This window comes from Comamonas sp. 17RB, assembly GCF_030056555.1.
GTDB classification, from domain to species: domain Bacteria; phylum Pseudomonadota; class Gammaproteobacteria; order Burkholderiales; family Burkholderiaceae_C; genus Comamonas; species Comamonas terrigena.
The window spans coordinates 391,330-439,634 of the sequence record NZ_JASHHY010000003.1; the positions used below are offsets into that span (position 1 = coordinate 391,330).

37 protein-coding genes and 3 tRNA genes (1 of these 40 running past the window's edge) are annotated in these 48,305 nt (G+C 63.5%); 12 read left to right on the forward strand and 28 right to left on the reverse strand.

The window, feature by feature from the left end:
• Nucleotides 1-626, reverse strand: the 5' portion of a protein-coding gene (gene pstC, locus QM470_RS08105) for a phosphate ABC transporter permease PstC (RefSeq protein ID WP_349307063.1). It extends 298 nt beyond the left edge of the window; the window shows 626 of its 924 coding nt (coding positions 1-626); the start codon lies at nt 624-626; the stop codon falls past the left edge of the window.
• A gap of 174 nt (nt 627-800) precedes the next feature.
• The gene (pstS, locus tag QM470_RS08110) at nt 801-1,841 is read right to left on the reverse strand and encodes a phosphate ABC transporter substrate-binding protein PstS (protein WP_283338848.1); all 1,041 of its coding nucleotides are present in this window, start codon (nt 1,839-1,841) and stop codon (nt 801-803) included.
• Nucleotides 1,842-2,120: 279 nt separating this feature from the next.
• Here pstS and QM470_RS08115 point away from each other — a divergent pair, with 279 nt between their 5' ends.
• A complete protein-coding gene (locus QM470_RS08115; RefSeq protein ID WP_283338849.1) occupies nt 2,121-3,596 on the forward strand; it encodes a Ppx/GppA phosphatase family protein in 1,476 nt (491 codons plus the stop codon).
• Between the two features lie 262 nt (nt 3,597-3,858).
• On the opposite strand, the gene ppk1 is transcribed toward QM470_RS08115, so the two are convergent.
• Nucleotides 3,859-6,000: a polyphosphate kinase 1 gene (gene ppk1, locus QM470_RS08120; protein ID WP_502846819.1), complete on the reverse strand. Its 2,142-nt coding sequence runs from the start codon at nt 5,998-6,000 to the stop codon at nt 3,859-3,861.
• Nucleotides 6,001-6,267: 267 nt separating this feature from the next.
• Here ppk1 and QM470_RS08125 point away from each other — a divergent pair, with 267 nt between their 5' ends.
• From QM470_RS08125 to QM470_RS08135, 3 genes are all read left to right on the forward strand, one after another.
• Nucleotides 6,268-7,206 carry a Ppx/GppA phosphatase family protein gene (locus QM470_RS08125; protein WP_283338851.1) on the forward strand — a complete coding sequence of 313 codons (939 nt, stop codon included), beginning with the start codon at nt 6,268-6,270 and terminating at the stop codon, nt 7,204-7,206.
• A gap of 221 nt (nt 7,207-7,427) precedes the next feature.
• Complete coding sequence (locus QM470_RS08130; protein ID WP_283338852.1) at nt 7,428-10,385, forward strand: bifunctional diguanylate cyclase/phosphodiesterase; 2,958 nt, start codon at nt 7,428-7,430, stop codon at nt 10,383-10,385.
• Nucleotides 10,386-10,569: 184 nt separating this feature from the next.
• A complete protein-coding gene (locus QM470_RS08135) occupies nt 10,570-12,804 on the forward strand; it encodes a sensor domain-containing protein (protein ID WP_192332970.1) in 2,235 nt (744 codons plus the stop codon).
• Between the two features lie 87 nt (nt 12,805-12,891).
• Here QM470_RS08135 and glmM read toward each other — a convergent pair whose 3' ends face one another.
• The 4 genes from glmM to QM470_RS08155 all read right to left on the reverse strand — a co-directional run bounded on the left by glmM (nt 12,892) and on the right by QM470_RS08155 (nt 17,948).
• A complete protein-coding gene (gene glmM, locus QM470_RS08140) occupies nt 12,892-14,226 on the reverse strand; it encodes a phosphoglucosamine mutase (protein WP_283338853.1) in 1,335 nt (444 codons plus the stop codon).
• Nucleotides 14,227-14,261: 35 nt separating this feature from the next.
• Nucleotides 14,262-15,104 (reverse strand): dihydropteroate synthase, encoded by an 843-nt coding sequence (gene folP, locus QM470_RS08145; RefSeq protein ID WP_283338854.1) that lies wholly within the window; start codon nt 15,102-15,104, stop codon nt 14,262-14,264.
• A gap of 81 nt (nt 15,105-15,185) precedes the next feature.
• Nucleotides 15,186-17,108: an ATP-dependent zinc metalloprotease FtsH gene (ftsH, locus tag QM470_RS08150; protein WP_066535881.1), complete on the reverse strand. Its 1,923-nt coding sequence runs from the start codon at nt 17,106-17,108 to the stop codon at nt 15,186-15,188.
• A gap of 183 nt (nt 17,109-17,291) precedes the next feature.
• Nucleotides 17,292-17,948, reverse strand: a complete 657-nt coding sequence (locus tag QM470_RS08155; RefSeq protein WP_283338855.1) for an RlmE family RNA methyltransferase — start codon at nt 17,946-17,948, stop codon at nt 17,292-17,294.
• 32 nt (nt 17,949-17,980) lie between these two features.
• Here QM470_RS08155 and QM470_RS08160 point away from each other — a divergent pair, with 32 nt between their 5' ends.
• Both QM470_RS08160 and QM470_RS08165 read left to right on the forward strand, forming a co-directional pair.
• Nucleotides 17,981-18,451 (forward strand): YhbY family RNA-binding protein, encoded by a 471-nt coding sequence (locus tag QM470_RS08160; RefSeq protein ID WP_283338856.1) that lies wholly within the window; start codon nt 17,981-17,983, stop codon nt 18,449-18,451.
• A 32-nt stretch (nt 18,452-18,483) separates the two neighbouring features.
• On the forward strand, nt 18,484-19,236 hold the full coding sequence (locus QM470_RS08165; protein ID WP_066535894.1) for a glycosyltransferase: 753 nt from the start codon (nt 18,484-18,486) through the stop codon (nt 19,234-19,236).
• A gap of 169 nt (nt 19,237-19,405) precedes the next feature.
• On the opposite strand, the gene QM470_RS08170 is transcribed toward QM470_RS08165, so the two are convergent.
• The 20 genes from QM470_RS08170 to rpsB all read right to left on the reverse strand — a co-directional run bounded on the left by QM470_RS08170 (nt 19,406) and on the right by rpsB (nt 40,272).
• Nucleotides 19,406-19,855, reverse strand: coding sequence for a DUF4149 domain-containing protein (locus tag QM470_RS08170; protein ID WP_424949185.1), 450 nt, complete (start codon nt 19,853-19,855; stop codon nt 19,406-19,408).
• A 23-nt stretch (nt 19,856-19,878) separates the two neighbouring features.
• Nucleotides 19,879-20,355: a transcription elongation factor GreA gene (gene greA, locus QM470_RS08175; RefSeq protein WP_066535897.1), complete on the reverse strand. Its 477-nt coding sequence runs from the start codon at nt 20,353-20,355 to the stop codon at nt 19,879-19,881.
• 221 nt (nt 20,356-20,576) lie between these two features.
• Complete coding sequence (gene carB / locus QM470_RS08180) at nt 20,577-23,825, reverse strand: carbamoyl-phosphate synthase large subunit (protein WP_115594685.1); 3,249 nt, start codon at nt 23,823-23,825, stop codon at nt 20,577-20,579.
• On the reverse strand, nt 23,818-24,990 hold the full coding sequence (gene carA / locus QM470_RS08185) for a glutamine-hydrolyzing carbamoyl-phosphate synthase small subunit (protein WP_280012623.1): 1,173 nt from the start codon (nt 24,988-24,990) through the stop codon (nt 23,818-23,820). The genes carB and carA overlap by 8 nt, the downstream gene beginning before the upstream one ends.
• Before the next feature lie 175 nt (nt 24,991-25,165).
• Nucleotides 25,166-25,948 carry a TrmH family RNA methyltransferase gene (locus tag QM470_RS08190; protein WP_502846815.1) on the reverse strand — a complete coding sequence of 261 codons (783 nt, stop codon included), beginning with the start codon at nt 25,946-25,948 and terminating at the stop codon, nt 25,166-25,168.
• Complete coding sequence (gene rnhB / locus QM470_RS08195) at nt 25,945-26,592, reverse strand: ribonuclease HII (protein ID WP_283338858.1); 648 nt, start codon at nt 26,590-26,592, stop codon at nt 25,945-25,947. The genes QM470_RS08190 and rnhB overlap by 4 nt, the downstream gene beginning before the upstream one ends.
• The gene (lpxB, locus tag QM470_RS08200) at nt 26,564-27,697 is read right to left on the reverse strand and encodes a lipid-A-disaccharide synthase (protein ID WP_283338881.1); all 1,134 of its coding nucleotides are present in this window, start codon (nt 27,695-27,697) and stop codon (nt 26,564-26,566) included. Before lpxB ends, rnhB begins: the two co-directional genes overlap by 29 nt.
• Before the next feature lie 36 nt (nt 27,698-27,733).
• On the reverse strand, nt 27,734-28,531 hold the full coding sequence (lpxA, locus tag QM470_RS08205; RefSeq protein ID WP_283338859.1) for an acyl-ACP--UDP-N-acetylglucosamine O-acyltransferase: 798 nt from the start codon (nt 28,529-28,531) through the stop codon (nt 27,734-27,736).
• A gap of 10 nt (nt 28,532-28,541) precedes the next feature.
• On the reverse strand, nt 28,542-28,982 hold the full coding sequence (fabZ, locus tag QM470_RS08210) for a 3-hydroxyacyl-ACP dehydratase FabZ (RefSeq protein ID WP_003053425.1): 441 nt from the start codon (nt 28,980-28,982) through the stop codon (nt 28,542-28,544).
• On the reverse strand, nt 28,982-29,980 hold the full coding sequence (gene lpxD, locus QM470_RS08215; RefSeq protein WP_283338860.1) for a UDP-3-O-(3-hydroxymyristoyl)glucosamine N-acyltransferase: 999 nt from the start codon (nt 29,978-29,980) through the stop codon (nt 28,982-28,984). Before lpxD ends, fabZ begins: the two co-directional genes overlap by 1 nt.
• A gap of 20 nt (nt 29,981-30,000) precedes the next feature.
• Nucleotides 30,001-30,504, reverse strand: coding sequence for an OmpH/Skp family outer membrane protein (locus tag QM470_RS08220; RefSeq protein ID WP_066536253.1), 504 nt, complete (start codon nt 30,502-30,504; stop codon nt 30,001-30,003).
• Between the two features lie 2 nt (nt 30,505-30,506).
• A complete protein-coding gene (bamA, locus tag QM470_RS08225; protein ID WP_283338861.1) occupies nt 30,507-32,843 on the reverse strand; it encodes an outer membrane protein assembly factor BamA in 2,337 nt (778 codons plus the stop codon).
• Between the two features lie 42 nt (nt 32,844-32,885).
• Complete coding sequence (gene rseP, locus QM470_RS08230) at nt 32,886-34,235, reverse strand: RIP metalloprotease RseP (protein WP_283338862.1); 1,350 nt, start codon at nt 34,233-34,235, stop codon at nt 32,886-32,888.
• A 64-nt stretch (nt 34,236-34,299) separates the two neighbouring features.
• Complete coding sequence (ispC, locus tag QM470_RS08235; protein ID WP_283338863.1) at nt 34,300-35,481, reverse strand: 1-deoxy-D-xylulose-5-phosphate reductoisomerase; 1,182 nt, start codon at nt 35,479-35,481, stop codon at nt 34,300-34,302.
• On the reverse strand, nt 35,481-36,332 hold the full coding sequence (locus QM470_RS08240; RefSeq protein WP_283338864.1) for a phosphatidate cytidylyltransferase: 852 nt from the start codon (nt 36,330-36,332) through the stop codon (nt 35,481-35,483). Before QM470_RS08240 ends, ispC begins: the two co-directional genes overlap by 1 nt.
• A 14-nt stretch (nt 36,333-36,346) precedes the next feature.
• Nucleotides 36,347-37,078, reverse strand: coding sequence for a polyprenyl diphosphate synthase (uppS, locus tag QM470_RS08245; protein ID WP_280012630.1), 732 nt, complete (start codon nt 37,076-37,078; stop codon nt 36,347-36,349).
• A gap of 27 nt (nt 37,079-37,105) precedes the next feature.
• Complete coding sequence (gene frr / locus QM470_RS08250; RefSeq protein WP_066536272.1) at nt 37,106-37,666, reverse strand: ribosome recycling factor; 561 nt, start codon at nt 37,664-37,666, stop codon at nt 37,106-37,108.
• A gap of 62 nt (nt 37,667-37,728) precedes the next feature.
• Entirely contained in the window at nt 37,729-38,451 is a 723-nt protein-coding gene (pyrH, locus tag QM470_RS08255) for a UMP kinase (RefSeq protein ID WP_280012631.1), read from the reverse strand.
• A gap of 72 nt (nt 38,452-38,523) precedes the next feature.
• Nucleotides 38,524-39,414 carry a translation elongation factor Ts gene (tsf, locus tag QM470_RS08260; protein ID WP_066536275.1) on the reverse strand — a complete coding sequence of 297 codons (891 nt, stop codon included), beginning with the start codon at nt 39,412-39,414 and terminating at the stop codon, nt 38,524-38,526.
• 105 nt (nt 39,415-39,519) lie between these two features.
• A complete protein-coding gene (gene rpsB, locus QM470_RS08265) occupies nt 39,520-40,272 on the reverse strand; it encodes a 30S ribosomal protein S2 (RefSeq protein WP_066536279.1) in 753 nt (250 codons plus the stop codon).
• A 183-nt stretch (nt 40,273-40,455) separates the two neighbouring features.
• On the opposite strand from rpsB, the gene QM470_RS08270 reads away from it, so the two are divergent.
• The 3 genes from QM470_RS08270 to QM470_RS08280 all read left to right on the forward strand — a co-directional run bounded on the left by QM470_RS08270 (nt 40,456) and on the right by QM470_RS08280 (nt 44,831).
• The gene (locus QM470_RS08270) at nt 40,456-41,829 is read left to right on the forward strand and encodes an amidase (protein WP_283338865.1); all 1,374 of its coding nucleotides are present in this window, start codon (nt 40,456-40,458) and stop codon (nt 41,827-41,829) included.
• A 45-nt stretch (nt 41,830-41,874) separates the two neighbouring features.
• Nucleotides 41,875-43,128: an FAD-dependent oxidoreductase gene (locus tag QM470_RS08275; RefSeq protein ID WP_283338866.1), complete on the forward strand. Its 1,254-nt coding sequence runs from the start codon at nt 41,875-41,877 to the stop codon at nt 43,126-43,128.
• A gap of 170 nt (nt 43,129-43,298) precedes the next feature.
• Nucleotides 43,299-44,831, forward strand: coding sequence for an NAD(P)H-hydrate dehydratase (locus QM470_RS08280; protein WP_283338867.1), 1,533 nt, complete (start codon nt 43,299-43,301; stop codon nt 44,829-44,831).
• A gap of 532 nt (nt 44,832-45,363) precedes the next feature.
• Here QM470_RS08280 and rnr read toward each other — a convergent pair.
• A complete protein-coding gene (rnr, locus tag QM470_RS08285; protein WP_283338868.1) occupies nt 45,364-47,763 on the reverse strand; it encodes a ribonuclease R in 2,400 nt (799 codons plus the stop codon).
• 34 nt (nt 47,764-47,797) lie between these two features.
• On the opposite strand from rnr, the gene QM470_RS08290 reads away from it, so the two are divergent.
• The 3 genes from QM470_RS08290 (at nt 47,798) to QM470_RS08300 (ending at nt 48,262) form a co-directional block, all read left to right on the forward strand.
• A tRNA-Leu gene (locus QM470_RS08290) sits at nt 47,798-47,882 on the forward strand.
• A gap of 122 nt (nt 47,883-48,004) precedes the next feature.
• Nucleotides 48,005-48,089, forward strand: a tRNA-Leu gene (locus QM470_RS08295).
• An 88-nt stretch (nt 48,090-48,177) separates the two neighbouring features.
• Nucleotides 48,178-48,262 (forward strand) — tRNA-Leu (locus tag QM470_RS08300).
• Nucleotides 48,263-48,305: the final 43 nt, after the last annotated feature.

Sequence of the window (48,305 nt, forward strand, 5' to 3'; positions counted from 1 at the left end):
TAGGGCAGCACCACTTTCCACACCACTTCCCAGGTGGTGGAGCCCAGGCCGTAGGCCGACTCCTTGAGCAGGGCGGGTGTGACTTCAAACACATCGCGCATCACCGAGGCGATGAACGGAATGATCATGATGGCCAGGATGATGCCGGCCGACAGGATGCCAATACCGACAGGCGGGCCCGACACCAGGGCCCCCAGATAGGGCACGCCATCCAGCAGGGACTGCAGCGGCTGCTGCACATAGGTGGCCAGCACGGGGCCGAACACCATCAGGCCCCACATGCCGTACACGATGGACGGCACGGCAGCCAGCAATTCAATGGCCGTTCCCAGCGGGCGCTTGAGCCAGGCGGGCGACAGCTCGGTCAGGAACAGGGCAATGCCGAAACTCACCGGCACCGCGATCACCAGCGCGATCAGCGAGGTCATCAAGGTGCCGTAAATCATCACCAGACCGCCGTATTTGTCCTGCACGGGGTCCCACTCGCTGTTGACCAGAAAGCCCAGACCGTATTCCTTGATGGCCGGCCAGGCACCAAACAGCAGCGACACCAGAATGGCCGCCAGCAAACCCAGGGTCACCCATGCGGCCGCCTTGGCCAGCAACGCAAACAGACGATCCGCCATCACCCCGGTGATCAGGGGTGAACGGCGGGGAGATGGGGTACTGGCACGGCGGTCCGACGCTTGCGCGTTCGTCAAACCAGGGGCCGAAGTCGTTTGTGACACAGAGGGCACCTTGAGAAGAAGCTGACCTGCCGCAGGCGCCAGAGGCTCCCGCGGCAGGAGAAGAACGAAAGATTACTTCACAGCGATGGTCTGGCCTGCGGCATTCTTGATGCCACCCCAGGACTTGTAGATCACTTGCTTGACGGGTTCAGGCATGGGCACATAGTCCAGACCGGCGGCCGTTTGGTCACCCGACTGGTAGGCCCACTGGAAGAACTTCAGCGCAGCAGCTGCCTGCTCGGGCTTTTCCTGCTTGGCGTGCATCAGGATGAAGGTGGCGCTGGTGATGGGCCATGCGTCCTTGCCAGGCTGGTTGGTCAGGATCTGGAAGAAGCTCTTGGACCAGTCGGCACCGGCAGCAGCTGCCTTGAAGGTGGCGTCATCCGGCGTCACGAAAGCGCCGCTGCTGTTTTGCAGCAGGGTGAAGGTCAGCTTGTTTTGCTTGACGTAGGCGTATTCCACGTAACCGATGGAGTTGGGCAGGCGACCCACGAAGGCGGCCACGCCTTCGTTGCCCTTGCCGCCGGCACCGGTGGGCCAGTTCACAGCCTTGCCTTCACCCACTTTTTCCTTCCACTCGGCGTTCACCTTGGAGAGGTAGTTGGTGAAACCGAAGGTGGTGCCCGAACCATCGGCGCGGCGCACCGGAGCGATGGTGGCGTCCGGCAGCGCGACACCGGGATTCAGGGCCACAATGGCAGCGTCATTCCACTTGGTGATCTTGCCCAGGTAGATGTCACCCAGCACCTGGCCGCTCAGCTTGAGCTGGCCGGGGGCAATGCCCTTGATGTTGACCACGGGCACGATGCCGCCGATCACGGTGGGGAACTGCACCAGACCCTTCTTGGCCAGTTCATCGTCCTTCAGCGGCTCGTCCGAAGCACCGAAGTCCACGGTCTTGGCTTCGATCTGCTTGATGCCGGCACTGGAGCCCACGGACTGGTAGTTGATCTTCACGCCAGTGGCCTTGTGGTAATCCGCAGCCCACTTGGAGTACAGAGGAGCAGGGAAGCTGGCGCCCGCACCCGTGGCTTCCTGCTGTGCCCACACAGCAGACACACCGGCCACAGCCACCACACCCGTCACCACACCACGCAACACAGACAACTTCATGAGAAACCTCTCGGTTATGAAAAAGTGATAGGCGTGAATGTAAAAAGGCTTTGTGACAGTGTCGTGACATAAAAAAGGTGTCGCAAGCCTTTGCAACCCAGACGCAGCCGGATTTTGCGCCACCTTGCCAAGCGTCACCAATCTGTCACACAGTCGGCGTAGCGTGCGCCCTCTGCGCTTCTGTCAAGGAAGCACCATAGGCTTTCGCGCGGATGTCATCTCCGCGTCAGCGACGCTGCTAAGCTTGTCCCCTTTTCGCCCGTACCTGTTTTTCGCTTCATGCCACACGCCACGACACTCGCCGCCATCGACCTGGGCTCCAACAGTTTCCGGCTGGAAATTGGCAGCTATGAGCACCTGCAGATCCAGCGGGTCGAATACCTCAAGGAAACCGTGCGCCAGGGCAATGGGCTGGATGACGAGCGCAACCTGTCACCGGAAGCCATGGAACGCGGCTGGGCCTGTCTGGCAAGGTTTGGCGAGCGCCTGCGCGGCTTCGACCCCCAGCGTGTGCGTGCGGTGGCCACACAGACATTGCGCGAAGCCCGCAACCGTGAGGCTTTTGTGCAGCGCGGCAGCGAACTGCTGGGCTTTCCCATTGATGTCATCAGCGGTGAAGACGAAGCACGCCTGATCTACCGCGGTGTGGTCAGCCAGCTGCCGATGAGCGATGAACGGCGCCTGGTGATGGACATTGGCGGCCGATCCACCGAATTCGTGCTGGGCCATGGCGTGCAGGCCGAAGCCCTGGCGTCCTACCGCATTGGCAGCGTGGCCTGGTCCATGCGCTACTTCCCCCAGGGCGTGCTGACCGCAGAAGCCTTTGCCAATGCGGAACTGGCCGCCCGCGCCGTGCTGGACGAGGCGCTGGACACCTTCCGACCCGGCAGCTGGGACTGTGCCTATGCCTCGGCAGGTACGGCCAATGCCGTCGGCGAGGTCCTGATTGCCAATGGCCGCAGCCAGGGCGTGATCGATCGCGACGGCCTGGACTGGCTGCTGCAGCAGCTGTTGCGTGCCCAGACGGTGGACCGCATCCGGCTGGAAGGCATGCGCGAAGACCGCCGCCCCATGCTGGCCGGCGGCATCAGCATCATGCGTGCGGCCTTCGACCTGCTGGGCATTGACTCCATGCAGATTGCCCAGGGCGCACTGCGCCAGGGCGTGCTGCATGACCTGATCGATGCCGACCTGCCCACGGGCGACCTGCGCACTGCCAGCGTGCAGGCCCTGGCCAACCGCTTTGCCGTGGAAACCGCCCATGGGCGCCATGTGGCCGACACCGCCCAGCACCTGTGGCGCGAGATGACCGGCAGCACCCAGCCGCAGCACCACCTGCTGGAATGGGCCGGCCTGCTGCACGAGGTGGGCCAGCGCATCAACCGCAGCGACTACCACCGCCACAGCGCCTACATCCTGCAGTACAGCGGCGCCAAAGGCTTTGCCGAGGACGAGTTGCTGCACCTGGCCCTGCTGGTGCTGGGCCACCGCGGCAAGCTCAAGAAGGTGGAAGACTTCATCAGCCAGGCTCCCGGTGCCATGGAACTGCTGGCCCTGCGCCTGGCCGTGATCCTGTGCCACGCCCGCCAGGCCCCCCAATTGCAGGGCATGCAGTTGCTGCGCCGCGGTGCCAGCTTCACCCTGCGTGCGCCGGCCCACTGGTCGCAGCAGTTTCCTCAATCCGCCCATCTGCTGGCGGAAGAGGCGGAAGCCTGGTCCAGGACGCCGTGGAAACTGCAACTCCTGCTGGACTGAACGCCGACACCGTGCCGGCTGCCTGACAATGGCTGCACGGCCGTTGCGGGAGTGCGCTGCATACGCACCGGCAATGGCCAGGACTGCTGGGAATGCCTCCCGGGCGGCGCCCAGGCAAGGCAGCACAGCCGCACACGGCAATGTCACCCACCATTCGCTCGTGCATGCGTGCATGCACGAGCGGCCGGTCCGCATTCCACCCCCGTGCGCGCCCCCCCCTGCGACAGAGGCCAAGTATGACGGCGCGAGGCCGCAGCCGGCGTCAGCCTGCCGCGTAACGCTGCATCAGTGCCTGCTGTGCGCCCAGGCCGGTCTGGGGATGCGGGGGCGGCAGATAGCGGCCATCGGGCTGCTGGCTCCAGGCATCCCCGTCATCGTGCAGATAGGCCACCAGGCATTCGTCGATGATCTGCTGGCGCAGCACCGCATCCGTCACCGGCCAGGCCAGCTCCACACGCCGCAGCATGTTGCGGCTCATCCAGTCGGCGCTGGACAGGTAGACATGCTCGTGCACACCCCAGGCAAAGTAGAAGACGCGGGTGTGTTCCAGAAAGCGGCCGATCACCGATCGCACGCGGATGTTGTCGGTCTGCCCGGCCACCTGCGGCGGCAGCATGCAGGCCCCGCGCACAATCAGATCGATCTGCACCCCGGCCTGCCCGGCCGCCATCAGGCCGCGTATCAGGGCTTCATCTGTCAGCGCATTCATCTTCACCACAATGCGCGCCGGCTTGCCCTGGCGCGCGGCATCGGCCGCCTTGCCTGTCAGCGCCAGCAGACGGTCATGCAGGGCAAACGGCGCCATCACCAGGCGCTGCAGCTGGGGCATGTGGTTCTGGTTGGCCAGATGGCTGAATACGGCATCCATATCGGCCGTGGTGCCGGCATCACAGGTCAGATAGCCGAGATCGGTATACAGTCGCGCCGTGCGCATGTTGTAGTTGCCGGTGGACAGATGGCCGTAGCGCCGCAGGCGCCGACCTTCGCGTCGCGTCACCAGCAGCATCTTGGCGTGGGTCTTGAGTCCCACCACGCCATAGACCACCTGGGCGCCCACATCCTCCAGAGACTCTGCCCAGTTGATGTTGGCTTCCTCGTCAAAGCGGGCCTTGAGCTCCACCACCGCCATGACCTCCTTGCCGCGGCGCACCGCCTCGGCCAGCAGCCGCATCAGCTCGGAATCGGCACCGGTGCGGTAGATGGTCTGCTTGATCACCAGCACCTGCGGGTCGTTCACGGCCTCGCGCAGCAGCGCCAGCACGCCATCAAAGCTCTCGAACGGCTGGTGCATCAGCACATCGCGCTGGCGCATCTGCGCCATGATGGAGCTGCCTTGCGCCAGCTGGCGCGGCCACACCGGGCGCCAGGCGGGGAACAGCAGTTGCGGCGCATCCACCAGCTCGATCAGTTGCGCCAGCCGCCCCAGATTCACCGGCCCCTTGACGCGGAACAGCACCTGCGGCGGCAGCGAGAACTGGGTGAGCAGCATCTGCGCCAGCGTGTCGGAGCAGCCAAAGTCCACCTCCAGCCGCACGGCCATGCCGTAATGCCGATGGTGCAGGCCCTGGCGCAACGCGGTCCGCAGGTCCGGCACATCCTCCTCATCCACCGAGAGATCGGAGTGGCGCGTGACGCGGAACTGCGAAAACTCCTGCACCTTGCGGCCGGGAAACAGGTCCTTCAGATGGGCACGCACGATGCTGGTCAGACTGACGAACAGGCGCTTGCCTTCCGTGACCTTGGCCGGCATGGCCACCAGGCGCGGCAGCGCACGCGGCACACGCAAAATGGCCACATCATTGTGGCGACCGAAGGCATCATTGCCCTGTAGCCGCACGATGAAGTTCAGCGTCTTGTTGGCCACCTTGGGAAAAGGATGGGCCGGATCCAGCCCGACCGGCACCAGCAGCGGCTGCACCTCCTTGGCGAAATAGCTGTGCACCCATTCCCGCTGGGCCGCCGTGCGGTCGCGATTGGCCACCACGCGAATGCCGACACGCCCGAAGGCCGGGCTGATCTCTTCGTTGTAGATCCGGTACTGCTGCGTCACCAGGGCATGGGAATGGTCGGCCAGGGCCTGCAACGGTGCCGGCATGGCCGCCCCCTGCTCGATGGCCGCACGCATGGCCGTCACCTGTGGGGCGGCACGCACCTCGAAGAACTCGTCCAGATTGGAGGAGACGATGGTCAGGAACCGCAGCCGCTCCAGCAGCGGCACATCGTCGCGTATGGCCCAGGCCAGCACGCGTTCGTTGAACGCCAGAATGCACAGGTCCCGGTCCAGCAGCGGCAGCACTGGCGGCGCCGGCACGGGCAACAGGGTCACCGTTTCCACGGGCGCACTGGGGGTGGGCGTCGCACCCAGCTCCAGCGCTGCCACCACCACGTCTGCACTCCCACGCATGGGGACATCGCTGACAACAGCTTCTTCTGTCATCGCGTTGTCATCGAAGGCGGTGGAAGCGGCATGCATACAAGAAACCCGAGTGGAGAAGCATCCAGTATTGGCGGTCAATGTGACAAACCCGTGACAACGGCATGACACACTCTGCCATACCGCCCCGGTACCTCGCCGTGCGGCCGCTGCAGGCACTGGGACTTTGGTCGTTCTGTCAGGGCTGACACAGGCTTCGGTGGTAATCTGCGCGGCTTGGCTTGGGGGCACATGCACATGAAAGAGGGAAGCGCGCTGGCCGCAATCGACATCGGCTCCAACAGCATTCTGCTGGAGACCGCGCGCTTGGAACATGGCCATATCCGCCTGCAGTTACATCGCAAGGAAACCATCCGCCTGGGAGGCGCCCTGGATGCCGACGGCCGCCTGCAACCCGAAGCCATGGAGCGCGGCTGGGACTGTCTGCTGCGCTACGCCCAACTGATAGCCCATGTGCCACCCGCGCTGCGCAAGGTGGTGGCCACCCAGACCCTGCGCGAAGCCACCAACCGCCAGATCTTTCTGGACCGCACCGCATCCATTGTGCAATGCCCCGTGGAGGTCATCACCGGTGAGCAGGAAGCGCAGCTGATCTACCAGGGCGTAGCCTTGTTCCTGCCCGACGACCACCATCCCCGGCTGGTAGTGGACATCGGAGGCCGCTCCACCGAGCTGGGCTGGGGCCGGGGCAACGCGCTGCGACACGCCAGCTCCTACCCCTTGGGCAGCGTGGGCTGGGCACAGGCCTTCTTTCCCGATGGCACGCTGTCTGCCCCCGCCTTTGCCCAGGCACGCGAGGCAGCGCTGTCCGTGCTGGCCCCGGCACGCCTCCTGGCCGACCAGCTGGCCACGGCATCCAGCGCGCAGGTATACGGTGCCTCCGGCACGGCGGGCGCCATCAGCAAGGTGCTGACGGCCCAGGGCCATACACCGGGCAGCATCAGCCGCGAGGCACTGTGGGCGCTGCGCGACCAACTGCAGTCCTGGGGCCATGTGCGCCACCTGGCCAGCCTGCAAGGACTGCGCCCCGAGCTGCTACCGGTCATCGGTGGCGGCATCAGCGTGATGTGTGCAGTGTTCGAATTGCTGGGGCTGCGGCAGATGCGCATGGCCCAGGGGGCACTGCGGCACGGGCTGCTGGTCAGCCTGGCACAGGCCGGCCCGCAGAATGGCTGAAGAACACCTTGACCTGGTCCATGTGCAGCCCATTCCGGGCAGATCACTGCATGCCATTGGCACCTGATGCGCAGAATCAGCTGCGTTGATCCGAACCATCGCAGCCTCTGTACCCCTGACCCTGCACCACACCGCAAGTCCAGCCGCGGCAGGACAGGCGTTGCTGCAGCGACTTGCCATCCTGGCCCTCACCGTGATAATGCTTCGGGAAAGAGACCACTGTGGCCGAACCTTCCACATCTGCCCCCCTGCTGCTGAACGCTGCACGCACCAACACGGTTGCGTGGCTGGTGTTCACGCTGGGCTTGCTGCTGTCAACTGCACTGATCTGGCATCTTGAACGCCAGGATCAGCAGCAGGCCCGCGCCCTGGCCAACGATGTCGCGACCGACCACGCGCGCTATCTGGAACGTGGCATCGGCCAGGCCCTGGCCGCCAACAAAGCCCTGGCCGCCGCTGTGGCACAGACCCACGGATCCATCCAGGCGTTTGAAGAGACGGCCCGCCACCTGATCGTGATGTACCCGGAAGTCAGCGCCATGTCCCTGGCGCCCAACGGGGTGATCCAGGTCGTGGTGCCCCTGGTGGGCAACGAGGGTGCGCTGGGCTTCAACCAGTTGAACTCCCCCCAGCAGCAGCACGAAGCCGAACGGGCACGCGACAGCAACCAGCTGACCCTGGCCGGCCCCATGCCCCTGGCGCAGGGCGGCACCGGTATCGTGGGACGCATGCCGGTGTTTCTGGAGGCCGGCAAATTCTGGGGCTTCACCAATGTCACCCTGCGCCTGGAATCGGTCCTGAAAACAGCGCGCCTGGAGCGCCTGAACGCACGCGGCTACGACTATGTGCTCTGGCGCGTCCCCCCGGGCAGCGACACCCCGCAGATCATCCAGGCGGCCGGCACCACCCTGTCGGCCGCGACCGTCCACCAGCGCATCGAATTGCCCAACAGCGAGTGGATGCTCAGCGTCATGCCGCGCAGCGGCTGGCTCAACCCTACCACCTTGCTGATGCGGGCCCTGGCAGGCCTGTTGTTTGCTTCCTTGGTCGGCGCCTTGACCAAGCTGCTGCTGCACCTGAAAGCACACGAGGCCAATCTGGAGCAGATGGTGAACCAGCGCACCCAGCAGCTCCAGGACGCCCAGCGCCAGCTGCGCGCCACCATCGACGCCATCCCCGATGTGCTGATGGAACTGGATCGCGAAGGCCACTACATCAGTGTGCACAGCCCGCGCCCCGACATGCTGGCAGCCCCCCGGGAGGCTTTGATTGGCAAGCGCTTCACCGAATTTCTGCCCGAGAAAGACAGCCGCATCGTCTTCAACGCCTTGCAGATCGCCGAAACCTCGGGCTGGGCCAGCGGTTTCAGGCTGCAAGTTCCGACCCGCGATGGGCACAGCAAATGGTTCGAGCTATCGGTGGCCCGCAAAAGCCCGGCATTTGCCTCCGAAGCGCACTTCATGGTGCTGTCGCGCGATGTGACCGAACGGGTGCAAGCCGAGCAGGAGCTCTACCTGACCTCCCAGGTGTTTCGCCAAAGCAGCGAAGCCATTGTCATTTCGGATGCCATGCACCGCATTGTCCAGATCAACCCGGCCTACTGCCGCCTGAGTGGATTCGGTGCACCCGAAGCCATTGGCCAGCTGGCCAGCCTGGACATGGCGCAATCCGGCGCACCCAGCGAGCTGCCTGCCGAGCCCTACCTGCTCGTGCAGCGCACCGGCCAATGGGAAGGCGAAACCCAAGGCATGCACCGCAACGGTACCCCTTACCAGCAGTACCGGACCATCACGGCCTTGCGCGACGAGCAAGGCCGGCTGACGCACTGCATCACCCTGTTCCGCGACATCACGCAGCAGCGCCGGGACCAGGAACGCATACGCCACCTGGCGCATTTCGATGCCCTCACCGGCCTGCCCAACCGCAGTCTGCTGTCCGAACGTGTCACGCAAGCCATCCAGAACCAGCGCACCGCCGAAGGCTGCGCCGCCTTGCTGTTTCTGGACCTGGACCATTTCAAGAACATCAACGACTCACTGGGCCACCGTGTCGGCGACCGTGTCCTGGTGGCCCTGGCCCGGCGGCTGCAACTGCAATTGCGCCCCCAGGACACGGTGGCGCGCATGGGCGGTGACGAATTCGTGGTACTGGTCTACGGCCGGCAGATGGCCGATGTGGAGGCCCTGGCGCAAAAGCTGCTGGACAGCACTGCAGCCCCTTTTCAGATCGATGGGCATGAGCTCACCATCTCGCTGTCGATCGGCATCGCCACCTATCCCGTGGACGGCGATGGCTTCGACACCCTCTACCAGCGTGCCGATGCAGCCATGTACCGAGCCAAGCAATCCGGCCGCAACCGCTACAGCTTCTTCACGGCCGAGCTGGAAGCGCGCAGCGCCCGCACGCTGCACATTGCCAATGCCCTGCGCCGCGCACTGGAGCGGGAGCAGTTCGCGCTGCACTACCAGCCCCAGCTGGATACCCACACCAAGGCCGTGATCGGGGCGGAAGCGCTGATCCGCTGGTACCACCCTGAACTGGGCCAGGTGTCACCCGCCGAGTTCATTCCCATTGCGGAAAGCACCGGCCTCATCATCGGCATCGGCGACTGGGTGATGCGCACAGCGGCACAGGACATGCGCCGCTGGCTGGACATGGGGATCACGCTGCGCACCGTGTCCGTGAATCTGTCACCGCTGCAGTTCCAGCATCACCACCTGCCCGAGCAGGTGGCACGCAATCTGGCCCATGCCCGGTTGCCGGCGCAGCATCTGATGCTGGAGCTGACCGAAAGTGCCGCAGTCGACGACCCGGCCGCCGCCATTGCCATGCTGGACAGGCTCAATCGCCAGGGCGTGCGCATTGCGCTGGACGACTTCGGCACCGGATACTCCTCGCTCAGCTACCTCAAGCGTTTTCAGATCCACAAGCTCAAGATCGACCAGTCCTTTGTGCGCGACCTGGAGCAGGACGCCAACGATCGGGCCATCATTGTGGCCATCATCCATATCGCCAAGGCGCTCGGCATGGACACCCTGGCCGAAGGGGTGGAAAGCGAAGCACAGCTGGATTTCCTGCAGGCACAGGGCTGCAATTTTGTGCAAGGCTATCTGTTCAGCCGCCCGCTGCCCGCGCCGCAATTTGAAGCCCTGCTGCTGGCCTGCACGCCGGCGTCCTGAAAAAGCGCCAGGCAAAGTGGACTTGCGTATTTTTTGTGCGCAGTCAAGCGAGTGTGCAAACCGACAAACATCCCGACGGGTAACACCGCCGCGCGTGACGCGCGCGTGTAACATAAGTACACATTTACCTCCCCTGCCCGCATGACGGGTCAGGGTCGCTTCCCTTTTTGTGTCTTCCGCACACATGTCCACTCTGCTGAATGCGCCTTCGCACGCCTTGCCCCTTGAAAGTGCGGAGTCGAATGCCGTTCAACGCCTGCTGCGGGAACACCAGACGCTGCTGGAAAGCGCCGATGTCGGCATCGTCTTCATCCGCCAGCGCGTGGTCGTGCGCTGCAACCGGCGCTACGCGGAAATCTTCGGCTATCTGCATCCACAGGACATGGAAGGCATCAGCAGTGCCAACTTCCACCCGACCCGCACCGAATTTCGCGAACTGGGGCGTACCGCCTACCCCACGCTGTCGCGCGGTGAAGTCTTCAAAACCGAACGCCTCATGCGCCGCAAGAACGGGCGGCTTTTCTGGGGTGCACTCACCGGACGCCTGATCAACCCGGACGACACGCGCGAAGGCTCCATCTGGATCATCGACGACATCGACGAGCAAAAGCGCTCGCAGTCGCTGCTGGGCAATGCCTTGCGGGAAAAGCAGCTGCTGTTCGACCACGCGGCCATTGGCATTGCGTTCTTCCGCAAAGGCAAGATCACCCGCTGCAACCCCCATCTGGAACAGATGCTGGGTTACGACCCTGGCGAGCTGCAGAACATCGACCCCACCAGTTTCATCCCCAGCACCCAGGCATGGGAGCAGTTGCAGCACAAAAGCCAGAGCGTGCTGTTGAACGGCCTGCGCTTCGAGGCCGAAGTCGCCCTGCAGCGCAAGGACGGCTCCGTGCTTGAGTGCGAGATGCGTTGCAAGCTGCTGGATGCCTCCGATCTTTCGCAAGGCAGCGTCTGGATCATCGAAGACATCACCGACCGCAAGCTGGCGCAGCAGCATCTGGCACAGGTACAGAACCAGCTGGAGCAGCAGGTGCGCGAACGCACCCTGGAGCTGAGTTCCACAGTGGCCGACCTGCACCGTGAAGTGCAGGACCGCTTGCAGGACCAGGAGCGCATTTACTGGCTGGCGCACTACGACCCGCTCACCGGCCTGCCCAACCGCACACTACTGGCCCAGCGCAGTGCCGGTGCCATCCAGACCGCCACCGAAAACAGCACGCCGCTGGCCGTGATCTTCCTGGACCTGGACCACTTCAAGCATGTGAACGATTCGCTGGGCCACAAGGTCGGCGATGCCCTGCTGGTGGAAATCGGCAAGCGCCTGCGCTCCATCGTGCGCGAGCGTGACACCGTGGCGCGTCTGGGGGGAGACGAATTCGTGCTGCTGCTGCCCGGCGCCAACGCCCAGGGGGCCGCCCGCGTGGCAGCCAAGCTGCAGGAGGCATCGCAGCGCCCCTACCAGATCGAGCACCATGAGCTGACCATTGCGCCCTCCATGGGCATCGCCTTGCACCCGCAGGACGGCACGGAATTCGATGCCCTGACCCAGGCGGCCGATGTGGCCATGTACCACGCCAAGCTGGATGGCCGCAACACCTACCGCTTCTTCACCCCGGAGATGCGCGCCAAGTCCTTGCGGGCACTGCAGCTGGAGAATGCCTTGCGCCGGGCGTTGGAGCGCAAGCAGTTCCAGCTGCATTACCAGCCCCAGGTGTGCCTGCGCACCGGCTCCATTCGCAGCGCAGAAGCGCTGCTGCGCTGGCACCACCCTGAACTGGGCTCCATTTCCCCGGCGGAATTCATTCCAGTGGCCGAAGACAGCGGGCAGATCCTGCAGATCGGTGAATGGGTGCTGAAAACCGCCGTAGAACAGCTCAAACAATGGAACCAACAGGGACTGGGCAACATCAAGGTGGCCGTCAATCTGTCGGCAATTCAATTCCACCAGCCCCAGCTGCCTGAAATGGTCAGCCGCATCCTGACCGAGTCCGGCATTTCACCCGACCTGCTGGAGCTGGAGCTGACCGAAGGTGTCGCCGTCCAGGATCCCCGCACGGCCACGGCCACGATGGACCGTCTGAACTCCCACGGCATCCGGCTGTCCATGGATGACTTTGGCACCGGATACTCGTCACTCAGCCAGCTCAAACGGTTCCAGATTTACAAGCTCAAGATCGACCAGTCGTTCATCCGCGACATTGACCACGACAGCAATGACCGCGCCATTGTCAGCGCCATCATCCGCATGGCGCAGGCCCTGGGCATGCAAACCACGGCCGAAGGCGTAGAGACGCAGGCGCAACTGGAGTTTCTGCAACAGCAAGGCTGCGACGAGGCCCAGGGCTACCACTTCAGCCGCCCGCTGCAGGCAGGAGACTTCGAACACTTCTTCCGCAGCTACGCACAGTCTCACTGAATCTCTGCACACAAAAAACGGGGCCCTTACAGGGCCCCGTTTTTTCATGGAGGGTGGCGCCATCGCCTCACGCCCTCAGGCGTACAGTCATCCCGCATGCGCAGCATCCGCCAGGCCTTGCGCCAGGCGGTGGGCCAGCGCAGCATCCTGCGCCTCCACCATCACGCGCAGCAGCGGTTCCGTGCCACTGGCACGGATCACCACCCGCCCGTAATGGCCCAGCTCCTTCTCGGCCTCGGTCTGCGCCTGTGCCAATGCCGTGTTGGACTTCCAATCCTGGCCTGGCTGCAGGCGCACGTTCACCATGACCTGGGGATACAGCGTCAACCCATCCAGCAGCGCTGCCATGGTCTTGCCACTGCGTGCACAAGCCTGCAGCACCTGCAGCGCACTCACCAAGCCATCGCCGGTGGTGTGCTTGTCCAGGGCCAGCAGATGTCCCGATCCCTCTCCACCCAGAATCCATTGGCGCTGCTGCAGTTCCTCCAGCACATAGCGGTCGCCTACCTTGGCGCGCACCATGGGCACGCCCTGGCTTTCCAGGGCTTTTTCCACCGCCATATTGGTCATCAGGGTGCCCACCACACCGCCCACCGGTTCGCTGCGTCGCAAACGGTCCTGCACCATCAGGAACAGCACCTCATCGCCATTGAAGATGCGCCCTTGCGCATCCACCATCTGCAGACGGTCGGCATCGCCATCCAGGGCAATACCGTAGTCCGCATGGTGGGCGCGGACAGCCTCGGCCAATGCCTGCGGATACGTGGCCCCGACACCGTCGTTGATGTTCAGCCCATCCGGCTGGCAGCCGATGGCCACCACATCGGCGCCCAGCTCATGGAACACCTGCGGTGCAATCTGGTAGGCCGCGCCGTGGGCGGCATCCACCACGATCTTGAGACCACGCAGGCTCAGATCGTTGGCAAACGTGCTCTTGCAGAATTCGATATAGCGGCCTGCCGCATCGTTGAGCCGGCGTGTCTTGCCGAGATTGCGCGAATCGACCCACGAAGGCTCGGCATCGATCAAGGCCTCCACTTCTTCTTCCCAGGCATCGGGCAGCTTTGTACCTTGGGCGCTGAAGAACTTGATGCCGTTGTCCGGGTACGGGTTGTGGCTGGCACTGATCACCACCCCCAGGCTGGCGCGCTGTGCCCGCGTCAGATAAGCCACGCCGGGCGTGGGCAGCGGTCCCAGCAGAATGACGTCCACTCCTGCCGCATTGAAACCGGCTTCCATCGCGGCTTCCAGCATATAGCCCGAAATACGGGTGTCCTTGCCAATCAGCACCGTCGGACGGTCTTGCGTCCGCTTGAGCACGCGGCCCACCGCATGCGCCAGGCGCAATGCGAAATCGGCCGTGATCGGCGCCTTGCCGACCGTGCCCCGGATTCCATCGGTACCAAAATATTGACGCGCCATGGCGCTCCTCCTCTTTTTATGGCTCTACCCGCTGCTCACGCAGCATCGTGTGCATGCATGGCATTCCAGATCTTCAATGCCGCCACCGTATCCGCCACATCGTGCACACGCACGACACGTGCACCACGCTCCACCGCCAGCACGGCAGCCGTCACACTGGGCACCATGCGCTCATGCACGGGCAAGCCCGTCACGGTTCCCAGTGAGCCCTTGCGGGACCATCCTGCCAGCAGCGGCAAGTCTAGGACCAGTAATTCTTGCTGCCTGGCAAGCAGTGCAAAGTTTTGTTCCACGCTCTTGCCGAAGCCGATACCGTAGTCCAGCGTGATGCGCTCGCGCGCCACCCCCAGCTGCTCCAGGCATGCCACCTGCTCCGCCAGAAACTGGCGCACCGGAGCAATGGGATCGGCTTGCATGTGCTCCAGGTGCATGGTCTGCGGTGTCTGGTGCATGTGCATCAGGCACACGCCACTGCGCGGATGCGCCGCAATGATCTCCCGGGCACCTGCTTGGCGCAAAGCCCATATGTCATTGATGATGTCGGCGCCGGCATCCAGCACCGCCTGCATCACCTCTGGCTTGTAGGTGTCCACAGACACCGGCACCTGCAGGCGCACCGCTTCCTTGACCACTGGCAGCACCCGCGCCAGCTCTTCGTCCAGGGGCACCGCCGGACTTCCGGGGCGTGTCGATTCGCCACCGATGTCCAGGATATCGGCCCCCTCTTTCAGCAGCCTTTCTGCATGTGCCATGGCCGCACTGGTACCGCCATGCCGCCCACCGTCCGAAAAGGAATCCGGTGTCACATTCACAATGCCCATGACGCGCGGTCGGCGCAGATCAATGTCAAAGCGCGTCACCTGCCAGCATGTATTCATCGCCCGTCCTTGGATTTCATCTGAAAAAACAAAGCGGGACTCCACAGAGTCCCGCTTTTCCTGAGCCTGGTGGCACCAGGATCACACCGCCGTAGGTGCTGTATCGGTGTCTACCGCAGGGGTTCCACCGCCATGGCCGCTGTCACCCGACGAGGGCGGATTGCGTGGCGTCCAGTCCTTGGGGGGACGCGGCTCCTTGCCCGCCATGATGTCGTCCAGCTGCTCCGCATCGATGGTTTCCCAATCGAGCATGGCCTTGGCCATGGCATGCATCTTGTCCGAGTTGTCCTCGATCAGCTTGCGCGCCAGGTGGTACTGCTCGTCGATGATGCGGCGCACTTCGGCGTCCACCTTCTGCATGGTCTCTTCGCTGATGCCGCTGGGCTTGCTCATGGAGCGGCCCAGGAAAGGCTCGCCTTCCTGTTCGGCATAGACCATGGGGCCCAGTGCATCGGTCATGCCATAGCGCGTCACCATGTCACGGGCAATCTGCGTCGCACGCTCAAAGTCGTTCGATGCCCCCGTGGTCATCTGGTTCATGAACACTTCTTCGGCAATGCGGCCGCCGAACAGCATCGCGATCTGGTTGAGCATGAACTCCTTGTCATAGGAGTAGCGGTCCTTCTCCGGCAGGCTCATGGTCACTCCCAGCGCACGGCCGCGCGGGATGATGGTGACCTTGTGCACCGGATCGCACTTGGGCAGCAGCTTGCCGATCAGGGCATGGCCCGCCTCGTGGTAGGCCGTGTTGCGGCGCTCTTCTTCGGGCATGACCATGGACTTGCGCTCGGGGCCCATGATGATCTTGTCCTTGGCCTTTTCGAAGTCCTGCATCTCCACGGTGCGCGCGTTGCGGCGCGCAGCCATCAGGGCCGCTTCATTGCACAGGTTCGCCAGATCGGCACCCGACATGCCGGGCGTGCCACGTGCAATGATGGCCGGGTTCACATCCTGGGCCACAGGGATCTTGCGCATGTGCACATTCAGGATCTGCTCGCGGCCACGGATGTCCGGCAAGGTCACATAGACCTGGCGGTCAAAACGGCCGGGACGCAGCAGCGCGGCATCCAGGATGTCGGGACGGTTGGTCGCAGCCACCACGATCACGCCCAGGTTGGTTTCGAAACCATCCATCTCCACCAGCATCTGATTCAGCGTCTGCTCGCGCTCATCGTTGCCGCCGCCCATGCCGGCGCCACGCTGGCGGCCCACCGCATCGATTTCATCGATGAAGATGATGCAAGGCGCATTCTTCTTGGCGTTCTCGAACATGTCGCGCACACGGGCCGCGCCCACGCCGACGAACATTTCCACGAAGTCGGAACCCGAGATCGAGAAGAACGGCACCTTGGCTTCGCCCGCAATCGACTTGGCCAGCAGCGTCTTGCCCGTACCGGGAGGGCCCACCAGCAGCAGGCCACGCGGAATGCGGCCACCCAGTTTCTGGAACTTGTTGGGGTCCTTCAGGAAGTCGACGACTTCCTTGACCTCTTCCTTGGCCTCGTCACAACCGGCGACGTCGGCGAAGGTGACGGTGTTGTTGTTCTCGTCGAGCATGCGCGCCTTGGACTTGCCAAAGCTGAACGCGCCGCCCTTGCCGCCGCCCTGCATCTGGCGCATGAAGTACACCCACACGCCGATCAGCAGCAGCATCGGGCCCCAGCTGATGAGCAGGCTCATCAGCAGCGAGCCTTCTTCACGCGGCTTGACGTCGAACTTGACGTTGTTGTTGATCAGGTCGCCCACCAGACCACGGTCAAGGTAGGTCGCGGTCGTACGCACACGGCGGTCGTCGTTGGTAACCGCCATGATCTCGGTGCCGCCAGGACTCTCCTGGATGGTGACGCTCTTGATGCGGTTGCTGCGCACATCTTCGAGGAAGTCGGAATAGCCGACATAACCAGCGCCAGCACCGCCACGGGTGTCAAACTGCTTGAACACCGTGAACAGCACCATGGCGATGACCAGCCATACGGCAACTTTAGAAAACCACTGATTGTTCAAGCGGGGCTCCAATGAAAAAGGCGAAATTCATGCACATACGGACGATGTCATCCATATGGGATGCATTTTAGGTGTTTCAAGCATGCGGATCGAAACCTTATTCCTGCCAAGGCGATAGGTCTCCGGGAAATATCCGCCCAGCGGAGGGGGCAACACCCGCGGTTGATCCACATCAAAGTGGCATCAGGTCTTGAGCCCCATTCCGATCAGGAATGTTTCCGATGAGCGGATGCGCGAGGATTTGGGCTTGAACGTCTTGACCGTGCGAAAAGTCTGGCGGAACAGGGCCACCAGCTCGTCATAACCGGGACCGTGAAACAACTTGACCACCAGCGCCCCCTCGGGCTTGAGGTGGTGGGTCGCAAAATCAACCGCCAGCTCGATCAGGTGGGTGATGCGCGCGCCGTCCGTCGTGGAATTACCCGACAGGTTTGGGGCCATATCCGACACCACCACATCCACCGCCCGCCCCTGGACCGCCTCTTCCAGCTGCGCCAGCACCGATTCCTCGCGGAAGTCGCCCTGGATGAAGTGCACGCCTTCAATGGACTCCATCGGCAGCAGGTCCAGCGAGATGATGGTGCCATTCAAGCCCCCTACGGCGGCGCCCTTGGGGGCAAGCTTGCGGCGCAGGTACTGGCTCCACGCACCGGGAGCACAGCCCAGATCCACCACAATGTCACCGGGATGGATCAGCTTGAGCGCCTCGTCGATCTCTTTCAACTTGTAGGCCGCACGGGCCCGGTAGCCGTCTTTCTGTGCGGCCTGTACATAGGGATCGTTGACATGGTTGTTGAGCCATGCCTTATCCACTTTCTTGCTTTTGGTATTGATCTTCATGCGAAATTCTTCCTGCCTCGATAATACGGCCCATGCCCCAAATTGAATTGACTCCCGCAGAGCGCCGGGAACACCGCGCCAACGCCCACCACCTGGACCCCGTGGTCCTGATCGGTGGTGACGGCCTCACACCCGCAGTCCAGAAAGAAGTGGATGCGGCACTGAATGCCCATGGCCTGATCAAGGTCCGCGTCTTCGGCGACGAACGCAGTGCCCGCGACCAGATCTACCAACAGCTGTGCGACGAGCTGAACGCGGCCCCCATCCAGCACATCGGCAAGCTGCTGGTGCTGTGGCGCCCGATTCCTGAAAAGGAAAAGGCCTTTGATGAAGACCGCATGCCCGGCCCACGCGACGTGAAGGTGCTGAAGTTCGGCAAGGCCGGTCAGCGCCCTGAGGTCAAGCAGCTGCGCGTGCTGGGCAACCAGCGCCTGACCGCCGGCGGCCAGATCAAGCGCGCCAAGCCCAAGCAAAAATCGGTCAAGAAAAGCCGTCTGGGTTGAGCGCTGCCGCGCACGCCCACGACACACCTGCCATGGCACTGAATACGACATCGGCGACGCCTGAGCGCCACATCCTCTGCATGAAGTGGGGTACCAAGTACGGCCCGGAGTACGTCAACCGTCTCTACGCCATGGTGCGCCGCCATCTCAAGGGAGATTTTCGCTTTGTCTGCCTGACCGACAATAGCGAAGGGATTCGTTCCGAGGTGGAATGCCTGCCCATTCCCTCGCTGGACCTGCCCGCTGGCATCCCTGAACGCGGCTGGACCAAGCTGACCACCTTCTCCGCCGATCTGCACGGACTGAAGGGCACGGCCCTGTTCCTGGACGTGGATGTGGTCATCACCGGCCCGCTGGACGAGTTTTTCACCTACCCCGGTGACTTTCTCATCATCCACGACCACAAGCGGCCCTGGCGCATCACCGGCAACTCGTCGGTGTACCGCTTCGAGCTGGGCGCGCATCCGGATGTGCTGGAGTATTTCCGCGGTCACTTCGAGGAAATCCGCAAGCAGTTCCGCAACGAACAGGCCTATCTGTCGGACTTTCTGCACAAGCAAGGCAAGCTCCAGTACTGGCCGGCCGAGTGGTGCCCCAGCTTCAAGTACCACGGCATTCCGAGCTGGCCCACCAACTACTGGAAAGAGCCTTTTGTGCCCGAAGGCGCGCGCATCGTCATCTTCCACGGAGAGTGCAACCCGCCCGACGCATTGGCCGGTCGCCGCAACCGGCGCTTTCGCTTCATCAAGCCTGCCCGCTGGGTGGCCGAACACTGGCGCGAATAAGCGCTACAGGAAAGCTCCCCTGCCGCTAATGGGCGGGGCATGGCCCCATCAAAAAAAGCAGTCCATCGGACTGCTTTTTTTATGGCCTGCCGGTGACCGATTGCACACGGCCCTGGCCACTGACCATCCGGCAGCACGGCCGGCAGGCATGCATCCCTTCTGCGGGACATCAAGCCGGCGGCGTGGCCTCCGCATCGTCCCGCCCCGCCAACGCGGCCACCTTCCACAAGGTGCACAGCGCGCAGCACCACTGCAGCACATGCAAGGCCACGGCGGCGTACTGCCAGACGGCGCCCTGCCTGGCCGCCACTCGCGGCGCCACGCCGTATTGCGCCACCAGCGCCAGCAACAAGCCGCCCAGCACGAACACCATGGCGGCTTGCGCCCAGGCCTCCTGCCTTTCGGCGTACTTCCGCTTGGAAACCACCAGCAGCAACGCGCAGCATGCGATGGAAATCCAGGTCTGTGCGGCCAGCAGCGCAGCGCACGCCGCAGCCGCCTGGGTGGGCGATGGCAGGTGCGCCTGCAGCACCGGCACGGCCACGCCCCCCATGGCCGTCAGGCTCCCCCACCACAGGGCAGCCAGCAGCAGCGGAAGACGTGCTTGCAGCGGTGTCATGGCCGGCGGGGGTGAAACCGCGTTCAGAGGTACTTGACCGCGACCACCTCGTAGCGGCGCTCGCCACCCGGGGCTTGGACCACGGCCACATCGCCCTCTTCCTTGCCGATCAGGGCACGGGCAATGGGGCTGGACACGTTGATCAGACCCAGTTTCAGGTCGGCCTCATCTTCGCCCACGATCTGGTAGGTCACCGCCACGCCGCTGTCTTCGTCTTCCAGATCCACCGTGGCGCCAAACACCACACGGCCTCCAGCGTCCAGCGCCGAAGGATCAATGATCTGGGCAGCCGACAGCTTGCCTTCGATTTCGCCGATGCGGCCTTCGACAAAGCCCTGGTGTTCCTTGGCCGATTCGTATTCGGCGTTTTCGCTCAGATCGCCCTGGGCACGCGCTTCGGCGATGGCCTGGATCACGGCAGGACGCTCCACCGTCTTCAGGCGCTGCAGTTCCACCTTGAGCTTTTCCGCTCCGCGCTTGGTGATGGGGATGGTGGCCATAGTCAAGTCTCCAAATTCAGCAAACACCGCACAGCGCGCGGCACTCCTGGCAGGGCCTTGCCGGACCACGCCGGACAGGGGCCCGTGCCCCAAAAGCAAACCGCCGCACGTTGCCGCGCGGCGGTTCTTGTCAATTCATTACCGGCCATTATGCCGTGTTTGCCACGGCATCCCTCCGGTAAAACCCGGCAGCCCCGTCGGGCTGTCCAGGCCGTGCCCCGTCAATGCGTCAGCTGGGCGTGCAGCTCCTGCACCGAGTACACATCCAGATTGCCGCGCAGGGCCTTCATGCCGTCGACCGCCGCTTCCGCACCAAAGATGGTGGTGAAGGTGGTCACCCGGGCCAGCAAGGCGCTGGTACGGATGGCGCGCGAGTCGGCGATGGCATTGCGGCGCTCTTCCACCGTGTTGATGACCAAGGCAATCTCGTTGTTCTTGATCATGTCCACGATGTGGGGGCGGCCTTCGGTGACCTTGTTCACGGTCTGCACTTCCACACCGGCTTCGGCAATGGCAGCGGCCGTGCCGCGCGTGGCGCACAGCGTGAAGCCCATGGCCACCAGCTCCTTGGCAATCGCCACGGCGCGGGACTTGTCATTGTTCTTCACGGTCAGGAACACCTTGCCTTCGGTCGGCAGCTTGACGCCGGCGCCCAACTGGCTCTTCACAAAGGCTTCGCCAAAGGTCTTGCCCACACCCATGACTTCACCGGTGGACTTCATCTCGGGGCCGAGGATGGTGTCCACGCCGGGGAACTTCACGAACGGGAACACGGCTTCCTTGACGCTGAAGTACGGTGGCGTCACTTCCTTGGTGACGCCCTGCTCGGCCAGCGTATCGCCCACCATGCAGCGTGCCGCCACCTTGGCCAGCTGGATGCCCGTGGCCTTGGAGACGAACGGCACCGTGCGCGAAGCGCGGGGGTTCACTTCCAGCACGTAGATCACGTCCTTTCCGTCCACTTCCTTGATGGCGAACTGCACGTTCATCAGGCCGACCACGTTCAGGCCATGGGCCATCTCGGCCGTCTGGCGCTTGATCTCGGCCACGGTCTCGGCCTTCAGGTAGTAAGGGGGCAGCGAGCAGGCAGAGTCACCGGAGTGCACGCCGGCTTGCTCGATGTGCTCCATCACACCACCGATGAACACCTTGCCTTCGCGGTCGCGCACGCAGTCCACATCGCACTCGATGGCGTTGGACAGGAAGTGGTCCAGCAGCACGGGCGAGTCGTTGGAGACCTTCACGGCTTCGCGCATGTAGCGCTCCAGATCGCGCTGCTCGTGCACGATTTCCATCGCACGGCCACCCAGCACATAGGAAGGACGCACCACCAGCGGATAACCCAGGCCGGCCGCCTTTTCCAGCGCTTCGGCTTCGGTACGGGCCGTGGCATTGGGCGGCTGCAGCAGGTTCAGTTGCTGCAGCAGGCGCTGGAAGCGCTCGCGGTCTTCCGCCGCATCGATCATGTCGGGCGAGGTACCGATGATGGGCACGCCTTCTTTTTCCAGCCCCAGGGCCAGCTTCAGCGGCGTCTGGCCGCCGTACTGCACGATCACGCCAGCCGGCTGCTCGACCGCCACGATTTCCAGCACGTCTTCCAGCGTCAGCGGTTCGAAGTACAGGCGATCGGATGTGTCGTAGTCGGTCGACACGGTTTCGGGGTTGCAGTTGACCATGATGGTTTCATAACCATCTTCGCGCATGGCCATGGCAGCGTGCACGCAGCAGTAGTCGAACTCGATACCCTGACCGATGCGGTTCGGGCCACCGCCCAGCACCATGATCTTCTTCTTGTCCGTGGGCGCAGCTTCGCATTCCTCGTCGTACGTGGAGTACATGTACGCCGTGTTGGAGGCGAATTCGGCCGCACAGGTGTCCACACGCTTGAACACGGGGCGCACCTTCAGGGCCTTGCGGGCTTCACGCACCGCCTTGTCGGTGGTGTGCAGCAGCTTGGCCAGGCGGCGGTCCGAGAAGCCCTTTTGCTTCAGGGTACGCAGGGTCTGCGCATCCAGCGAGGCCAGTGCGCCGTCGCCCTTGGCGGCAGCCAGCTGGTCCAGCTCGAGTTCGATCTTCACGATCTCTTCGATCTGCACCAGGAACCACTTGTCGATCTTGGTGATGCTGTGCACTTCGTCCAGCGTCCAGCCGGCCGCAAACGCGTCACCCACATACCAGATGCGGTCGGGACCGGGCTCGCCCAGTTCCTTTTCCAGGATTTCGCGGTCCTGGGTCTTTTCGTTCATGCCGTCCACGCCCACTTCCAGACCGCGCAGGGCCTTCTGGAAGGATTCCTGGAAGGTACGGCCGATGGCCATCACCTCGCCCACAGACTTCATCTGCGTGGTCAGGCGGTTGTCGGCAGCGGGGAACTTCTCGAACGCAAAACGCGGGATCTTGGTGACCACATAGTCGATCGAGGGCTCGAACGACGCCGGGGTCTTGCCGCCGGTGATTTCGTTCTTCAGCTCGTCCAGCGTAAAGCCCACGGCCAGCTTGGCCGCGATCTTGGCGATGGGGAAGCCGGTGGCCTTGGACGCCAGCGCCGAGGAACGCGAGACGCGGGGGTTCATCTCGATGACGATCATGCGACCGTCCTTGGGGTTCACCGAGAACTGCACATTGGAGCCGCCGGTGTCCACGCCGATTTCGCGCAGAACAGCCAGCGATGCGTTGCGCATGATCTGGTATTCCTTGTCGGTCAGCGTCTGTGCCGGCGCCACGGTGATGGAGTCACCGGTGTGCACCCCCATGGGGTCCAGGTTTTCGATGGAGCAGACGATGATGCAGTTGTCCGCGGTATCGCGCACCACTTCCATCTCGTACTCTTTCCAGCCCAGCAGCGACTCTTCGATCAGCAGCTCATTGGTGGGAGAGGCTTCCAGACCGCGCTTGCAGATGGTTTCGAACTCTTCCGAGTTGTAGGCGATACCGCCGCCCGTGCCGCCCAGCGTGAAGCTGGGGCGGATCACAGTGGGGAAGCCCACCTTCTTTTGCACATCCCAGGCTTCGTCCATGCTGTGGGCGATACCGGAGCGCGCAGAACCCAGACCGATCTTGGTCATGGCGTCCTTGAACTTCAGGCGGTCTTCGGCCTTGTCGATGGCTTCCGGCTTGGCACCGATCAGCTCTACCTGGTACTTGTCCAGCACGCCGTGCTTCCACAGGTCCAGCGCACAGTTCAGCGCGGTCTGGCCACCCATGGTGGGCAAAATGGCATCGGGACGTTCCTTGGCGATGATCTTCTCGACCGTCTGCCAGGTGATGGGCTCGATGTAGGTGACGTCGGCCGTGGCCGGGTCGGTCATGATCGTGGCAGGGTTGCTGTTGATCAGAATGACTTTGTAACCCTCTTCGCGCAGGGCCTTGCAGGCCTGCACGCCGGAGTAGTCAAACTCGCAGGCCTGACCGATCACGATGGGACCGGCGCCAATGATCAGAATGCTTTTAAGGTCGTTGCGCTTAGGCATTGTTGTGTTTCTCCATCAGCGCTGTGAAGCGGTCGAACAGGTAGCCAATATCGTGCGGGCCGGGCGATGCCTCGGGGTGGCCCTGGAAGCAGAAGGCGGGCACATCAGTGCGCTCCAGACCTTGCAGCGTGCCGTCAAACAGGCTGATGTGCGTGGCGCGCACGTTGGCGGGCAGCGACTCCAGCTCCACCGCAAAACCGTGGTTCTGGCTGGTGATGCTCACCCGGCCGGAATCCAGGTCCTTCACGGGGTGGTTGGCACCGTGGTGGCTGTTTTGCATCTTGAAGGTCTTGGCACCGGAGGCCAGGGCCATGATCTGGTGTCCCAGGCAGATGCCGAACAGCGGCTTGCCGGAGGCCATGATCTCTTGCGCCGCGGCAATCGCATAGTCGCAGGGGGCCGGGTCGCCAGGGCCGTTGGACAGGAACACGCCATCGGGATTCAGCGCCAGCACGTCCTTGGCGGGCGTCTGGGCAGGCACCACGGTCACATCGCAGCCACGCTCGGCCAGCATGCGCAGAATGTTCTTCTTCACGCCGAAGTCATAGGCCACGACCTTGAATTTGGGCGATTCGAGCTGGCCGTAGCCTTCACCCAGCTTCCACTCGGCCTCGGTCCAGGGATAGGGCTTGGCCGTGGTCACCACCTTGGCCAGGTCCAGCCCCTTCATGTCGGGAGCGGCCTGGGCAGCGGCAATGGCTTCGTCAATCTTGGCCTGGGTCACTTCCTCGCCAGCCGCCAGGCCGACAATCGCGCCATTTTGCGCACCCTTGTCACGCAGCAGACGCGTGAGCTTGCGGGTGTCGATGTTGGCGATGGCGACCGTCTTGCCATCCACCAGGTACTCGGACAGCGTCTGGGTGCTGCGGAAGTTGCTGGCCAGCAAAGGCAGGTTCTTGATGATCAGACCTGCGGCATGGATCTTGTCGGCTTCGACGTCTTCAGGATTGACACCATAGTTGCCGATGTGCGGATACGTGAGCGTCACGATCTGCTGGCAATAGCTGGGGTCGGTGAGGATTTCCTGGTAGCCGGTCAGCGAAGTGTTGAAAACAACTTCACCCACCGTGGTGCCTTGCGCACCAATCGAATTGCCAATAAAGACCGTGCCGTCTGCGAGCGCCAGGATGGCGGGGGGGAAGGCTCCCTTGAGAGACAAAAGCACTGGGTTCTCCGGTTTTTTATTACGGTTACGCCCAACGCAGCCCCCCGCACGTGCGTGGGGACAGTGTTTGTGTCAGCAGGGTATGGCGAGGGAGCGTCGCTAGGCGTATGAAGGAATGCTTGAAAGCCGCCCATTATAGGCTCTCTCTGCTTCAGCCCTTTGACTTGCTGCGGGATTACCCGAGCGCACGCAACATGCTTACGCTGCTGGCATGCAGGCAGATCGCCGCTGCGGCAGCCACATTCAGCGACTCCTCCCCTCCGGGCTGGGCAATGCTGATGCGGTGCTCCGCCATCTCCATCAGGGCATCGCCCACGCCCTGCCCTTCGTGCCCCATGGCCCAGGCGCAGGGCCAGGGCAAGGCGGCTTCGTGGATCAGGGTGCCCTGGTGGGAGCTGGTCACCACCAGCGGCAGCTGCAAGGCCTGCACCTCCGCGATGGAAGCTGCCTCCACCAGATGCAGGCCGAAATGCGCCCCCATGCCGGCACGCAGCACCTTCTGGCTCCACAGCGCGGCCGTCCCCTTCAGCGCCACGATCTGGCCAAAACCGAAGGCGGCCGCACTGCGCAGGATGGAGCCCACATTGCCCGCATCCTGCACCCGGTCCAGCACCACGGCGGCCACGCCAGGCTGGACCTGTGCACCCGCATCCCACTCCATCACATAGCCCATGCGCGCAGGCGACTCCAGGCTGCTGATCTCCGTAAACAGACTGTCCGCCAGTACCACCACCTTGCCTGCGGCCTGCGCCCACTCTGCGGGCACCTGCGGCCAGACGGATTCGGCAAACACCGCCACCTTGGGGCGCAAACCCCGGGCCAGTGCCGCACGGCACAGGTGGTCGCCTTCCAGCCAAACCTGGCCTTGCTTGCGGTAGGCAGTACTTTCCTGGGACAGACGGCGCAGTTCTTTGACGAAGGCGTTGTCACGCGACTGAATCATGGTGTGCTGCATCATGCGCCAACCCCCACTGAGAGCGCCGCAGTCTGCAAGACCTTGGTCACCGGAGAAAATGAAGTGCGGTGCTCCGGGCATGCACCAAACTCACGCAAAGCCAGCAGATGTGCCGCTGTCCCGTAGCCCTTGTGCGTGGCAAAACCGTAGTGCGGAAAACGGGCGTGCAACCCATCACACCAGCGATCGCGGTGCACCTTGGCCAGAATGGACGCAGCCGAGATGGCCGGCACCAGTGCATCGCCTTTGACAATGGCTTCGCCCTGCATCTCCAGCACCGGCAGGCGGTTGCCATCGACCAGCGCACGCACCGGCTTCAGACGCAGGCCGAGGACGGCGCGCTGCATGGCCAGCATCGTGGCCTGCAGGATGTTGAGGCGATCGATCTCTTCCACCGACGCTTCAGCAATACAAAAGCACAACGCCTTGGCGCGAATTTCATCGAACAAGGCCTCACGCCGTGCAGCCGTGAGCTTTTTGGAGTCCGCCAGACCGGCAATCGGATGCAGATCATCCAGAATCACCGCCGCCGCCACCACCGGGCCCGCCAAGGGCCCGCGTCCGGCCTCATCCACACCGGCCACCAGGCCGGGCGCGTGCCACTGCAGGCAAGCCTGCTCAGCGGCACATGAGTTTTTGGATCGCATCGGCAGCCAGCGCAGAAGTGTCGCGGAACAGGGTGTGGTGCAGCGCGCTGAAACGCGCCTGCAGCTCGGCAATCTTGGAAGGCTGCTGGTCATAGGCTTGCAGCCAGTCCAGGCTTGCAGCCGCCAGCGCCTCGGGCGTGGCAGCATCTTGCAGTAATTCGGGAACCACGAAATCAGAACACAAAATATTGGGCAGCCCCACCCAGGGCTGCAATTGCTTGCGCCGCATCAGCCGCCAGCTGATGGGGTGCATGCGGTAAGAAATCACCATGGGGCGCTTGAACAGCGCCGCCTCCAGCGTGGCCGTGCCACTGGCGATCAGGGTGCAATCGCAGGCGGCCAGCACGTCATGTGACTGTCCCTGCACCAGCTGCACCCACTCCTGCACACCGGCTTCGCGCACAGCTTGCTGCATGCGCTGCCAGTGCAGGGGCACCACCGGCACCACCACCTGGACCTCCGGCATCTGCGCCCGCACCAACGCGGCCGCCGCAAAAAACGGTTTGGCGATGTACTGCACTTCCGCAGACCGGCTGCCAGGCAGCAAGGCCAGCACCTTGCGGTCCAAGGCCAGGCCCAGCCGGGCACGCGCCGCCGCCTTGTCAGGCTCCATCGGGATCACGGCCGCCAGCGGGTGGCCGACATAGGTGGCCTCGATGCCATGCTGCTGCAGCAAGGCTGGCTCGAACGGGAACAGGCACAACACATGGTCTGCTGCAGCCCGGATCTTGTCGATCCGGTTGGCACGCCAGGCCCAGATGGAAGGGCACACAAAGTGCACCGTCTTGATGCCCGCAGCGCGCAGATCCCGCTCCAGCCCCAGGTTGAAATCCGGCGCATCCACGCCCACAAACACCGCGGGCTTTTCCACCAGCAGACGCTGGCGCAACTGCTTGCGGATGGAGAGGATTTCGCGCAGGCGGCGCACCAGCTCCCAGCTGTAGCCGTGCACAGCCAGTTTTTCGCTATGCCACCAGGCATCGAAGCCGCGCGCCGCCATCTGCGGGCCACCAATGCCCGCGGCCTGCACCTGGGGCATGCGGGCGTGCACGCCATCCAGCAGCAAGCCGGCCAGCAGGTCACCGGATGTCTCGCCGGCCACCATGGCCAGTCGGGCGTTGCTATCGCTAGTCACAGGCCATCAGCGGGCAATGCCGCGTTGGGAAGCCGCCAGAAAATCCAGCATGGCCTGCACATCGGCTGCCGCCTCCGGCAACTCGGCGGCCAGTGCCGCAATGGCTGCACGCGCAGCCTCCAGGGTCAGCCCCTGGCGGTACAGCAGACGGTGCATCTGCTTGACTGCACGCAGGCGCTGCTCACCAAAGCCGCGACGGCGCAGACCTTCGATATTGAACCCGCGCACGGCCAGCGGATTGCCATCCACCATCATGAAGGGCGGCACGTCCTGCGAGATATGACTGGCAAAGCCCGCCATGGCATGGGCTCCGATCCGGGTGAACTGGTGCACCCCGGTCAGGCCGCCCAGAATCACCCAATCCCCCACATGCACATGGCCCGCCAAAGTCGCATTGTTGGCCAGAATGGTGTTGTGGCCGACGATGCAGTCGTGCGCAATGTGCACATAGGCCATGATCCAGTTGTCATTGCCGATGCGCGTCACGCCGCCATCCTGCACCGTTCCGGTATTGAAGGTGCAGAACTCGCGGATGGTGTTGCGGTCGCCGATGATCAGCTGCGTGGGTTCGCCCGCATACTTCTTGTCTTGCGGCTGCGCCCCCAGCGAGGCGAACTGAAAAATCTGGTTATGGCACCCAATTTCCGTGTCGCCTTCCAGCACGCAATGCGGCCCCACCGTGGTGTGTGCGCCAATGCGCAGCTTGGGCCCCACCACAGCGTACGGCCCCACCCGCACCGTGCTATCGAGCTGTGCCTGGGGATGGACGATGGCACTGGGATGAATCAGGCAGTCTTGTTCCACAGGACCTCACTCAACCCACGTGGCGCATGGTGCACATCAACTGGGCTTCTGCAGCCACTTCGCCGTCCACGCTGGCGACAGCATTGAACTTCCAGATACCACCACGCACACGGTCGATCGTGATTTCCAGCGCCAGCTGGTCACCCGGCACCACGGGGCGCTTGAAACGGGCGGAGTCGATACCCACGAAATAGTAGATATTGTTTTCATCCGGCACCTGTCCCATGGCGTCGAACGCCAGCAGGCCGGCAGCCTGGGCCAGCGCTTCCAGGATCAGCACGCCCGGCATCACCGGGCGGCCAGGGAAGTGGCCGGTAAAGAAGGGCTCGTTGAACGTTACGTTCTTGATTGCCTTGATGCGCGTATTGCGCTCAAGCTCCAGCACGCGGTCCACCAGCAAAAAAGGATAGCGGTGGGGCAGTTGCTTGAGAATTTCTTGAATATCCATCATCAATTTCCGTTTGTGCTGCGCGGGGCGTCCAAGGCTTTTTCCAGCGCCTTGATCCGCTCGCGCAGTGCATGCAATTGTTTGAGTGTTGCAGCGTTCTTTTCCCACTGGGCATTCGTGGCCAGCGGAAAAATGCCAGTGTACAGGCCCGGCTGCGTGACCGAGCGCATGACGACCGAAGTCGGAGAAATCGCCACACCGTCAGCAATTTTCAAATGCCCCAGGATATTGGACGCACCACCGATGCTGCAATGCGCGCCGATATGCGCACTCCCGGCCACACCGGCGTTGCCGGCAATGGCCGTGTGCTCACCCACATGGACGTTGTGACCGATCTGCACCAGGTTGTCGAGCTTCACCCCATCCGAGATCACGGTGTCATCCAGTGCACCGCGATCGATGCAGGTGTTGGCCCCGATCTCCACATCGTTGCCGATGCGCACGCGCCCCAGCTGCTCGATCTTGACCCAGACGCCCCGCTCCTGCGCAAAGCCAAAGCCATCCGCGCCGATCACCACGCCGGGGTGCAACAGACAGCGCTCACCCACCTGGCAGTATTCGCTGATGGTGACACGCGACTTCAGCACCGTGCCCGCACCCACGACAGCACCGCGCTCGACCACGCACAGCGGACCGATCGTGGCCAAGGGATGCACCACCGCCTCCGGGTGAATGACCGCACTGGCATGCACGCCCGCAGCAGCCGCATCCGCGTGCGCACGCTTCCACAGCTGCGTCAGCCGTGCAAAGTACAGATACGGATTGTCTGCAACGATGCAGGCGCCACGTGCCTGTGCAGCCGCCTGCTGGGCAGGCGCCACAACGACACAGGCCGCCTGAGAGGCGGCCAGTTGTGGCAGATACTTGGGATTGCTGAGAAAGCTGATGGAATCGGCATCCGCAGACTCCAGTGGAGCGATACGCCGGATCACGCGATCCGGCTGCCCCTCCACCAGTGTCCCCCCCAAGCTTTCGACTATTTGTCCTAAGGTCAAACTCACGTCGAACAGCCTGACTTACATCACTTGCCGCCGTTCAAGGCCTTGATGACCTTGTCCGTGATGTCGAGCTTGGGGTTCACATACACGGCTTCCTGCAAGATCACGTCGTACTTCTCTGCTTCCGCCACTTGCATCACCACCTTGTTGGCGCGATCCAGCACCTGCGACAGCTCTTCGTTCTTGCGGGCATTCAGGTCTTCCTGGAATTCACGGCGCTTGCGCTGGAATTCGCGGTCCTGCTCGATCAGCTGACGCTGCTTAGCCGAACGCTGGCTTTCGGCCATGGTGGGCGCTTCGCGCTCGAACTTCTCGGAATCTGCCTTCAGACGGTTGCCGATATCCACCAATTCACGCTCGCGCTTGGAGAACTCCTGCTCCAGCTTCGCTTGCGCAGCCTTGGCCGAATTGGCTTCGCGGAAAATACGGTCGGTATTGACAAAGCCGGCCTTGAAATCCTGAGCCTGTGCCGACACAGCGGCTGCGCCGCACAGCAAAGCCACTGCGATGGGTTGATAGATTTTCATGTTTAAAACGATGTTCCGATTTGGAATTGAATTTTTTGCAGACGATCTTCCGGCTTTTTACGGATCGGATTGGCCCATGCCAAACGCAGCGGCCCCAGCGGAGAAATCCAGCTCAGACCAATACCCGCCGACGCACGCAAATCACTCGCCGTGAATTTCTCATTCTCGCCGAAGACATTACCCACGTCCACGAAAGTGAACCAGCGCAGCGTCTTGTCATTGCCCGCACCCGGGAATGGCGCGATGAATTCGGCATTCAAGGTCAGCTTCTTGGCGCCGCCCAGATACGTACCATCATAGCCATTGACGGACTGGCCACGCGGACCCAGGCTGCCCTGGTCGAAACCACGCACCGACCCCAGACCACCGGAGTAGAAATTCTTGAACAGCGGGAAAGGACGGCCATTCAAGCCCTTGCCCCAGCCCAGCTCACCATTGAAGGCAAAGGTGAAGCTCTTGGACAGCGGCACATACTGCTGGATCTGGTAGTTACCCCGAATGTAGCGTGCATCTCCGGCCGCAGACCAGTCAGCATTGAAACGTTGGTAACGACCTGAATTGGGCGCCAGCGCGCTGTCGCGGCTGTCGCGCGACCAGCCCACCGTCAGAGGGATGGCATTGCTGGTCGAGCCAAACTGGTTGATGTAGCTCTGGTACTCCACCGGCATGTACAGACCATCCTTGATGGTGGTCTGTTCAAAGCCGACACCGAAGAACACGGTGTCGATCTCGCTGAACGGCACGCCAAACTTGATGGAAGCGCCCTTGCTGACGATCTTGTACATATCGTCCGTATCCACGCTCACGCCATCGTAGTAGTACGAGTAGGGGCGGCTGGTACGGTAGTACAGATCCACGGTACGCGAGATGCCATCCTGCGTGAAGTAGGGATCGGTCGTGCTCACCACCAGGTTGCGGTTGTACTTGCTGGTGTTGACATCCAGGCCCAGGTAGTTGCCGGAGCCAAACACGTTCTCCTGCTTGATACCGAAGCTCAGGGTCACCTTTTCCGCGCTGGAGAAACCTGCACCCAGCTGGATGGAGCCGGTGGGCTTTTCCTTCACGTTGACCACCAGGTCCACCTGGTCGGGCGAGCCGGGGACTTCCTGGGTTTCCACATCGACTTCGGTGAAGTAGCCCAAGCGGTCCACGCGGTCACGCGACAGCTTGATCTTGTCACCGTCGTACCAGGACGATTCGTACTGGCGGAATTCGCGGCGCAGCACCTCGTCGCGCGTGCGTTCGTTGCCGCTGACATTGATGCGGCGCACATAGGCGCGGCGCGAAGGATCGGCACGCAGCACAAAGTGCACGCGGTTGTTCTCACGGTCCACTTCCGGCACCGCCTCCACCCGTGCAAAGGCATAGCCAAAGTTGCCGAAGTGGTCCGAGAAGGCCTTGGTGGTTTCGGTCACCAGGTCCGCGTTGTACGGCTCACCGGGGCGCACCTTCACCAGCGACTTGAACTCATCGTCACGATTCAGGTAGTTACCTTCCAGCGAAACGCCGGAGACCACGAAACGCTCGCCTTCGTGCACATTGATGGTCAGGGTGATCTTTTCCTTGTCCGGAGAGATCGCCACCTGGGTCGAATCGATGCGGAAATCCAGGTAGCCGCGCTGCAGATAGTACGAGCGCAGGGTTTCCAGGTCGGCATTCAGCTTGCTGCGCGCATAGCGGTCCGACTTGGTGTACCAGCTCATCCAGCCACCGGTATCCAGATCCAGCTGCTTCTTCAGCGTGGATTCGCTGAAAGCCTTGTTGCCCACCACGTGGATTTCGCTGATCTTGGCCGGCTCGCCCTCGGTGACCGAGAACGTCAGATTCACGCGGTTGCGCTCGATCGGCGTGACCGTGGTCACCACATCCGCGCCATACAGGCTGCGGTTGATGTACTGGCGCTTGAGTTCCTGCTCCGCACGATCGGCCAGTGCCTTGTCGAAAGGACGCCCTTCGGCCAGACCCACATCGCGCATGGCCTTGACCAAAGTGTCCTTGTCGAACTCCTTGGTGCCGACAAAGTTCACATCGGCAATCGATGGGCGCTCTTCCACGACCACCACCAGCACGTCGCCATCGGCTTCCAGGCGCACGTCCTTGAACAAACCCAGGGCAAACAGCGAGCGGATCGCGGCCGCACCTTTTTCGTCATCGTACTGTTCGCCCACGCGCAGCGGCATGGAGGCAAAGATGGTGCCTGCCTCCACACGCTGCAGGCCCTCCACCCGAATATCCTGAACCTTGAAAGGCGCAAGCGCCCAAGCAGCCTGTGCCAGGCAAAGCAATGCAGCAGCAGCCGTGGCCGTGCGTGCGCCGAAGCGTTTGAAGTGTTGATTCATGAATGAAAGCGAACGCCGCCAGAATTCTGGAAGGCCGTAAATTTAGCCCAATATGCGGCTGATGTCGTTAAAAAAAGCGATGCACATCATGACGAGAAGCACACTGACGCCGGCCCTTTGCAGCCGTTCCATCCACAATTCGGAGATGGCGCGTCCTGTGACACCTTCCCAAAGATAATACATCAGGTGCCCACCATCCAGAACAGGCAGTGGCAACAGGTTGAGCACACCCAGACTCACACTGATCAGCGCCAGGAAAGCCAGATACTGTACCCACCCCATGCTGGCCGACTTTCCGGCATAATCCGCAATGGTCAAAGGCCCACTCAGATTCTTGAGTGACGCCTCACCGATCAGCATGCGCCCCATCATCTTCAGGCTGAGCACCGACACGTCCCAGGTCTTGGTCACACCGGCCCACAGCCCCTCCGCCGCCCCCAGGCGCACGATGACCATTTCCGGCGCACCGCCAATGTAAGCACCCACACGCCCGATGCGCACATCCTGTTCCTGCGCGGCTTCGGGCTTCACCAACAGCTGCATTTGCTGCCCGCTGCGCACCACCGTCCAGTCACCGGCCTGTTCGGGATGCTGGCGTATCAACTGGCGCAGCTGAAAGCCATCCACCACCGGTATGCCGAAAGCCTGCGTTACCACATCACCGGGCTGCAAGCCTGCAGCGGCGGCGGCTCCGGCGTCCATCACGCGCTCCACCTGTGCCGGGGTCCAGGGCACCTGCACACCGATTGCAGCACCCAAACTGGCATCGAGCACGGTGCTCGGCAGTGTGGACAAAGGCAAGTCCGTCGTTTGCACACCCTCACCAGGGGCCCGCTGCCAGGTGATGCGCGCACCCTGCTTTTCCAGCGCCGCCTGCGTCAGCGCCCAGCGCAGATGCTCGAAGGAACGCACCTCCTGCGGCGCCTCCTGCCCCACCTGCACAGCGGTCACTCGCTCACCACCGCGCAACCCCGCCTGCGCCACCACCGAACCGGTCGCCGGCGCAGCCAGCACGGCACGCGGCTCCTCCAGCCCGACCCAGTTCACCAACGCATACAGCAGCACGGCCAGCAGCAGATTGGCGGCAGGACCGGCGGCCACGATGGCCACACGCGAACGCAAGGGTTGGCGGTTGAAGGCCAGATGCCGCTCGCCGGAATCCACCGGCGCTTCGCGCTCATCCAGCATGCGCACATAGCCCCCCAGGGGCAGCGCACCCAGCACGAATTCCGTCGAGGATTTCTTGCTTTGCCAGCGCAGCAGGGGTTTGCCAAAGCCCACGGAAAAACGCAGCACCTTGACCCCGCAGGCCACGGCCATGCGGTAGTGGCCGTACTCATGCACGGCAATCAGGATGCCCAGAGCCACAACAAAAGCAAGCACGGTCAACATGAGGGCGTCTCTTTCGCGGTGGTTTTCAGGAAGTGCTCACTGATCGCGCAGGCTGCAGCAGCAATCAAGCAGCCCAGCGCTGAACGGTATGGGCAGCCCGTGCACGGGCTTCCTGGTCCAGTGCCATCAAATCGCCCAGCGATCCCGGGCAACGCGGCGGCACCACGGCCTCCAGCGCCTCCAGATTCACCGCATGGATGCGGTCAAAGCGCAGCTTGCCACCCAGGAACGCAGCCACCGCCACCTCGTTGGCGGCATTCAGCACCGTGGTCGTACCTTCCGGCGCCTTCAGTGCATGCCAGGACAGGTGCAGCCCCGGGAAGCGCTGCGCATCGGCTTCTTCAAAGGTGAGCGCGCTCAGCTTCGCAAAGTCCAGCGGTTGCACACCGCTGTCGATGCGCTCGGGCCAGGCCAGACCACAGGCGATGGGCACTCGCATATCGGGCGTTCCCAACTGGGCCAGGATGGACGCATCCTTGAACTGCACCATGGAGTGCACGATCTGCTGCGGGTGCACCACCACCTTGATGCGGTCCGGCTCCATGCCGAACAGCCAGCGCGCCTCGATCACCTCCAGCGCCTTGTTCATCATCGTGGCGGAGTCCACCGAAATCTTGCGCCCCATGGCGAAGTTCGGGTGGGCACACGCCTGGTCCGGTGTGATCTGTGCCAGGGTGGCCGGATCGCGCTGGCGGAAAGGCCCGCCCGATGCCGTCAGCAGCAGGCTGTCCACCCGGCTCCCCCAGGTGCTGCGATCTTCCGGCAGGCACTGGAAGATGGCGGAGTGCTCACTGTCGATCGGCAGCAAGGTGCAGCCATGCTGCTGCACCGTGTCCATGAACAGCGCACCGCCCACCACCAGGGCCTCCTTGTTGGCCAGCAGCAAGCGCTTGCCTGCCTTGGCAGCCGCCAGGCAAGGCGCCAGCCCCGCCGCGCCCACAATGGCACCCATCACCGCATCGACCGGCGCATCGGATGCGATGCGCTCCAGGGCATCCGCCGCATGCAGCACCTGCGTCGCCAGCCCGTTGGCCTTCAGCTTTTCTTCCAGTTGGCGCGCATGCGGCGCACTGGCCATCACGGCAAACCGGGGAGTGAATTCCGCGCATTGCGCCAGCATCAGGTCCACCTGGGTGGCGGCGCTCAGCGCATAAATCTCGTAGTCGGCGCGGTGCCTGCGCACCACGTCCAGGGTATTGGTGCCAATCGAGCCCGTAGAGCCCAGCACCGTCAAACGTTGTTTCATCAATGCACCAAAGTTGTCAGCATCATGGCCAGCGGCAGCGTGGGCAGCAGCGCGTCGATACGGTCCAGCACGCCGCCATGGCCAGGCAGCAGGTTGCTGCTGTCCTTGACACCTGCACTGCGCTTGATCAGAGACTCAATCAGATCCCCGACCACGCTCATGGCCGCCATGAACAAGGCTGCCACCACCAGCAGCGGCCAGCCGGCCTGTACCAGATGGCTGTAAAAACTGGGCACGGTCGCGCCGTAGTGGCGGTCCAGCAAGGCCCAGCCCACCGCCAGCACCAGCACACCGGTAGCGCCACCCCACACCCCTTCCCAGCTCTTACCCGGACTGATGGCGGGCGCCAGCTTGTTTTTGGTGAACTTCAGACCGAACGTGCGACCGGCGAAGTAGGCAAAGATATCGGCCACCCAGACCAGGACCATGATGGAGAGCAGAAAGTTCACGCCCATCGCTCGGGCCTGGGCCACGGCCAGCCAGGTCGCCCACAGTGCCAGCACGCCACCCACCAGCCGGATGCTGCGGGGGATGGTAGACCAGCCCGGTACCCCTGCCCGTATCAGTGCCACACTGCCCAGCACCCAGGCAGCGCCTGCCACGATCCACAGCACCTGCAGATTGCGCGCCAGCCAGCCTTGCTGCCATGCCAGACCACAGAGCGCGAGGCAAAGCACCGCCGTCAGCACGCTGCCCGCCTGCCCCAGGCCATTGAGACGCCCCCACTCCCAGGCTGCAGCCGCCACCATGGCCAGCACCAGCAAGGTAAAGGGCAGGGGTGTGCTGGCGAACAGCGCGGGCAGCAAGATGGCCAGAAGGACCACGGCGGTAATCACACGCTGCTTGAGCATGTTGCACTCCCCTTTCAGGCGCGCATCGCGGATGCGTCGGTTGTCTGAACCTGCGCGGAAGTCTTGCCGAAGCGTCGCTCCCGGCTGGCGTAATCATGAAGCGCCGCATCCAGGGCCGCATCGTCGAAGTCGGGCCACAGGCTGGGGCTGAAGAACAGCTCGGAGTAGGCACACTGCCACAGCAGAAAATTGCTGATGCGGTGCTCGCCCCCGGTACGGATGAACAGGTCCGGATCGGGCACATGGGCCAGGGCCATGGCAGCGTTCAGGCTGGCCTCGGTGATGGCTTCGCCACGCGCAGCCAGCTGCGCTGCCGCCTGGGCCACATCCCAGCGGCCGCCGTAGTTGAAGCAGACGTTCAGGATCAGACGCTCATTGTGCGCGGTGGCCTGCTCGGCCTGCACCAGGCCTGCCGCCACCTTGGCGCTCAGGCCCTGGCGCTCGCCCACAAAGTGCAGTTGCACACCTTCCTTGGACAGGCTGGGCACTTCATGGCCCAGCGCCGTCGCCAGCAGCGACATCAGGCCCGACACCTCGTCCGCAGGGCGGTTCCAGTTCTCTGACGAGAACGCGAACACGGTCAGGACGCGCACGCCCCGCTGGATGCAGGCCCGCACGCAGCGGCGCAGTGCATCCACGCCCTGCTTGTGCCCTGCCAGCCGCGGCAGAAAGCGTTTGGTGGCCCAGCGGCCATTGCCATCCATCACGATGGCTACGTGGTGCGGCACCACGGATGACACGGTCATGCAGTCGAAATCGCTAGCAAGCCAGGCTCAGACAGCCAGGATGTCCTGTTCCTTAGCGGCCACCAGGGTGTCCACTTCGGCAATGAACTTGTCCGTCAGCTTCTGCACTTCGGCTTCCGAACGCTTTTGATCGTCTTCCGAAGCTTCCTTGTCCTTGACCAGCTTCTTCACGCCTTCGTTGGCATCGCGGCGCAGGTTGCGGATGGCGATCTTGGAGTTTTCACCCTCGGTACGCGCCAGCTTGGTCATTTCCTTGCGGCGCTCTTCGCTCATCGGAGGCAGGGGCACGCGGATCAGGTCGCCCAGCGAGGCAGGGTTCAGACCCAGATCGCTTTCGCGGATGGCCTTTTCCACCTTGGCGGCCATGTTCTTTTCCCAGGGCTGCACGCTGATGGTGCGCGAGTCCAGCAGCGACACATTCGCCACCTGGGACAGCGGCACCATGGAGCCGTAGTACTCGACATGGATGGCATCCAGCAGGGCCGGATTGGCACGGCCGGTGCGGATGCGCGAGAGATTGTTCTTGAGCGCCTCGATGGACTGGCCCATCTTGGTTTCGGTGCTCTTCTTGATGTCAGCGATCGTCATGTGTTTACCTCGGGAAGCCAATGTCCGCCCGCACTCACCGGGCGGGCGCGCAGTCTTCGCAATTAAGCGGACACCAGGGTGCCTTCATCATTCCCCATCACCACGCTCAGCAACGCGCCGGGCTTGACGATGGAAAACACGCGGATAGGCAGCTTCTGGTCACGGCACAAAGCGAAAGCCGTGGCATCCATGATGCCCAGGTTGCGCGAGATCGCTTCATCAAACGACAGCGAGGAGTAGCGTGTCGCGGAAGGATCCTTGACGGGGTCTGCAGTGTACACACCGTCCACCTTGGTGGCCTTGAGCACCACCTCGGCACCGATTTCAGCGCCACGCAGTGCAGCAGCGGTGTCGGTCGTGAAGAAGGGGTTGCCGGTGCCGGCCGCAAAAACCACCACCTTGCCTTCTTCCAGATATTGCAGCGCCTTGGGGCGCACATAGGGCTCGACCACCTGCTCGATGCCGATGGCCGACATCACGCGGGCCGTCAGGCCTTGCTTGTTCATGGCATCGGCCAGGGCCAGCGCGTTCATCACGGTGGCCAGCATGCCCATGTAATCTGCCGTGGCGCGGTCCATGCCGGCGGAGCCGCCCGCCACACCACGGAAGATGTTGCCGCCGCCGATCACCACCGCCACTTCCACCCCCACCTTGGTCACCTCGACGATCTCGGAGACCATGCGCTCGATCGTGGCGCGGTTGATACCGAACTGGTCATCCCCCATCAGCGCTTCGCCTGACAGCTTGAGCAAGATACGCTTGTGGGCTGGTTTGGCTTGGGACATGGGGAACTCCGTTCGATTCAAATAAGTGAGGGGGGTGGTTGTGGTGGTAATCAGCAGGGCGGCTTCGGCGCTTTAGGCGCCCTTGGCAGCGGCCACTTGGGCAGCCACTTCGGCGGCGAAGTCGTCCACCTTCTTCTCAATGCCTTCGCCCACCACGAACATGGTGAAGCCCTTCACATTGGTGTTGGCAGCCTTGAGCATCTGGGCCACGGTCTGCTTGCCGTCGGCAGCCTTCACGAAGACCTGGTCAGCCAGGGACACTTCCTTCAGGTACTTCTGCACGGAACCTTCCACCATCTTGGCGACGATGTCGGCAGGCTTGCCGGATTCGGCTGCCTTGGCTTCGGCCACCGAACGTTCCTTGGCGATCAGGTCGGCAGGCACGTCGGCGGACGTCACGGCCACGGGCTTCATGGCGGCGATGTGCATGGCCACGTCCTTGGCAGCGACAGCGTCACCGTCGAACTCGACGACCACACCGATGCGGGTGCCGTGCAGGTAGGAAGCCAGCGTGCCTTCGAAGCGCTTGAAGCGGCGGAAAGACATGTTTTCGCCGATCTTGCCGATCAGGCCCTTGCGCACATCTTCCAGGGTGGGGCCGTAGCCGTCTTGTTCGTAGGCCAGAGCGCCCAGGGCTTCGACGTCAGCGGGGTTGTGCTCAGCCACCAGCTTGGCAGCGGCATTGGCCATGGCGATGAAGCTGTCGTTCTTGGAGACGAAGTCGGTTTCGCTGTTGACTTCGATCATGCCACCCTTGCCACCTTCGATGAAGGCAGTGATCACACCTTCGGCGGTCACGCGCGAAGCGGCCTTGCCAGCCTTGGTGCCCAGCTTGACGCGCAGCAGCTCTTCCGCCTTGGCCATGTCGCCTTCAGCTTCCGTCAGTGCCTTCTTGCATTCCATCATCGGGGCATCGGTCTTGGCGCGCAGTTCGGCGACCATGCTTGCGGTAATTGCAGCCATCTTGTTTCTCCGTCTTCAGTATTCAGTTCGTTACAGGATTTCAGCTAAAAAAAGGGGGCTACCAGAGCCCCGCTTTTTTATCGCGACGTATCGCGCAGCCGGGAATTAGGCAGCGGTGTTTTCCACTTCCACGAATTCGTCGGAGCCTTCGCCAGCAGCAGCCTTGGCCACGTCGTTCAGACGGGCTTCACGGCCTTCCAGGATCGCGTCGGCGATGCCACGGGCGTACAGTTCCACGGCCTTGGCCGAGTCGTCGTTACCGGGGATCACATAGTCGATACCTTCGGGGTTGTGGTTGGAGTCCACCACGCCGATCAGAGGAATGCCCAGCTTCTTGGCTTCGGAAATGGCAATCTTGTGGTAGCCCACGTCGATCACGAAGATGGCATCGGGCAGGGTGTTCATGTCCTGGATACCGCCGATGTCCTTTTCCAGCTTTTCCAGTTCGCGCACGAACATCAGCTGTTCCTTCTTGGACATGGATTCCAGACCAGCTTCTTGCTGGGCCTTCATGTCCTTCAGACGCTTGATGGAAGTCTTGACCGTCTTGAAGTTGGTCAGCATGCCGCCCAACCAGCGTTGGTCCACGAAAGGCACGCCAGCGCGCTGGGCTTCTGCAGCCACCAGCTCACGGGCTTGGCGCTTGGTACCTACCATCAGCACGGTGCCACCGTTCGAAGCCAGTTGCTTGGCGAACTTCTGGGCATCCTGGAACATCGGCAGCGACTTTTCCAGGTTGATGATGTGGATCTTGTTGCGGTGACCGAAGATGAACGGAGCCATCTTGGGGTTCCAGAAGCGGGTTTGGTGACCGAAGTGGACGCCAGCTTCCAGCATCTCGCGCATTGTTACTGCCATGAAAATTACCTCAAAGGTTGTGTCTAAAATCCAGCCCAACCATTGCAGCCACTGCGTGACCGCAACACCTTGAAGAGACTGGTTTGCGATTTGCTTTGCATCCCTGCACCCCACAGCCTTCCTTCAAAATCTGAAAGCAAGCCGGGTTGCATTGCGCAAAGCCGAAAGATTTTAGCACAGCCCATGAAGCCTGACCTCCTTGCCACACGCGCTTTGCTGCGCGAAGGCCGCTCCACCGCCTCCCGGGAGCTGGAAAAATCCATCGCCGCCGCCCAATCCCCTGCCTGCCAGCATGTGTTTGCGCAGACGCTGTTCGACAGCGCACGCGCCACCGCGGCCGCAGCCGACCCCGCTCTGCCGCTGGCAGGCCTGGCGGTCTCGGTCAAGGACCTGTTTGATATGCGGGGCTGCACCAGCACCGCCAGCTCCCGCGTGCTGGCCCACGCGCCCGCCGCCCAGCAGGACAGCGGTGCCGTGGCCCGCCTGCGCCGCGCCGGCGCCAGCATCATCGGTCGCACCCACATGGTGGAATTTGCCTACGCAGGCGTGGGCGTCAACCCGCATTTCGGCACCCCGGCAGCAGTGGATGCGCTGTATGGCGATGCCACACCCGAGTATGCAGCACGCATCCCGGGCGGCTCATCCTCCGGCGCGGGGGTCTCGGTCGCCACCGGCGCCGCCTGGCTGGCTCTGGGGTCAGACACCGGTGGCTCCATCCGCATCCCCGCCGCCCTCAACGGGCTGGTGGGATTCAAACCCACGGCCCGCCTCTCCCTACTCGATGGCACGGTGCCGCTGGCCCCCTCGCTGGACACGGCCTGCGCCCTGACCCGCAGCGTGCGCGACGCCGTGCTCGCCCACCAGATCCTGACCGCACAGCCTGTGCACACCGGCCGGCGCAGCCTGCGTGGCAGCCGCCTGGCCGTGCCCACCACGGTATTCCTGAATGAGCTGGAGCCCGCTGTCGCCACCGCCTTTGCCCGCAGCCTGCAGCGCCTGCGTGACGCCGGCGCCGAGCTGGTGGAAATCAGCCTGCCCGAGACCGCGGAGCTGGCGGCCATCAACGCAGCCGGTGGCCTGACCGCAGCGGAAAGCTATGCCTGGCATCGCCAGCTGCTGGCCAGCCAGGCCGATCTGTACGACCCCCGTGTGCGCAGCCGTATTGAAAAGGGCGCGCTGCTCAGCGCGGCCGACTATATTGACCTGTTGCATTTACGCCGCGACTGGCAGCAGCGCATGGACGCCACGCTCCAGGGCTTTGATGCCCTGGTCTCGCCCACCGTGCCCATCACCGCTCCGCTGATTGCCGATGTGGCGCCGACCGATGGACAGGATGCCGCACGCGATGCCCAGCGCGACGCCGCGTTCACCCGCACCAATATGCTGCTGCTGCGCAACACCAGCGTGGTCAATCAGCTGGATGGCTGCGCCATCAGCCTGCCCTGCCACATGCCAGGGGAATTGCCTATGGGCGTCATGCTTTGGCACAGTGCCTTGCACGATGATGCGATCCTGGACCTGGCTTTGCAGGCAGAATCCGTGCTTCTTTCGTATTGATACATGTTGCCGGCGGCCTGGGCTGCCCGGCACCACCCCTTTTCCATGGACATCGCCATAGTCGGTGCCGGCATTGCCGGCATTGCGACCGCTTACGAACTGGCCCAGGACGGCCATACGGTGACGGTCTATGAACAACACAATGCTGCCGCCGAAGGCGCCAGCTTTGCCAATGCGGGCTGGCTGTCCCCCACCCTGCTGCAACCCTGGTCCACCCCCGGCTGGACCCCGGGCGGCACCGGCCCGGCACTGGTACAGGCTACCGGCCCCTGGCTGGGACAGAACTGGCGCTGGCTGCGCCGCTGGAAGACGGCCGAGCGCAGTGCCCACAAGACCGGCCTGCTCACCACCACTGCCAGTGCGCTGGAACAGCTCAGCGCCTTCAGCCAGCAGCTGCGCCACGAAATCTCGGCCGCCCATGAACTGAGCACCGAATCCCACCAGGGCCACCTGGTGCTGCTGCGCAGCACCAAGGAAGTGCAGGCCATGCAACCGCTGCTGGCCGCACTGGCCGAGATGGATGTGTCCGCCCAGTTGCTGGACGCCGCCGCCGCCCGTGCCGCGGAACCCGGCCTGTCCCCGGAGGCCACACTGGCCGGCGCCCTGCAACTGAGCGAAGGCGAGACCATCAACTGCCGCCAGTGGACGCAGCAGCTGCGCCAGCTGGCCATGCACAGCGGTGTGCGCCTGCAGCCGCACACCACCATCCGCAGCGTGCAAAGTGTGGGCAAGCAGGTGCACCTGCTGCAGGAAGGCGACAATGCCGCCCACCTGCACGATGCCGTGGTGCTGTGCACGGGCGCCAGCCCCGATCTGCTGGCCGCCAGCGGCCTGCGCCTGCCCATGATGCCGCTGCACGGCTACTCCATCAGCGCACCGCTTCGCGAGCCCACACATGCGCCCCGCGCGGCGGCGCTGGACTGGGGCCAGCAACTGGTGATCAGCCGCATCGGCCAGCGCATCCGCATCAGCGGAGGTGCCGAGCTGGGCACCGCGCCCGAAGCCCACAACCAGGCCACGCTGACACGCATGTACGAAGCGCTGAACGACTGGTATCCCGGCGCAGCCCAGCTGTCCTCGCCTCAGGTGCAGATCTGGCGCGGCACCCGCGGCGTCATGCCCGACGGTGCACCGCTGCTGGGCCGGGGCTCGCAACCCCAGGTCTGGCTCAACCTGGCCCATGGCGCCCACGGCGCATCACTGGCCAATGGCTGCGCCCGCATCCTGGCCGACCAGATTGCCGGCCGTGCCGTGCCACAGGAAGTGCAGGCGCTGTCACCGATGCGGTTTTCCAGCTGACGCAGTGACGCGGTCCACCCCAGACGGCGTGGATCACCCCCTTACAAGCCTCCTTTTTTCAGCCGACGCCCCGCGGCCAGCGCCGCGCCACGCGGCGTGCTTGCGCGGCCGTTGGCGATCTGCCACAGCCCACACCAGCCCCGGCACCCATCGGGTGCACACTGCGGGGTATGCGCTCCCTCACCGCCCTCCCCCCAGCAGCACGCCGCCTGCAACGCGCTGCCGGCGGTCAACCGCTGTATGACACGGCCACCACCCGCCTGATTGAAGCCCACGCACTGGATACCGCCCCCAGCCCCAGCCTGATGCAGCGCGCAGGTGGGGCACTGGCCCAGCTGGGGCGCGCCATTGCCCCCCATGCCCGCCAGGTCTGGCTGGCCTGCGGCGCAGGCAACAACGGCGGAGACGGACTGCAGGCGGCCGCCGCCTTCCAGGCCGCCGGCTATGCCACCAGCGTGCACTGGCTGGGGGACCCGCAGCGCTGTAGCAGCGACACCCGCGCCGCATGGCTGGCCGCCCAGCAGGCCGGTGTGCGCTTTCTGGACAGTACGCCACCAGCCCTGGACGCCCAGGACCTGGCGGTAGACGCACTGCTGGGCATTGGCGCCAGCACACGCAACCTCCCCACCAACGACCCGCTGGTGCAACTGCTGCAATGGCTGCACCTGTGCCCGGCGCCGGTACTGTGTGCCGATCTGCCTTCGGGCCTGCAGGCAGACACCGGCCAGTATCTGCCGGGCCTGGCCTTCGAGCGCGCCCCGCGCAGCTCGCGCCACACGCTGAGCTTTTTGACGCTGAAAGCCGGCCTCTTCACCGGCGCCGGCCGGGATGCGGCGGGCGAGGTCTGGTGGGATGACCTGGGCGTCGACCTGAACCAGCACCCCGACCACCGCCCCTGCGCCCAGCTGGGCGGCGCCGTGGCACTGCGCAGCCGTGCTCACGCCAGCCACAAGGGCAGCTATGGCGATGTGGCCGTGATCGGCGGCGAAGGACTGTACCTGCGCGGCATGGGCATGGGGGGCGCCGCCGTGCTGGCGGCCACGGCGGCGCTGCACCATGGTGCCGGCCGCGTGATGCTGGCTTTGCTGGACGAAGGCGCCTGCCAGTTGCTGCCCCAGCAGCCCGAGCTGATGCTGCGCCAGGTCAGCGCCCTGCACTGGGACCAGGGCGTGGTGGTGTGCGGCTGCGGCGGCGGCCAGGCCGTGGCCGCCGTGCTGCCCCAGGCACTGGAGCAAGCCCACCGCCTGGTGCTGGATGCCGATGCCCTCAACGCCATCGCCGCCGACAGCGCCTTGCAGCACCTGCTGGCCAGCCGCGCCCACATCGGCCTGCACACCATCCTCACCCCCCACCCGCTGGAAGCCGCACGTCTGCTGGGCAGCGACACCGCCGCCGTGCAGGCTGACCGCCTGCAGGCCGCGCACCAGCTGTCGCAGCAGACGTCCAGCACCGTGGTGCTCAAAGGCTCGGGCAGCATCATTGCCAGCCCCCACCAGCTGCCGTGCATCAATGGCAGCGGCAATGCACGGCTGGCCACGGCCGGCACGGGCGACGTGCTGGCCGGCATGGTGGGTGCCGCCTGGGCCCAGGGACTGCCGCCCCACACCGCCGCGCAATGGGCCGTGTGGCACCATGGCCATCTGGCCGACCAATGGCCAGCCTGCCAGGCGCTGACGGCTGGCGCACTGGCGCGCTGCACCTGAAACCGCAGGCCACTGCACCACCTCGCATGCACGCTGCCGGCGAACAAGCCGGCAGCAGCCGCCGCCACAGACTCGATGGTGCGCCCAGTGCTTTTAGACCTGCCGTGGATGCAGCGGCTGCCCTGCCCCAGCGCAGCTCTGTCCAATAGCGCTGGCATTGCCGCCCAACAGATTCCTTGCCGCGCCCCTGGATCCAGTCCTCTTTTGGAGCACAAAAAGCACGGCGCCTGTGAATGCGCCCACGCTCGCCACATACGAAACCGCAGGATGCACCAGCAGGCCAGGCGCCAAGCGCTCCAGCCTTCCCGCCGGGCTACTTGCTACTGGGAAGACCCACACTGCGCGCGCACCAGAACGGGTGAGTAGCAGGCAACAGGCCAGCCTGGCAGCCAGACTCTGCACACTCCATCCAACTTGAGTGAGCAGCGGCGCATAAAAAAAAGGATCCACCGCATTCCGCAGGTGAATCCCTGGTGGCAGGCACAGACGCCGCCCTGGTTCAGGCCGCCGAAGCGGCCCTCCCTCAACCGTCTTAGCGGCCCGTTCGGGGCTTGCGCTTGCCAGCCCGGGAGTTTTTGGCGGCCTTGGCAGCGGCCTTGCCCTGTTTGGCCACGGCAGCCTGCTGCACCGATGCACGCAGATCCTGCATATCGGGCGCCGCCGCTTCACGCGGTGCCTGGTGGGTGCTGCGGTTGTCACGCCGCGCGGGCTTGCCGGAACCGGAACGGCCGGACTTGCCCTGGTTCCAGCTGTCCGCTGCTTCCACCGGAGGGCGGGCAGGTGCTGCAGCTTCCTCACTCCCGTCATCGCCGGTCGCTTCACGGCGGGCGCGCTTGCCGGCACGGCTGCGGGTGGCATTGCGCAAAGCCATCTCTTCCTCATCGTGCACGATGCGGAAGTCGATCTTGCGGCCATCCAGGTCCACACGGCTCACCTGCACCCGCATGCGCGTGCCGATGGTGTAGCGGATGCCGGTGCGCTCGCCGCGCAGCTCCTGGCGGTGCTCATCAAAGCGGAAGTAATCGCCCCCCAGCTCGGTGATGTGCACCAGACCTTCCACATACATGGCATCCAGCGTGACAAAGATGCCAAAGGTGGTGACCGAGGACACCGTACCGGCAAACTCCTCGCCCAGATGGTCGCGCATGTATTTGCACTTGAGCCAGGCTTCCACGTCCCGGCTGGCCTCGTCGGCGCGCCGTTCGTTGGCACTGCAGTGCAGGCCAGCGGCCTCCCAGCCTTGCAGCTCGGCCTGGGCCGCACGGCTGCGGGGCTTTTGCTGCGGCTCGGTCACGCGCGATGCCAGGCGCTTGGCCAGCTTGGCCTGGGCTTCGCCCGGCGTCGGCAAGGTCGGCAGGCGGTAGTGCGAACCGGCCAGGATGGACTTGATGACACGGTGCACCAGCAAGTCGGGATAGCGGCGGATGGGGCTGGTGAAGTGGGTGTAGGCCTCGAACGCCAGACCGAAGTGGCCGTTGTTCTCGGGCGTGTAGAAGGCCTGCATCATGGAGCGCAGCAGCATGGTGTGAATCTGCTGCGAGTCCGGACGGTCCTTGGTGGCATCGGCAATGGCCTGGAATTCACGCGGATGCGGTGTGTCGCTGACCGACATGCCCACACCCAGCGCCTTCAGATAGCCACGCAGGATGTCGATCTTTTCGGCCGAAGGACGGTCGTGCACACGGAACAAGCCGTTCTGGCCGTTCTCTTCAATGAAATCGGCCGAGCACACGTTGGCGGCCAGCATGGCTTCTTCGATCAGACGGTGGGCATCGTTGCGGGTGCGGGGGATGATTTTTTCAATCCGACCGTTGTCGTCGCAGACGATCTGCGTCTCCACCGTATCAAAGTCCACCGCGCCGCGCGCCTGGCGCGCCTGCAGCAGGGCACGGTACACATCGTGCAGGTTCAGCAGGTCTTGCACGCGCTCCTTGCGCTGCGCGGCTTCCGGTCCACGGGTATTGGACAGAATAGCCGCCACCTCGGTATAGGTGAAGCGTGCATGGCTGTGCATCACCGCCGGGTAGAACTGGTAGGCCTGCACCTCGCCCTTGTTGTTGACCAGCATGTCGCAGACCATGCACAGGCGGTCCACGGCGGGGTTGAGCGAACACAGACCGTTGCTCAGCTTTTCCGGCAGCATGGGGATCACGCGGCGCGGAAAGTACACACTGGTGGCGCGCTCGTAGGCATCGATATCGATGGCATTGCCGTTCTGCACATAGTGGCTCACATCGGCAATCGCCACCAGCAGGCGCCAGCCCTTGCTGCGCCCCACCTTGGCGGGCTCGCAGTACACGGCATCGTCAAAGTCCCGGGCGTCTTCGCCGTCGATGGTCACCAGGGGCACATCGCGCAGATCCACGCGGTTCTTGCGGTCCGCCGCACGCACCTTGTCGGGCAGCGCCTTGGCTTCGGCCAGACAGGCATCACTGAAGATATGGGGCACGCCATACTTGCGCACGGCGATCTCGATCTCCATGCCTGGGTCATCCACTTCGCCCAGCACTTCAATCACCCGGCCCACCGGCTGGCCAAACAAGGCCGGGGCCTCGGTCAGTTCCACCACCACCACCTGGCCGGCCTTGGCCGTGCCGATACCGGTGCCCGGCACCAGCACATCCTGGCCATAGCGCTTGTCTTCCGGCGCCACCAGCCACACGCCGCTTTCCTGCAGCAGGCGGCCGATCAGGGTCTTGGTAGGACGTTCGACGATCTCCAGCACATGGCCTTCGGGCCGGCCGCGGCGATCCTGGCCCACGATGCGCACCCGCACCTGGTCCTTGTGCAGCACCGCACGCATCTCATTGGGAGGAAGAAAGATGTCACCTTCGCCGTCGTCGCGCAGGACAAAGCCATGGCCATCGCGGTGCCCCTGCACGGTACCTTCAATTTCTTTGGACAAGTTGGCTGTCTTTGTGCGGAGGTTCATTTTTTTACTATACAATCTAAATCTTTCCTGAGGCGCCCAGGTGGCGGAATTGGTAGACGCACTAGTTTCAGGTACTAGCGGGTAACTCCGTGGAGGTTCGAGTCCTCTCCTGGGCACCAAGTTTAACGACAACCAGCTGTGGTTTTCGTAAAAACAAGGTTCATTGCTACCACAGTGAGCATGTTTTGCATAAAGGCGGAGACGCTTTAGGAAAAAATGGATCTGTCTTTGACAGATGCAAGCCCAGGTGGCGGAATTGGTAGACGCACTAGTTTCAGGTACTAGCGGGTAACTCCGTGGAGGTTCGAGTCCTCTCCTGGGCACCAAAATTTGCGATGCTTGCTTGTTCAGCAGGCATCACCAAAAGCAAATTGTGAGGTGCTACCACACTTCATTTAACACAATTTGTCTTTTGCCCAGGTGGCGGAATTGGTAGACGCACTAGTTTCAGGTACTAGCGGGTAACTCCGTGGAGGTTCGAGTCCTCTCCTGGGCACCAAAAATTTGCGATGCTTGCTTTTGGCAAACATCACCCAAGAATA

Coding starts and splice junctions, on each gene's coding strand:
- pstS (WP_283338848.1), bottom strand. CDS start 1,841: ATGAAGTTGTCTGTGTTGCGTGGTGTGGTGACGGGTGTGGTGGCTGTG.
- QM470_RS08115 (WP_283338849.1), top strand. CDS start 2,121: ATGCCACACGCCACGACACTCGCCGCCATCGACCTGGGCTCCAACAGT.
- ppk1 (WP_502846819.1), bottom strand. CDS start 6,000: ATGCGTGGGAGTGCAGACGTGGTGGTGGCAGCGCTGGAGCTGGGTGCG.
- QM470_RS08125 (WP_283338851.1), top strand. CDS start 6,268: ATGAAAGAGGGAAGCGCGCTGGCCGCAATCGACATCGGCTCCAACAGC.
- QM470_RS08135 (WP_192332970.1), top strand. CDS start 10,570: ATGTCCACTCTGCTGAATGCGCCTTCGCACGCCTTGCCCCTTGAAAGT.
- glmM (WP_283338853.1), bottom strand. CDS start 14,226: ATGGCGCGTCAATATTTTGGTACCGATGGAATCCGGGGCACGGTCGGC.
- folP (WP_283338854.1), bottom strand. CDS start 15,104: ATGAATACATGCTGGCAGGTGACGCGCTTTGACATTGATCTGCGCCGA.
- QM470_RS08155 (WP_283338855.1), bottom strand. CDS start 17,948: ATGAAGATCAATACCAAAAGCAAGAAAGTGGATAAGGCATGGCTCAAC.
- QM470_RS08160 (WP_283338856.1), top strand. CDS start 17,981: ATGCCCCAAATTGAATTGACTCCCGCAGAGCGCCGGGAACACCGCGCC.
- QM470_RS08165 (WP_066535894.1), top strand. CDS start 18,484: ATGGCACTGAATACGACATCGGCGACGCCTGAGCGCCACATCCTCTGC.
- QM470_RS08170 (WP_424949185.1), bottom strand. CDS start 19,855: ATGACACCGCTGCAAGCACGTCTTCCGCTGCTGCTGGCTGCCCTGTGG.
- greA (WP_066535897.1), bottom strand. CDS start 20,355: ATGGCCACCATCCCCATCACCAAGCGCGGAGCGGAAAAGCTCAAGGTG.
- carB (WP_115594685.1), bottom strand. CDS start 23,825: ATGCCTAAGCGCAACGACCTTAAAAGCATTCTGATCATTGGCGCCGGT.
- QM470_RS08190 (WP_502846815.1), bottom strand. CDS start 25,948: ATGATGCAGCACACCATGATTCAGTCGCGTGACAACGCCTTCGTCAAA.
- rnhB (WP_283338858.1), bottom strand. CDS start 26,592: ATGCGATCCAAAAACTCATGTGCCGCTGAGCAGGCTTGCCTGCAGTGG.
- lpxB (WP_283338881.1), bottom strand. CDS start 27,697: ATGGTGGCCGGCGAGACATCCGGTGACCTGCTGGCCGGCTTGCTGCTG.
- fabZ (WP_003053425.1), bottom strand. CDS start 28,982: ATGATGGATATTCAAGAAATTCTCAAGCAACTGCCCCACCGCTATCCT.
- QM470_RS08220 (WP_066536253.1), bottom strand. CDS start 30,504: ATGAAAATCTATCAACCCATCGCAGTGGCTTTGCTGTGCGGCGCAGCC.
- bamA (WP_283338861.1), bottom strand. CDS start 32,843: ATGAATCAACACTTCAAACGCTTCGGCGCACGCACGGCCACGGCTGCT.
- rseP (WP_283338862.1), bottom strand. CDS start 34,235: ATGTTGACCGTGCTTGCTTTTGTTGTGGCTCTGGGCATCCTGATTGCC.
- ispC (WP_283338863.1), bottom strand. CDS start 35,481: ATGAAACAACGTTTGACGGTGCTGGGCTCTACGGGCTCGATTGGCACC.
- QM470_RS08240 (WP_283338864.1), bottom strand. CDS start 36,332: ATGCTCAAGCAGCGTGTGATTACCGCCGTGGTCCTTCTGGCCATCTTG.
- uppS (WP_280012630.1), bottom strand. CDS start 37,078: ATGACCGTGTCATCCGTGGTGCCGCACCACGTAGCCATCGTGATGGAT.
- frr (WP_066536272.1), bottom strand. CDS start 37,666: ATGACGATCGCTGACATCAAGAAGAGCACCGAAACCAAGATGGGCCAG.
- pyrH (WP_280012631.1), bottom strand. CDS start 38,451: ATGTCCCAAGCCAAACCAGCCCACAAGCGTATCTTGCTCAAGCTGTCA.
- tsf (WP_066536275.1), bottom strand. CDS start 39,414: ATGGCTGCAATTACCGCAAGCATGGTCGCCGAACTGCGCGCCAAGACC.
- rpsB (WP_066536279.1), bottom strand. CDS start 40,272: ATGGCAGTAACAATGCGCGAGATGCTGGAAGCTGGCGTCCACTTCGGT.
- QM470_RS08270 (WP_283338865.1), top strand. CDS start 40,456: ATGAAGCCTGACCTCCTTGCCACACGCGCTTTGCTGCGCGAAGGCCGC.
- QM470_RS08275 (WP_283338866.1), top strand. CDS start 41,875: ATGGACATCGCCATAGTCGGTGCCGGCATTGCCGGCATTGCGACCGCT.
- QM470_RS08280 (WP_283338867.1), top strand. CDS start 43,299: ATGCGCTCCCTCACCGCCCTCCCCCCAGCAGCACGCCGCCTGCAACGC.
- rnr (WP_283338868.1), bottom strand. CDS start 47,763: ATGAACCTCCGCACAAAGACAGCCAACTTGTCCAAAGAAATTGAAGGT.